Annotated in this window: 42 protein-coding genes (1 of these 42 cut by a window edge); 18 read left to right on the top strand and 24 right to left on the bottom strand. The window is 47.1% G+C overall.

All coding sequences use genetic code 11. The annotated features are described in order from the left end of the window. Window positions 1-575 carry the 3' portion of a diaminopimelate epimerase gene (dapF, locus tag JIE71_RS01530; protein ID WP_199506968.1) on the top strand. The gene continues 313 nt to the left of window position 1, outside the view, so the window shows 575 of its 888 coding nt (coding positions 314-888); its start codon lies beyond the left edge, outside the window; its stop codon occupies window positions 573-575. An 11-nt stretch (window positions 576-586) separates the two neighbouring features. Continuing rightward, window positions 587-1618: a tyrosine recombinase XerC gene (locus JIE71_RS01535; RefSeq protein ID WP_199506969.1), complete on the top strand. Its 1032-nt coding sequence runs from the start codon at window positions 587-589 to the stop codon at window positions 1616-1618. Here JIE71_RS01535 and JIE71_RS01540 read toward each other — a convergent pair. Further along, window positions 1596-2483: a nitrilase-related carbon-nitrogen hydrolase gene (locus JIE71_RS01540; protein WP_199506970.1), complete on the bottom strand. Its 888-nt coding sequence runs from the start codon at window positions 2481-2483 to the stop codon at window positions 1596-1598. The genes JIE71_RS01535 and JIE71_RS01540 overlap by 23 nt on opposite strands. Window positions 2484-2995: 512 nt before the next feature. Here JIE71_RS01540 and JIE71_RS01545 point away from each other — a divergent pair. Further along, window positions 2996-5836: a response regulator gene (locus tag JIE71_RS01545; RefSeq protein WP_199506971.1), complete on the top strand. Its 2841-nt coding sequence runs from the start codon at window positions 2996-2998 to the stop codon at window positions 5834-5836. A gap of 70 nt (window positions 5837-5906) precedes the next feature. On the opposite strand, the gene JIE71_RS01550 is transcribed toward JIE71_RS01545, so the two are convergent. The 8 genes from JIE71_RS01550 to rpmH all read right to left on the bottom strand — a co-directional run bounded on the left by JIE71_RS01550 (window position 5907) and on the right by rpmH (window position 13163). Then, entirely contained in the window at window positions 5907-6578 is a 672-nt protein-coding gene (locus JIE71_RS01550; protein WP_199506972.1) for a riboflavin synthase, read from the bottom strand. 347 nt (window positions 6579-6925) lie between these two features. Then, the gene (gene ribD / locus JIE71_RS01555) at window positions 6926-7981 is read right to left on the bottom strand and encodes a bifunctional diaminohydroxyphosphoribosylaminopyrimidine deaminase/5-amino-6-(5-phosphoribosylamino)uracil reductase RibD (protein ID WP_199506973.1); all 1056 of its coding nucleotides are present in this window, start codon (window positions 7979-7981) and stop codon (window positions 6926-6928) included. An 87-nt stretch (window positions 7982-8068) separates the two neighbouring features. Beyond that, entirely contained in the window at window positions 8069-8560 is a 492-nt protein-coding gene (gene nrdR, locus JIE71_RS01560) for a transcriptional regulator NrdR (RefSeq protein WP_199506974.1), read from the bottom strand. A 33-nt stretch (window positions 8561-8593) separates the two neighbouring features. Next, window positions 8594-9997 carry a tRNA uridine-5-carboxymethylaminomethyl(34) synthesis GTPase MnmE gene (gene mnmE, locus JIE71_RS01565; RefSeq protein ID WP_323126901.1) on the bottom strand — a complete coding sequence of 468 codons (1404 nt, stop codon included), beginning with the start codon at window positions 9995-9997 and terminating at the stop codon, window positions 8594-8596. A gap of 141 nt (window positions 9998-10138) precedes the next feature. Continuing rightward, entirely contained in the window at window positions 10139-11818 is a 1680-nt protein-coding gene (gene yidC / locus JIE71_RS01570) for a membrane protein insertase YidC (protein ID WP_199506975.1), read from the bottom strand. A 192-nt stretch (window positions 11819-12010) separates the two neighbouring features. Beyond that, on the bottom strand, window positions 12011-12316 hold the full coding sequence (yidD, locus tag JIE71_RS01575; RefSeq protein ID WP_416231996.1) for a membrane protein insertion efficiency factor YidD: 306 nt from the start codon (window positions 12314-12316) through the stop codon (window positions 12011-12013). Window positions 12317-12406: 90 nt separating this feature from the next. After that, entirely contained in the window at window positions 12407-12775 is a 369-nt protein-coding gene (gene rnpA / locus JIE71_RS01580; RefSeq protein ID WP_199506977.1) for a ribonuclease P protein component, read from the bottom strand. A gap of 253 nt (window positions 12776-13028) precedes the next feature. Continuing rightward, a complete protein-coding gene (gene rpmH / locus JIE71_RS01585; RefSeq protein WP_007394757.1) occupies window positions 13029-13163 on the bottom strand; it encodes a 50S ribosomal protein L34 in 135 nt (44 codons plus the stop codon). A gap of 586 nt (window positions 13164-13749) precedes the next feature. Between rpmH and dnaA the strand changes: the two genes are divergently transcribed. From dnaA to gyrB, 4 genes are all read left to right on the top strand, one after another. Beyond that, window positions 13750-15198 (top strand): chromosomal replication initiator protein DnaA, encoded by a 1449-nt coding sequence (dnaA, locus tag JIE71_RS01590; protein WP_199506978.1) that lies wholly within the window; start codon window positions 13750-13752, stop codon window positions 15196-15198. Window positions 15199-15387: 189 nt separating this feature from the next. After that, entirely contained in the window at window positions 15388-16563 is a 1176-nt protein-coding gene (gene dnaN / locus JIE71_RS01595) for a DNA polymerase III subunit beta (protein ID WP_199506979.1), read from the top strand. Between the two features lie 62 nt (window positions 16564-16625). Beyond that, a complete protein-coding gene (recF, locus tag JIE71_RS01600) occupies window positions 16626-17804 on the top strand; it encodes a DNA replication/repair protein RecF (RefSeq protein WP_199506980.1) in 1179 nt (392 codons plus the stop codon). A gap of 486 nt (window positions 17805-18290) precedes the next feature. Further along, the gene (gene gyrB, locus JIE71_RS01605) at window positions 18291-20762 is read left to right on the top strand and encodes a DNA topoisomerase (ATP-hydrolyzing) subunit B (RefSeq protein ID WP_199507009.1); all 2472 of its coding nucleotides are present in this window, start codon (window positions 18291-18293) and stop codon (window positions 20760-20762) included. A gap of 285 nt (window positions 20763-21047) precedes the next feature. Here the strand turns inward: gyrB and rlmF are convergent, their stop codons facing one another. Both rlmF and JIE71_RS01615 read right to left on the bottom strand, forming a co-directional pair. Continuing rightward, window positions 21048-22025 (bottom strand): 23S rRNA (adenine(1618)-N(6))-methyltransferase RlmF, encoded by a 978-nt coding sequence (gene rlmF / locus JIE71_RS01610; protein WP_228284490.1) that lies wholly within the window; start codon window positions 22023-22025, stop codon window positions 21048-21050. Window positions 22026-22076: 51 nt separating this feature from the next. Further along, complete coding sequence (locus tag JIE71_RS01615; RefSeq protein WP_199506981.1) at window positions 22077-22529, bottom strand: MgtC/SapB family protein; 453 nt, start codon at window positions 22527-22529, stop codon at window positions 22077-22079. Window positions 22530-22712: 183 nt separating this feature from the next. On the opposite strand from JIE71_RS01615, the gene JIE71_RS01620 reads away from it, so the two are divergent. Then, complete coding sequence (locus JIE71_RS01620) at window positions 22713-23462, top strand: hypothetical protein (RefSeq protein ID WP_199506982.1); 750 nt, start codon at window positions 22713-22715, stop codon at window positions 23460-23462. Between the two features lie 31 nt (window positions 23463-23493). Here the strand turns inward: JIE71_RS01620 and JIE71_RS01625 are convergent, their stop codons facing one another. Continuing rightward, window positions 23494-24822 carry a reverse transcriptase domain-containing protein gene (locus tag JIE71_RS01625; RefSeq protein ID WP_199506983.1) on the bottom strand — a complete coding sequence of 443 codons (1329 nt, stop codon included), beginning with the start codon at window positions 24820-24822 and terminating at the stop codon, window positions 23494-23496. Between the two features lie 779 nt (window positions 24823-25601). Next, window positions 25602-26090 carry a cupin domain-containing protein gene (locus JIE71_RS01630; RefSeq protein WP_199506984.1) on the bottom strand — a complete coding sequence of 163 codons (489 nt, stop codon included), beginning with the start codon at window positions 26088-26090 and terminating at the stop codon, window positions 25602-25604. 122 nt (window positions 26091-26212) lie between these two features. Here JIE71_RS01630 and JIE71_RS01635 point away from each other — a divergent pair, with 122 nt between their 5' ends. Together JIE71_RS01635 and JIE71_RS01640 are read left to right on the top strand one after the other, a co-directional pair. Then, window positions 26213-27418 carry a MalY/PatB family protein gene (locus JIE71_RS01635; protein WP_199506985.1) on the top strand — a complete coding sequence of 402 codons (1206 nt, stop codon included), beginning with the start codon at window positions 26213-26215 and terminating at the stop codon, window positions 27416-27418. Window positions 27419-27558: 140 nt separating this feature from the next. After that, entirely contained in the window at window positions 27559-28854 is a 1296-nt protein-coding gene (locus JIE71_RS01640; RefSeq protein WP_199506986.1) for a HEPN/Toprim-associated domain-containing protein, read from the top strand. A gap of 176 nt (window positions 28855-29030) precedes the next feature. Here JIE71_RS01640 and JIE71_RS01645 read toward each other — a convergent pair whose 3' ends face one another. The 4 genes from JIE71_RS01645 to JIE71_RS01660 all read right to left on the bottom strand — a co-directional run bounded on the left by JIE71_RS01645 (window position 29031) and on the right by JIE71_RS01660 (window position 34188). Next, the gene (locus JIE71_RS01645; protein WP_199506987.1) at window positions 29031-29990 is read right to left on the bottom strand and encodes a glycosyltransferase family 2 protein; all 960 of its coding nucleotides are present in this window, start codon (window positions 29988-29990) and stop codon (window positions 29031-29033) included. 31 nt (window positions 29991-30021) lie between these two features. Continuing rightward, window positions 30022-31176 carry a hypothetical protein gene (locus tag JIE71_RS01650; protein ID WP_199506988.1) on the bottom strand — a complete coding sequence of 385 codons (1155 nt, stop codon included), beginning with the start codon at window positions 31174-31176 and terminating at the stop codon, window positions 30022-30024. A 3-nt stretch (window positions 31177-31179) separates the two neighbouring features. Further along, a complete protein-coding gene (locus JIE71_RS01655; RefSeq protein ID WP_199506989.1) occupies window positions 31180-32451 on the bottom strand; it encodes a glycosyltransferase in 1272 nt (423 codons plus the stop codon). Between the two features lie 123 nt (window positions 32452-32574). After that, window positions 32575-34188, bottom strand: a complete 1614-nt coding sequence (locus JIE71_RS01660) for a glycosyltransferase family 2 protein (RefSeq protein WP_199506990.1) — start codon at window positions 34186-34188, stop codon at window positions 32575-32577. 415 nt (window positions 34189-34603) lie between these two features. On the opposite strand from JIE71_RS01660, the gene guaA reads away from it, so the two are divergent. The 5 genes from guaA (at window position 34604) to JIE71_RS01685 (ending at window position 42104) form a co-directional block, all read left to right on the top strand. After that, window positions 34604-36199, top strand: a complete 1596-nt coding sequence (gene guaA / locus JIE71_RS01665; RefSeq protein ID WP_199506991.1) for a glutamine-hydrolyzing GMP synthase — start codon at window positions 34604-34606, stop codon at window positions 36197-36199. A gap of 272 nt (window positions 36200-36471) precedes the next feature. Next, a complete protein-coding gene (locus JIE71_RS01670; protein WP_199506992.1) occupies window positions 36472-36993 on the top strand; it encodes an NADPH-dependent FMN reductase in 522 nt (173 codons plus the stop codon). Window positions 36994-37410: 417 nt separating this feature from the next. Further along, window positions 37411-39738, top strand: a complete 2328-nt coding sequence (locus JIE71_RS01675) for a FepA family TonB-dependent siderophore receptor (RefSeq protein ID WP_199506993.1) — start codon at window positions 37411-37413, stop codon at window positions 39736-39738. Between the two features lie 479 nt (window positions 39739-40217). Further along, a complete protein-coding gene (locus JIE71_RS01680) occupies window positions 40218-40355 on the top strand; it encodes a hypothetical protein (protein ID WP_199506994.1) in 138 nt (45 codons plus the stop codon). A 75-nt stretch (window positions 40356-40430) separates the two neighbouring features. Then, entirely contained in the window at window positions 40431-42104 is a 1674-nt protein-coding gene (locus JIE71_RS01685) for a hypothetical protein (RefSeq protein WP_199506995.1), read from the top strand. A gap of 72 nt (window positions 42105-42176) precedes the next feature. On the opposite strand, the gene JIE71_RS01690 is transcribed toward JIE71_RS01685, so the two are convergent. The 4 genes from JIE71_RS01690 to JIE71_RS01705 all read right to left on the bottom strand — a co-directional run bounded on the left by JIE71_RS01690 (window position 42177) and on the right by JIE71_RS01705 (window position 45822). Then, entirely contained in the window at window positions 42177-43181 is a 1005-nt protein-coding gene (locus JIE71_RS01690; RefSeq protein ID WP_199506996.1) for a YhdH/YhfP family quinone oxidoreductase, read from the bottom strand. A gap of 105 nt (window positions 43182-43286) precedes the next feature. Next, entirely contained in the window at window positions 43287-44264 is a 978-nt protein-coding gene (locus tag JIE71_RS01695; RefSeq protein WP_199506997.1) for a zinc-binding dehydrogenase, read from the bottom strand. A 140-nt stretch (window positions 44265-44404) separates the two neighbouring features. Continuing rightward, a complete protein-coding gene (locus tag JIE71_RS01700) occupies window positions 44405-44659 on the bottom strand; it encodes a DUF2798 domain-containing protein (protein WP_199506998.1) in 255 nt (84 codons plus the stop codon). Between the two features lie 95 nt (window positions 44660-44754). Beyond that, complete coding sequence (locus JIE71_RS01705; protein ID WP_199506999.1) at window positions 44755-45822, bottom strand: NAD(P)H-dependent flavin oxidoreductase; 1068 nt, start codon at window positions 45820-45822, stop codon at window positions 44755-44757. Between the two features lie 276 nt (window positions 45823-46098). On the opposite strand from JIE71_RS01705, the gene JIE71_RS01710 reads away from it, so the two are divergent. After that, complete coding sequence (locus JIE71_RS01710) at window positions 46099-47001, top strand: abortive infection family protein (RefSeq protein ID WP_199507000.1); 903 nt, start codon at window positions 46099-46101, stop codon at window positions 46999-47001. 52 nt (window positions 47002-47053) lie between these two features. On the opposite strand, the gene JIE71_RS01715 is transcribed toward JIE71_RS01710, so the two are convergent. Together JIE71_RS01715 and JIE71_RS01720 are read right to left on the bottom strand one after the other, a co-directional pair. Then, a complete protein-coding gene (locus JIE71_RS01715) occupies window positions 47054-48037 on the bottom strand; it encodes a YheT family hydrolase (RefSeq protein WP_199507001.1) in 984 nt (327 codons plus the stop codon). Between the two features lie 412 nt (window positions 48038-48449). Further along, on the bottom strand, window positions 48450-49067 hold the full coding sequence (locus JIE71_RS01720) for a YigZ family protein (protein WP_199507002.1): 618 nt from the start codon (window positions 49065-49067) through the stop codon (window positions 48450-48452). 238 nt (window positions 49068-49305) lie between these two features. Here JIE71_RS01720 and JIE71_RS01725 point away from each other — a divergent pair, with 238 nt between their 5' ends. Continuing rightward, window positions 49306-50010, top strand: a complete 705-nt coding sequence (locus tag JIE71_RS01725; RefSeq protein WP_199507011.1) for a pseudouridine synthase — start codon at window positions 49306-49308, stop codon at window positions 50008-50010. Between the two features lie 100 nt (window positions 50011-50110). On the opposite strand, the gene JIE71_RS01730 is transcribed toward JIE71_RS01725, so the two are convergent. Continuing rightward, window positions 50111-50770 (bottom strand): DUF2939 domain-containing protein, encoded by a 660-nt coding sequence (locus JIE71_RS01730; protein WP_199507003.1) that lies wholly within the window; start codon window positions 50768-50770, stop codon window positions 50111-50113. A gap of 469 nt (window positions 50771-51239) precedes the next feature. Between JIE71_RS01730 and dnaJ the strand changes: the two genes are divergently transcribed. After that, on the top strand, window positions 51240-52376 hold the full coding sequence (gene dnaJ / locus JIE71_RS01735; RefSeq protein ID WP_199507004.1) for a molecular chaperone DnaJ: 1137 nt from the start codon (window positions 51240-51242) through the stop codon (window positions 52374-52376). Window positions 52377-52458: the final 82 nt, after the last annotated feature.

Here is a 52458-nt window from a genome sequence, read left to right on the forward strand (position 1 = left end):
TGATTACCTTGACTACTGACCGTTATGGCTGGGTTGAGGTGGACATGGGTAAACCAAAATTCGAGCCGTCCGAGATTCCATTTACCCCCAAAGCGATTACCAAAATCCAAAATGCCTATCATTTGGATGTGGCGGGCAAGCCTGTACAGCTGTATGTAGCCAATATGGGCAATCCGCACGCCGTTATCCGTGTTGATGATGTGCTCGACGCCGATGTTGAGACACTCGGTCGTGCGATTGAGTCGCACCCTGCATTTCCTGACAAGGTCAATGTTGGCTTTATGCAAGTCATGAATCAGCGTCATATTCGTCTGCGCGTCTATGAGCGCGGTGTGGGCGAGACCCAAGCCTGCGGTACAGGCGCGTGCGCAGCGGTTGCAATAGGCGTACGTGAAGGTTGGCTGGACGAAGGCGCGGATATTCGCGCCCAATTATACGGCGGCAGTCTCGTGATTCGCTGGCAGCCAGGCTATGCTGTCATGATGACAGGCCCGACCGCTTTCGTTTATGAGGGCGTCTTTAGTCCTGATGGTTTGATGGCGCAAGCTGGCATTAAACCCCCATCAAACGCGTAATAAAACCGTACATGGACACCAAGCGCCCGCGGTCTGAGCGTCTATTAAAAGACGCCAGTGCCACACAGCCCATAGCGAACGACAGCGCCGACAGCCTTGCTTTTGATGCACTGATGTCGCCTGTCGAGCGCTGGCTTGCGACCCTTGCGCGCGAAAACCACTCCCTACATACCCAAACTGCCTATCATGCTGCCGTGGCTCAACTGGCGCGGCATCTGTGTGCCCAGCGTTTGACATGGACGCGCTGTGATAAGCGCCAGCTTGCCAAACACGTCACTCATCGCCTTGAAGAAGACGGCTTGAGCCTTGCCAGCATGCAGCAAGCGCTGTCCGCGATTCGGCATTTTTATGGTTGGCTGATTGATGAAGGGCAGGCACGTATCAATCCTGCGCTTGGCTATCAGCTGGCACGCGGCGCACGTGCGCTGCCCAGTATTGCTGATATTGACGTCATTACCCAGCTGCTTGACCAGCCTGCGCCCGACACGCCCAATCAAACACGGCTGTGGCTGCGTGATAAAGCCATGTTTGAGCTGCTCTACAGCAGTGGCCTACGTGTCAGTGAGCTTGTGACCCTTGATATGCATGACCTTGACCCAGCGCGCCAACAAGTGCGCGTCACGGGCAAAGGCAACAAAGTCCGTCTTGTGCCTGTCGGTGCGCGTGCGCTGGCGGCCATTGAGCGCTATTTGCCGCACCGCGCCTTGTGGAGCGAGCATGTGGACGAGGCACTGTTTATCAGCGAAAAGCTCGGCAAGCGCTTGACCACCCGTGCTGTACAGCAACGCCTTAAAGTCGCGGCAAAACGTGCAGGCATCGACCAAAACCTATATCCGCACTTATTGCGCCACTGCTTTGCCTCACACATGCTCTCAAACAGTGGCGATTTGCGCGCGGTGCAAGAGATGCTTGGGCATGCCGACATTGGCACAACGCAGATTTATACCCACGTCGATTTTGCCCGTTTGACCCAAGTCTACGACACCGCGCACCCGCGTGCGTCTCGCCAAAAACCGCGCACTAAGCCAAGCGATGGCAATTAAAAATCGGTAGCGCCTCACGTCCTTTTTCTTGTGCCGCGTTATCCAGCGTTGCCATCACTAACGCATAGTCTTGTGCTGCCTCATGGTCTGCCAATGCACTGTGGCTATAATCTGCTGCTATCGTGCCATCATGACGTGTTATCGCGCTGTGTCCCCACGTCTCACGCGCCGCCTGCTTGGGATACTGATGCGTGCCGCCTTGGGCGGCGCCAATCACCATACATTGACTGTCGAGCGCCCGCGCTTGCAAAAGTAGTGACCAATGCGCTTGTCCTGTTAAATACGTAAATGCCGAGGGCGCGCTCACTATATCGCTGCCTGCTTGACGCAGCCGCTGCGCTAGGGCAGGAAAGCGCAAATCAAAGCACACCATCATGCCCAAATGAAAGGTCGCGTCATCCAGTCTAATCGGTGCGACCACCGTTTTTGTGCCCGCCTCAAAGGTCGCCGCCTCATTATAGCTGCCCGTATCGTCCGCCACTGTCGCTTGAAACAGATGAATCTTGTCGTAGCGTGCCACTTGCGAGCCATCAGGCGCGAACAGTTGACTGACTTGACGCAAGCGCTCATTGGGCACAGGCATCCCATCAGGGCGATAGGGGCAAGGCAATGTCCCTGCGAGCAGATGTATTTGATGCTGCGCGGCAAGCTGTGCCAGCGAGCTTGATAAGGCATCAAATTGCTCAGCAGTTGCCGTTTGTGCCCCCATGCTACAGCAGTTTTCAGGCAGTACCACGAGCTGTGCGCCTTGTATGCTTGCGTCTTTTACCGCCTGCGCGATGGTTTCGAGATTTTTTTTAATGTCTTGTTGGCTGTTCATTTGCACCGCAGCTACAGACAAGGTACGGTCAGTAATGGATCGCATAATGCTCCTTAATCTTGTGTGAATTAAAAATTAACCATAAACTGTATGCCAATAGACGCCACTGTGCGCCTTTTGCGCGTATTTTTCTAGGCTAACGCATCATTGCATACATTAGGGCGTGTTGACCATTCGACCATGGCACTGACAGCGACTATTTTTTAGGCGATTCGAGGTTAAAAATAATAAGTTTAGTCATTCTAAGCGTTTATATTTAACGATGAAGCGGCAAAAAAGAGTCCTGTCCCTGCGGGCTGATGCTAAAATTGCCCCATACTGCGTTGCAAATCTCGCTAAGGCATCTGCATTATCGTCGCTTTGCGCCTTGTCTGGAACAATTTTAGCGATCAGCAGTGCCTATTTGCGAATGTTCAACACGCCCTACATTGGACAAAAGCTGTGCTACTTTTATTTTTAAAAAGTGCTTTGTGCATGTAGCACGCCAGCCAAATGATAAGCCGCTACCTTAATATCTGCATCGACGTGTCTGACACGTTAAGACAGGATTGCTATTCATGAGACAGTACCAGTCATTAAAACGCTTGCTTTTGTTTTATACAACGACGCTCGTTATTATGCTGGTGCTCTATTACACGATGATGATAGCGACCATGCAGCGCGCGTACCAAGAGCGTAGTGAGATGATTTTTTCAACCTTGGTGTATGAGCTTAGCGCCATAGGCGTGCCTAGCGACCAAGCCATCAAACGTATTTTGGCAAGACCTATTTTAGAAGATATCAGCTATCAGCTGGTGTTTATGCAACCTTCAGGGCAGACAGCGGTATACAATCATATCGATCCAAAAGAACATGATATTGCAGGTATTAGTTTTCCCACTATCAACAATCAGTCGACGTCTGATATCAGTGCCTATCATCTTACACATCATTATTTAATTGGTCATATTAATCTAAAAGATGGGCAACAGGTATATACCGTCATCTGTCACGAGCATCCTGACATACCGTGGTTACATTATGAGATATGGCTGCCGTTAATCACAGTGACGGCACTGTTTTTTATCGCACTACTCTATCTACTGCAGCGGCGCAATAGCTGGGCACGCCTGCTAAACTACGTTGATGCCATCACGACAGGCAAGCGCAATACGTACTCACCCTTACTTTTAGACGACTCTGAACCGACCTCGGAGTTTTTACATTTGGGCCACTCGCTTAGCCGTATCAGTTATCAGCTCAATAGTAAGCATCGCCGAATTCAGACCTTAACACACCGCCTTGAGCGGCTGGTTGAGCGAGCACCACTACCGATGCTAATGATGTCAAGGCATGGCCAAGTTAGCTTTTTTAATCAGCGCTTTGAGCAGCTATTCACCACGTCATTTGGACGCGATGCCAGCTATACCTTGACTGATTTTTTGATTGGGAGTGATAAAGCCACACAGCAGTATTTAAGTCAGCCTGAAGCATTGCGCGTCAGTCGTACTCTACTGGTCTATGGCGCACTCGATAAGCAAGCGTATCAGTTACAAATCACCCCTTGGTTCACTGAATATGGACAGGTGCATGGATTTACAGTGATGCTGGATAATGTACAGCACTTTGTCACTGAGCGTAAGCAGCTTCAGCAGCAAAACGCTCAGCTGCTTGACCAGCTTTCAGATATGAGCCGCTTAAAATCTGTCTTAGGGCATGAACTGCGCACCCCGCTCAATGCCATCATTACTACCTTAGATACAGTGAATGTCGACAGCTTGTCTGAGAGTAATAAAGAGGTTTTCGATATTTTAAGCGAATCCAGCCAGTTTATGTTGACCATGTTAAATGACCTACTGGATATGGCAAAAATCGAAGCGGGCAAAATGGACATTCTTTATGATGATGTGGACGTTTTGGCACTTAGCCAACATCTATGCGACCTTATGACTGCCAGTGCGTGGCGCAACAACGTAGAATTACTGCACTTTTTTATGCCTGATGCACCGCGTCACATCTCAACCGATGGCAGCCGTTTGCGCCAGATTATGATTAATCTGCTCGATAATGCCATTAAATTTACCTCATCTGGCTATGTTGCATTAATTATAGAGCGCGTCAGCTCAGAGTATGTCAACCATCTTATCAGTACACCAGCTTTATCAGACTCAAACAAAGGTGCGAAGGAACAAAAAAATGCCAATACCTTGGCCGCTCATGCCATCCAAATATGGCAAAAACAGCATCATCATCCGCCTAGCAGCTGGTTGCATATTCGGGTAGAGGATACAGGTATTGGTATCAACGAAGACGAGCAGGCGCATTTGTTTTCTTATTTTGGTCAAGCCAATACTCATATTGGACACCAATTTGGGGGTACTGGCTTAGGACTGGCTATTTCGAACAATTTTGCCCAGCTGCTTGGCGGATTTATTCGCGTACAAAGTGAAAAAGGTATGGGTAGTACTTTTCATTTATACTTGCCATATTACGCAGATAAGCCGCAGCTGGCCTATCCCGCGTCCCCAGCTATTCGCTCGGTACATTTGGTCGCTATCGTCAATCAGCACGTTACCGCTAATGCACTAAACAAGCTTTGTAAGCAGTTGTCCGTGAGCGTCAAGACCTTTGTGGGTTTTGACTCGACGGCGCAGCAGCATATCGAACAGCTCTTATACAACCCTTCACAAACGCACGCCCCTGTGTTACTGCTGGACTATGAGTATTACGAACGCTATCAAAAAGACCTTAAGGACAATGGTCTGTCTGACCAATTAACACCCTTATATAAAAATAAGACACTCCCTGCCTTACTTCTTAGCATGAAGTCTGAACGCGGTATCCCATCTATCTTTATCGAAGATTTTGATGGATTTTTGACCAAGCCTTTGGACGTCACTTTGTTGCTCTCTGAGCTGGTGCGTGTGACCCAAGCTACGCGCCGATACCTAACTGTCGTACCTGCAGCCGTACCTGAAAAAGACGTACCACCCGCATCTCATGCAGTTACTGAGGCCGCCAAACTACCTATAGCTATACCCGAAGAAAAGCCCTTAATCTTGGTGGTTGAGGACAACTTAACCAACCAAAAAATCACCGTAAAAATGCTCGAGAAGCTCGGCTATCGCAGTTTGGTTGCCGCTGATGGTCAGCAAGCGCTCACTGCCCTCAAAACACAAAGAGAAGATATTTCGCTGATTTTAATGGATTGCCGTATGCCTGTGATGGATGGCCTAGAAGCTACCGCCGCGATTCGCGCGCTTGGTGACAATATCAGCATCATCGCCTTGACAGCCAACAGTAGTGATGAGGACTGCAAGGCATGCTTTGCTGTCGGTATGAATGGATTTTTGACCAAGCCTGTCAATAAAAACAAACTACAAGAAACCTTGCAGCAGTTTTTGGCGCGCAGTGAATAAATGGCGATGACAGACCCTAAAAAACGCACGTCTGCTGCGTGCCCTTTTTATTAAAACGAATAAACACCGACTATTTTAAAAACCCTGTCTTTGCCAAAAAGGCTTCGTCAATACCACCTTGGGTGCTTGCTGTATCGCTACGGGTCTGTGGTTTTAGCAACAAACGCTCCAAGTAACGCGCCACAATATCCACCTCTACATTGACCTTGCTGCCAACGAACCAATGCTTGGCGATGTTGGTCATCTGTGCGGTATGCGGGATGATGTTTAAGCACACGATATTGTCACGTACCAAATTGGTGGTCAGGCTAATGCCATCGAGCGTGATAGAGCCTTTGGTCGCAGTATAATGCGCCAACTCATGCGGAATCTCAATCTCGATATAGATAGAGCGCGCGTCTTTTTTCAGCAATTTTACCGTACCCACGCCATCCACATGACCTGCAACAATATGTCCGCCAAAGCGTGTGGTCGGCAGCATGGCTTTTTCTAAATTGACACTATCCCCTACTTGTAGCGTCGCTAGCGCCGTGCGCTGTATTGTTTCACGTGAAACATCAACTGCATAATAGTCTTTGCCGAACTCAACCACCGTCAAACAAATACCGTTGGCAGCGATGGAATCGCCCAAAGACACATCGCTAAAGTCTAAGCTGTCAGACGCAACCACCAAACGGATATCGCCACCTGTAGGCTGCATCGCTCTGACCGTACCCATACTCTCAATAATGCCTGTAAACATAACCACCCCATACTCATTTGTTAAAAAACCTGTGGATAACTCTGTGACCTACCTGTATGTTCCACGCTTTTTAGCTAGGTTTCATAAGTTATCCACAGCTTATTATTCGTTAAAGCGTTTTTATTAAAATCATATATATCAATTATAAGTTGCTGATTTTAAATATATTTTTACTTAAATATAAATTATTCATCTTGGAAAATGTTCCATGTGAAACCTTTTGCTAAAAGTTATACACAGTTTCATGTGAAACCTTCTATTCGCTGTTTTATACAACATTTATCCCCAGTGGGACAGCATTACAGCGTTTTTTGTGTTACTAAATAGCATTGCTGTATCAAACAGCCTTATAATGGCTTAAAAACCATCTTTATATCATTTCCAATACGCTCATGACTGCTGCAGTCAAAGCGCAGTTGCTCAGTAAGGGAAAGCGGATGATAGTCCACCATCGGCCTGGCTGCATCGCCGAGCAAACAGGGGGCTTGGTAAACAATCAGCTCATCGACCAATCCTTGTGCCAAAAAACTGCCCGCCACTTGCGCACCTGCCTCGACCAAGACATCGTGACAGTGATGCGTGTGCACCAAGTCTTGTAACAGGGTCGTTAAGTCGTCTGTTCGCCAAAATACAGTGTCCTCTTTACGACACAGCTGATACGCGGAATCATCCGCCAGCGCCAAACGGTGGCGTCTGTCGAGTATCACGACTTTGGGCTGTGGGATACTTGACATATCCACGCCAAGCTGTAATGAGCGTACATTGAGCGCTGGATTGTCCGCAATCACCGTCTGACTGCCCGTGACAATCGCGCCACTACGCGCCCGTAAATGCTGCACATCTTGGCGCGCAGCGTCTGAAGTAATCCATTTTGAGCTGCCATCTGCCATCGCGGTACGTCCATCGAGGCTGGTGGCGATTTTTAGGCGCACGTACGGCATTTGCGTACGCATCACCTTAAGAAACCCTGTATTAAGCGCTTCTGCTTGCGCGGTCATGACGCCGACGGTGACTTGGATGCCTGCAGCTTCTAGCATCGCTACGCCGCGCCCTGAGACTTGCGGATTGGGATCCAGCCCTGCAATCACCACGCGCGCCACTTGTGCGGCAATCAAGGCTTTGGCACATGGCGGTGTGCGTCCTGTATGGCTGCACGGCTCCAAGGTGACATACGCAGTCGCCCCCATTGCAGCGTCTCCAGCCTCAGCGAGCGCATACACCTCTGCGTGTCCTTTGCCCGCCTTTGGGTGAAAGCCTTTTCCGACAATCTGCCCGTCTTTTACCAAGACACAGCCGACCGCAGGATTGGGGCGAGCGGTGTATAGCCCTCGCTTAGCCTCTTCAATCGCTAGCATCATAAAATAGCGGTCGCTGGCGTGTATAGCGCTGCTTTGCTCAGTCATACGTATTTATTGTCCGTGCTCGGTGTTTGTTTAAATAAGGGCACTGATGTGCTTAGCTTCTGGGCGATAACAGCTATTATCTTGCGACTACAGCGTCTTTTCGCCCTCTACAACGTTATCGGTCTTGTCACTGGGACGAATATTCGCCAGTTCCTTTTGAAAGGCATCAATGTCTTGAAAGTCGCGATAGACACTGGCAAAACGCACATAGGCAACGTCGTCCAAATCTTTGAGCTCACTCATGATAATTTCGCCCAAAACATTGCTACTCACTTCACGCTCACCCATTTGGCGCACACGCTTTTCGATACGGCTAATCATCGCTTCTTGCTCATCGATAGTAATCGGGCGCTTTTGTAGTGGCAGCATGACTGAGCGGCGTAGTTTTTCATTGTCATACGGCTCTATTTTGCCACTAGATTTAATGATACGTGGCATGACGACCTCAACCATCTCAAAGGTAGTAAACCGCTCCTGACAGACGCTACAGACGCGGCGGCGACGCACTTGCGCGCCATCAGCAGCAAGGCGTGAATCGATCACTTTGGTCTCTGACGCGTTGCAATACGGACAATGCATATTTTTCCTCTTTATCCACAAATGGATGAACGTTTACTTACCAATACAAAAGCTGCCGAAGATTTTGCCAAGTAAATCGTCAGCACTAAACGCGCCTGTAATCTCGCCAAGACTTTGCTGCGCTTGACGCAGACTCTCGGCGACCAGCTCCCCTGCGGCAAACACCACCAGCTGCTCGTGTGCGGCGTCCAAATGCGCGCTAGTGCGTCTGAGTGCATCCAAGTGCCGCGTACGCGCAATCAGGCTGTTTTCGGCAGGATGAAAGCCCACTTTATCGCACAATGCATCAACCAATACCTCAATACCTTGATTGGTTTCACATGAAACATTGACATGGGTATAGCCCGATTGAGTGACCAACACCGCTTCATCGGTATCGCCAAGTAAGTCGCTTTTGTTGGCAATCATCAATAGACGCTTGGCATCAGGAAGCGTGCCAAAAAGTTGCTCAGCAAGCGCCAACACACCATCGGTGCCCGCAATATCACGGGTACGGTCATAGACCATCAGCAGCAAATCCGCTTGCGCAATCGCAGCGCGGGCGCGCTCAATACCAATACGCTCGACCGTATCCTCCGTCTCGCGCAAGCCTGCTGTATCAGTCAAATGCAGCGTCAGCCCTTTTAAAACGACAGTTTCTTGTAGCGTATCACGGGTTGTGCCTGCCACATCGGTGACAATCGCGCGCTCTTGTCCTGCCAAGGTGTTCAGTAGGCTGGATTTGCCTGCATTGGGACGGCCTGCCAACACCACATGAATGCCGTCACGTAGCAACTGACCTTGCTTTGCGGTATCTAAGACTTGGGCGATTTTCGCTTGAGTCTGCTCAAGCTTGTCTTGAATCACGCCATCTGACAAAAAGTCCACATCCTCTTCATCAGGAAAATCAATCGCCGCTTCGACATGCAGACGTAAATGAATCAATTGCTCAAGCAGTGCATTAACCTTGGTTGAAAACTCGCCACTCAATGAACGAATCGCACTGCTCGCCGCTGCCGCGCTGGTGGCATCAATCGCATCAGCAATGGCCTCTGCCTGTACCAAATCGAGCTTATCATTATCAAAAGCGCGGTAAGAAAACTCACCTGCATTGGCTTGGCGCGCCCCCAGCTCAAAGGTACGGGTTAATAGCAAGCTTTGTAATATGGTGCCGCCATGCCCTTGTAGCTCAATCACATCTTCGCCTGTAAACGAATGCGGCGCTTTAAAATACAGTACCAACCCTTCATCAATCACACTGCCATCTGCTTGATAAAAACGGCAGAAGTTTGCAAGCCTTGGCGTAAAGGATTTTTTGCGTGTCAATTGACACGCAATATCATATGCACGCGCGCCCGATAAGCGAATAATACCGACCCCGCCGCGCCCTTGAGGCGTCGCAATGGCAGCAATGGTCGCTTGCTGAGGCTGAGAAGAGGCACTGGAAGATTCGGTCACAACAATCCTATGAGGCTATTTTAAAGTACCCATTATAGACGCCTGCACCCCTACTGACAAAACAAACTTCGTCACAGCAAGTATCCATTTCCCATAAAAAAACCACCGCCGTAGCGATGGTTTTGTATGACAAAAAGCGGTTTAGTCAACCACTTTTACTGTGCGGCGCTTTTGTTCTTCTTCAACCTTCTTATTGACGATGTACTGCTGCGTCATACTAAACAAGTTGTTCACGGTCCAGTACAGTACCAAACCTGCTGGGAAGAACAGCATAAACGCGGTGAAGATAATCGGTAAAAACTTCATCACTTTGGCCTGCATCGGATCGGTTGGCTGTGGGTTCAGCTGCTGCTGTACGAACATCGACACACCCATAAGCAGTGGCAAGATAAACCAAGGATCCATCGCCGATAGATCTTGAATCCATAAAATCCATGGCGCATGGCGCAGCTCAACACTTTCGACCAATACCCAATATAACGCTAAGAAAATCGGCATCTGCATAAGAATCGGTAGACAGCCCGCCATTGGATTGACCTTCTCTTCTTTGTAGATGTTCATCATCTCTTGAGACATCTTCATGCGGTCATCGCCATGCTCTTCTTTTAGCGCTTGTAAACGCGGCGCAATAGCACGCATTTTCGCCATAGAATAGTAGCTTTTATTTGAGAACCACATTAGGGCAATTTTAACCAAGATAGTCAGTACGATGATTGACCAGCCCCAGTTGCCAATGACCTTGTGAATCCCTTCTAGCAGCGCGAACAACACCTTGGAGATGGGCCATAACAAACCATAATCAACGGTTTTGTTTAGACCGACCGCCACGTCTTTAAGTTCAGACTGAACTTTTGGACCTGCATACAAGGTTGCGTCAAGGGTTAACTGCTTATTGGCAGCGATATTAACAGGCTCACTCTTAAAGCCGATAAAATAATCGCCGTTATTTTCATTGCTAAAGAATTGACCTGTAAAGTTGCTTGGTGTCCACGCAGACACAAAGTAATGCTGCACGATACCGACCCAACCATCTTTACTAGATACAGTCAACTCGCCATCATTAAACTCTTTAAATTTCAGTTTGTTATAAGGATCATCAGGCGTACCCCACGCGCCACCTAAGTAGGTCGCCATGCTCAGTGCGCCCTTGTTTGACATACCAGGATCAGCGCTGTCATCACGCTTTAGCTGCGCAAACAGCTGACCTTGCCATGGCTTATCGGAGCGGTTTTGGATTTGATAGCGGACATCGATAGGATATTTATCGTGCGTAAAGATAAAGGTTTTGGTAACCGTCACACCATCTTTTTCATAGGTTAGCGGTACAGACAGCGTATCTTGTCCATCCTCCATCACATAGCGCTCGGCATCGTGACTGTATTTGGCGCGACCAGCAGCAGTATCAATACCGTTTGGCCCCATGAGACCAGACTGTGCCACATAAACACGGTTGCTGTCGCTCTCTAGTAGAACAAAAGGCTTATCGCTATCAAGGGTCGCATCGTACTGTTTAAGCGCAGCATAAACGATGTCACCGCCTTCTGGGTTGATTTTAATATCATAACGATCCGTCACAACAGTAATCAAACCACCATCCGTTGTCTGCGTAGTAGCGACTGGCGCGTTGTTTGATGTCGTCTGTGCAGGAATATCACCGACAGCACCTGTCGAAGAGGGAATATCTGCACCCACTGAGGTCGTCGTCTCTGGCACTGCATCGACCGCAGGCGCGTCTGCATAATCATCACGCCATGCCAAAATCAGCAGATAAGCGGTAATCAGCATCGCAATGATGATCATCACCCGAAATATCTTTTGCATAAACCTTTCCTAGAGTGAACTATAAGGGCAGTTATCACAGTCGCTATACGCTACGATAAGGCAGCAAAGCAGAAAAACCGTGACACAAAATGGTCATCATTTTACTAAAAAACCGTATTAAATGATACCTGTCGTCAGCTAACGCCTCTTTTCAAAGGTAACAGCATGCAACATGCTAGGTATAAGCGCTATTTAGCGCAGCCAGTTTGCTAAGCGTTTATTGTAGCTATAGCGATCTGTCCACACACAATGATGCTGTGGATAACTTTGGGTATAACTTGATACATCCTGAGAAATAGAAGGAGTGTGCGGAATATAATCATAACGATAGCGATATAAGGGTAGCGGTACAAAATCTATCCCTTGACCGCCAAATGGCTGACAACGTGCCAAACGCCTAATCAGTAAAAATGCGCCGCGTAAGCCACCATGCCACCTAATAGCCTGCATCCCGTACGCTGAGCAGGTTGGATAGTAGCGACAACGTGCTGGCATCATCGGACTGATTATTTTTTGATAGAAAAAAATAAAATAATAAATAAAAAAATAAATTATTTTATTTATATATTTTTTAATAAAAAACATATTTTAAATTTTAATTTTTTTTAAAATATTATTTATTTCTAAATTTATTTCTTTCTTTGATAAACTATCTATAGGTTTTTTAACAATAAAAACAATATCTTTATTTTTTAATAGACTATTTTTTTTACGAAAACTTTCACGAATATGACGCTTTAGCGTATTACGCATCACTGCTGTAGGCACCTTTCGCTTAGTGATAGCCATACCAAGACGCGCATGTTCTGCCTCATTATCGCGGACAAATGCCATCAGGTGTGTTTGGTGTAGCTTACGTTCAGGAGCATCGAATACGGTTTTAAAGGCTTTTGGGGTTAACAAACGCTGAGATTTTAAGAAGCGATTATCACTTGATATTAAAGACGTTTTTTCCATAATACATACCTGTTCATGTAAATGTAATCTGTATCAATACTAAATATTCACCGTTTAACAGCCACAAAAAAAGCGCCTCTTGCGGCGCTCTTAATATACAGTACTCTATGATAAACAGGCTATAACGCTTCAGATGGCAGATGGTCTGCCTGTGCAAATGATTCAATGCTCAATACCAGCTGAATCTATAGCTTATCAATGTCGTTACTGTGTATCGTCAATCACTCACCAATGCTGGTGACTGTGGTCGAGATTATACAGTCAGACGATGACGACCTTTCGCACGGCGACGAGCCAAAACTTGGCGGCCTTTTTTAGTTGCCATACGAGCACGGAAACCGTGAGTACGCTTGCGTTTAATCACGCTTGGCTGGAATGTACGTTTCATAACTCACCTATCTAAACGAAATAATGGACCAAATTGGCAATAACGAAGAAGTATATCGTTTTTACTGTCTTTGGTCAATAAATGATTATTGAATTTATGGTTTTGATTATTCTGTGCTCCTAAAGGTCTTACTTACTATGCACCCTAACCTAATATCTTATGCCTGCGTGATCGTTATTAAGCACTCAGTTTAGCTATAAGAACCTCATTTCAGTGGCTGCTGGTTTAGTTAAATTACTAAAGTTATCCACAGAAAACTGGCTGCTCTATAATAATAATTATAATAATATATATAGATATTGTTGTTATTGGGATGGCTATTTTCTGAGGATAACTCATATTTTTGTATAAAAATCAAAATTCTATACTATGGGTAACCCTGTGGATAAGTTGTGGGTAAAATGTGCGTAACTGGGGCTGAAAAGTTGTCCCCATTTTTATCCACACAGTTATCCCCAGAAAATGAGATGTTATCCACAGGTGATTTATGCTACATTAGCTCGCTAGTTTTTAGAGGCGATTGAGGCGGGTTTGATAGGCCTGTTTCGCCAATATTTTTGAAGATTGACAAGGGTATGAAATAGCAATGATAGATACAGCCACCATATGGGACAGATGTTTGAATGATCTGCGCTATCAGGTCAAAGACAATGTGTTTACAATGTGGCTACGCCCTTTATCTGCGCACCAAGAGGCGCAAACCTTAGTGATTCGAGCACCTAATGATTATTTCGTCTCATATATCAAAAAAAATCATTTAGAAGACATCAAGCATTTGGTAGCCAAGCATGCGCAAGGGGCTATCGACGATGTCGTTGTACGTGTTGATAATATCAATCACAAGACAGAATTGACGGTTGATGAGCCTATTGAGGCACGTCCTACACCATCTAACCTCCCCTCCCCCACCGTACCAAAAGCACAAAATCCTAGTATCCAAGGCTTTGATTTTAAAGACAACGTTAATCATCAAGCCCAGCAAGCGGCATTTAGTGATGCTGTTGATACCAAGTCGCTCAGCTACCTAAACCCTGACTTTACGTTTGAGACCTTTGTCACAGGTAAGTCCAACAATCTGGCGTATAAGGCGTGTTACGAGCTTGGAAAAAAACAATCCAAAAATCGTCATAATCCATTATTTATTTATGGGTCTTCTGGTTTGGGAAAAACACATTTAATGCATTCTGTTGCTCATCGATATTTAAAATCAAATAGAAGTTTTTATTATTTTACTTCTGAAAAATTTATTAACCAATTGGTTTATTCTTTAAGAAATAATAAAATTGAAGATTTTAAGAAAAAAATTAAAAAAGTTGATTTATTGATCGTGGATGATATTCATGTCTTGGCAGGTAAGACCAAAAGCAGTAATGAGTTTTTGACGCTGTTTGCTGACTTTACGAGTGGTGATAAACAGCTGATACTTGCCTCAGACCGTCATCCGTCGCAAATGACCGAGTTTGATGAGCGCTTTCGTTCACGTTTTTCTTGGGGACTGACGGTTGCGGTCGACCCGCCTGAGATTGATACGCGTATGCAGATTTTGCAGAAAAAGGCAGCAAGCTACGGTATGGTGCTGCCTAAAGAGTGCGCGCTGTTTATCGCACAAAACGTGGTGTCCAATGTGCGCCGCCTAGAAGGTGCGCTCAATCAGGTATTTGCCAACGCCAATCTAACGGGCGCGCCGATTACCCTTGAGATGGTGCAATACGCGCTCAAAGACATTGTGGCGATGCGCGTACAAGCGGTGAATATGGACAATATCCGCAAGGTGGTGGCAGAGTTTTATGATGTCAGTGTCAAAGATATTATGGGTCGTAAACGTACACGCAATATCGCAAGACCCAGACAAATTGCGATGGCGCTAGCGCGTGAGCTGACGGGTGATAGCTACCCTGATATCGGTCAGTCGTTTGGAGGGCGTGACCATACGACAGTGATGCACGCGTGCGATAAAGTGGCGCAGCTACGGGCTACCGATCCTGCGTTTGATAAGGATTACCGAGCGCTGGCGATGATGCTACAAGCGGCATAAGGCGCATTTTTATACATCTCTCTATTGCCAGTCTGATGCGTAAGATATGTCCTCCCCTGTTACGGAGCGGTCATGTTTTTGGGCAAAAATATAGTTTATAATGCTATCGTTTGGGCGTCTTTTGCTCGTGTTGGATGTCTTTTTTTATTGGATTTGTCATTTACCGCTTGGAACGAAGAGTAACTTTACATGCAATTATCGATTAATCGAGAGTCGTTATTAAAAGCCATCAACTTGATTGCCAAGGCGGCGGATAAACGCCATAACATGGTTATTTTGGGCAATATTAAGCTGCAGTTGTCTGAGTCTGAGCTGGTACTGACCGCTTCAGATTTAGAGGTCGAGCTGACTGCGACATTACAGTTGCCTGCTGGTGCTTGCGTGCAAGCGGGCGCAGTGACTCTGCCTGCCATTAAGCTAAAAGACATTTGCAAGTCCCTACCCGCCCAGTCACAGATTACCTTGAGTGCCAAAGACAAAGAGCGCTGTTTGCTGACCAGTGGTAAGAGCCGCTTTACACTCGGCACGCTGCCTGCAGAGGATTTTCCTGTACTTGGCAACCCTGAAAACATCACCGCGCTGACTATCAGTCGCAGCCGTTTGCTGGATTTGGTACACAAAACACAATTTGCCATGGCGATTCAGGATGTGCGCTATTATCTGACAGGTATGCTGTTCGATGTCTCTGCGCAGCAGCTCACCACCGTGGCCACTGACGGACACCGTCTGGCACTCGCGCGTAGTGTGATTGATGTTGATGCCGCGCTAAATATGCAGGCGATTTTACCAAGAAAGGCAGTGATTGAGCTGGAGCGTTTGACCTTGGAGCTAAGCAAACTCTTGGGCGATAATGACAATGCGCTGACATTGAGCTTTGGTCGTGAGTTCTTGCAAGTCAGCTTGCCGTTTGGTGAGGTAGACAGTACAGGGCGTATCAGTTCTGAGCTGATGGTCACCTTTACCGCGCGCTTGATTGATGGCAAATTCCCTGATTATCGCCGTGTGATGCCAAGCAATACGGACAAGTTGGCGCTGATGAATCAAGAAAAACTTGCTGATGTGCTGCGCCGTGTGGCTATCTTGAGTAATGAAAAATCGCGTGGTGTGGTGCTGAGCTTCTCAGGTGACGGTACGGTTGAGATTCGTGCAAATAACGCCGAACAAGACGAAGCGATCGAAGTGTTACAGGTTAAATATCAAGGCGAGCCAATCGAGCTGTCATTTAACGCTGCCTACATCCAAGATGTGCTGTCGGTAACCCAAGGTGATGTACAGATGCACATGAGCCAATCGAACGCCTCTGTGCTGGTCAATCAGTTGGGTGATGAACTGCATCAATACGTGATTATGCCAATGCGTATCTAATTTGAGCATACAAGTGCCTATTGGCGCATGATTTTGAGTGTTTTTTGGCGGATAGGTGGTTTATGATTGAACGTTTGCACGTCTCGCAGCTGCGTAATATCCGCCAAGCCACCTTATCCATGAGTAAGTGCAACGTCATTATCGGCGCAAACGGCAGCGGCAAAACCTCGTTACTCGAAGCCATTTTTTTATTATCGCGTGGCAAAAGCTTTCGTCACCACCAGCCCAAGCGCTATATCCAGCACCATCAGCCAACCGCCACCGTACACGCCAGCCTCAGTGATGGCAGCTCCTTAGCGATTCAAAAAAACACCGATGCCAGTACCCTGCTGCGCCTTAATCACAATACGGTGTACAACCAAAGCATTCTTACTGAGCAATTACCTACTTTATTGATTGACCCATCGTCTATGGACATGCTCGAGCAGGGCAGTGCCAGTCGTAGACAGCTGCTTGATTGGTTGGCGTTTCACATGAAACAGGCGTTTCACCCGCAGTGGGTAGCGTATCAACGCTTGTTAAAACAGCGCAACAGTGTGCTAAAGCGCAGCCGTAGTTTGAATGCCAATCAACTGGCAGAGCTGCAAGCGTGGGATGCGGGACTGAGCAATCATGCGGCGTTGATTCATCATTATCGCCAGCATCTATTTGATGCGTGGCAGCCATATTTTGCAGAGGCGATTGATAAATTATTGCCCGCGTATAGCGGACAGTTACAGCTGAGCTATCAGGCGGGCTTTGACACCAGTCGCCCTTTAGATGAGCAATTAAGTGAGCGCCTTGAACAAGACAGCCAGCTCGGCTATACGCGCATTGGCAGCCATCGAGCGGACATTCACGTGCATTGGCGCGAAGGTGGCGGTGCATTGGGCAATATCAAAGAGCAGGCGGCAAACGTGCTGTCGCGCGGTGAAAAAAAGCTGCTCATTACCGCATTGCGCCTGTCTCAATTGCCGCTATTGCTCAATCATGCCGCACACGATGAGCGCTATGCCAATACCCGTGCCAGACCCACGCCTGTGGTGCTGCTCGATGACGTGACCGCGGAACTGGATGCGCGCGCAATAGACATTTTGTTGACCACATTGGCTGAGCTGCCATGCCAAGTGGTATTGACCAGCTTGACGCAGGAAATTTTGCCGCAAGTACAGCGTTATTGGCAAATGCCAAGGTTGTTTCACGTGAAACAAGGTGTTATTAAACACACTGATAAACCTACTGAGTCGACAGCACTTTCATAAACGTCTGCAATCTCATGCCTTTTCACAATGTCTTCTCTTATTATTCGAGTAGTATCTATTCATCTCTTTTACGTACTCTTTTATCCGCGACAGCCATCAACGTTATCTTGCTGATGCATGGTGATAAGCGCGTCTACACCTCATAAGTTAACCCCATAAATTGCCTATTAAACAGTGACTTAAAGACAAAAAAATGCTAAAATAGTGCTTTATTTTTGTCCAAATATCAGCACATGAGTTGATACAATTATCGTCGTCTAAGTAATTGAAATAATAAGTATTATTGATTAGATAACCGACGGTGGTTGCAGCGTATTTTTGGCTGCGATGGTGATATCAGCGCCTGTGTGTATCCGACTTATCAGACCGTGTAGACGACCCCAAGCGGGGATGGTCACTGTCTGGTATCGGTCTAATTAAGGAATGCCCATGAATGAGTCACGACCTACCGATAACGAGACACTAACGCCTGACGTGCTACCAGAGATGACCGAAACCACTCAGCTGCCTTCTGATTACAGCTCAAAAGACATTCGCGTCCTACGCGGACTAGAAGCGGTGCGTGTGCGCCCTGGTATGTATATTGGCGACACCGAAGATGGCACAGGCCTACACCACATGGTCTTTGAGGTGGTGGACAACTCTATCGATGAGGCGCTGGCGGGTCACTGTGACCAAATTGATATCGTCATTCATGAAGATGAATCGATCAGTATCATGGATAATGGACGCGGCGTGCCTGTGGATATCCATCCTGAAGAAGGCGTGTCAGCGGCGCAGGTCATCATGACTGTACTGCACGCAGGCGGTAAGTTCGATGATAACAGCTACAAGGTATCAGGCGGCTTGCACGGTGTGGGCGTATCGGTGGTGAACGCGCTATCGAGTAAGCTTGAAATGAACATCTGGCGCGAAGGCCATCACTATCATCAGACCTATACCGATGGTGTGCCTGATGCGGACATCGAGCAGCTCGAGCCGACCGATAAGACGGGCACGCAGATTCGTTTTTATCCCAGTCCTGAAGTATTTACCGAGACAGTCTTTGATTATGACGTGCTTGCAAAGCGTTTACGCGAACTGTCTTTTCTAAATTCAGGCGTACGTATTGTCTTGACCGATGAGCGTAGCGACAAGCGCCACGAGTTTGAGCACAAAGGCGGTTTGTCTGAATTTGTCAGCTATATCAATGCAGGCAAAGACAGCATCAATGATGTGTTTCATTTTACCACTGAACAAGATGATGGTATCGGCGTAGAAGTCGCCTTGCAGTGGTCAGACACCTATAACGAAAAGGTATTGTGCTTTACCAACAACATCCCACAGCGCGATGGTGGTACGCATCTATCAGGCTTTCGCTCAGCGTTGACCCGCTGTCTAAACACCTATATCGACAATGAAAACTTGCTTAAGAAAGAAAAATTCACTGCCACAGGCGATGATGCGCGTGAAGGCTTAACTGCCATTGTTTCAGTCAAAGTGCCTGACCCAAAATTCTCTAGCCAAACCAAAGACAAGCTGGTCTCAAGCGAAGTTAAATCAGCAGTCGAATCGGCAATGCACGATAAGTTTAATGACTTTTTGCTAGAGAATCCGACCGCCAGTAAAGCCATTGCCAATAAGATTTTGGACGCGGCGCGCGCTCGTGATGCGGCGCGTAAAGCGCGTGAGATGACCCGCCGTAAGACCACGCTCGATATCGCAGGTCTGCCTGGTAAGCTTGCTGATTGTCAAGAAAAAGACCCATCGCTGTCTGAGCTGTATATTGTGGAAGGGGACTCGGCAGGTGGCTCAGCCAAACAAGGGCGTAGCCGTAAAACGCAGGCGATTTTGCCACTTAAAGGTAAAATCCTAAACGTCGAGCGTGCGCGTTTTGACAAAATGCTGTCATCTGCTGAAGTGGGCACGCTGATTACCGCGCTTGGCTGCGGTATCGGCCCTGATGAGTATAATCCTGACAAAGTCCGTTATCATAAAATCATCATCATGACCGATGCGGACGTGGATGGCTCGCACATTCGCACGCTGCTCTTGACGTTCTTTTTCCGTCAAACGCCTGAGCTGATTGAGCGTGGTTATATTTATATTGCCCAACCACCGCTATACAAGGTTAAAAAAGGTCGCCAAGAGCTGTATCTTAAAGACGATGAAGCGCTAAAAGCCTATCTATTGTCATCGACCATCGACAGCACGCAGCTGCATATCAGTGCGGACGCACCTGCAATTACGGGTCAAGCGTTAGAGTCTTTGCTCAACGACTATAACCAAACGCAGCTGGTCAAAGCGCGCTTGCAAACGCGTTATCCTGCGGTCGTCCTTGATGCGTTGACGCAAGTGCCCAAGCTCACTACCGAACTGACCGTTGATAAAGCAGCGATGGAAGACTGGCAAGCTAAGATGCAAGCAGCACTAACAGCGCTGGATAATGACTTGCGTCCAACAATTGAGCTGGTTGATATCTACGCACGTGACGAGCAAGAAGAGGGCGAGAGCAACCATGCGCCGCAGTGGCTACCACGTATTACCATATACGTGCATCAGCTTGCGTATCATTATTTGCTTGATGCCAGCTTCATGGTATCAGCGGAGTATCAGCGTCTATTGCGCCTATCTGATGAGTGGAACACGCTGTTAGAGGACGATGCCTTTATTCGCCGTGAAAGCAGCAGTGGCGCTAAAGATATTGCTATTCGCGACTTTGATCATTTATGGCAACAAATCATGCTCGATGCCCGTCGTGGCCTGGCGATTCAGCGCTATAAAGGATTGGGCGAGATGAATGCCGATCAGCTGTGGGATACCACGATGGATCCAGAAAACCGCCGTATGCTACGCGTGACCATCGAAGATGCCATCGCTGCTGACCATCTGTTTACCTGTTTGATGGGTGACCATGTCGAGCCGCGCCGTGCCTTTATCGAAGAAAACGCATTGACGGTGTCCAACCTCGATATCTAAGCTGTCTTTTAGGTACATATTTAGCGGTGTGTCTTCGGATGCACCGCTTTTTTTATGCAAAAAGACACTCTATTTAGACTTTGTTTCACGTGAAACTTAACAATAAAATGAAACTTTAGGCTTGGACTGGCTTTGCCACTACCAGTTATAAAGCGGTTAATAATTGTCATTACGCATCGTTTTCTTGGCATTCACTATCAAAAGTATTTACCCAAAAGCACGCATCAATAAAAAAGGCGACTTATGCAAAGCCGCCTGTTTCACGTGAAACTTTTACTTATCTAACTATTCTGTGAAACGCCATGCCAAGATACGGGTGATTTTTTGTCCGTGCGTCATGTTAATCACGCGGACGTCACTTGCGTTCACCTCGTGCAGTAATTTTTTAAGCGGGCGCAGATTGTCTGATTTCGACACTAAAGTCGTAAACCAGCCCACGTGCGCGGCGACTTCCACGCTCTCATTAATCATCTGACGCAAAAAGCCAATCTCGCCGCCCGCTATCCACAGCTCCTTTTTTTGCCCGCCAAAGTTTAGCGCGTCACTTTCACTTTCACTTGCGCTGTTATTGGTGCTGCCGCGTTTTTGTTGATGGCGGCTTAGCTTTTGCCGTTTACGCGTATTGGCGTTCATTGCATCATCAAGCGAGCCGTGAAACGGTGGATTGCATAAGGTGATGTCAAAATAATCCTGCCGCCCGATAATACCCTTAAATATATGCTCAGGCTGGGTTTGCCGCTTAACCTTGATAGCGCCTTTTAAAGGACGATTGGCATCAGTAATCACTTGCGCGGTCTGCACTGAAATAGGGTCAACATCCGTGGCGGTAAAGCGCCAGCCGTAGCTTTGCGCGCCGATAATCGGATAAATACAGCTCGCGCCTGTGCCGATATCGAGCGCTTGTATTTGTTTGCCTGTCGGCGGCGTGCCTGCGTCATTCTGATGCGTGGTGGCGGCGAGCAAGTCGGCAATATGATGAATATAATCGGCGCGCCCAGGAATCGGCGGGCACAAGTAGCCCTCAGGTAACTCCCAAAAGCTCACCTGATAATACTGGCGCAGCAGCGCTTTATTGAGCGTACGCACGGCATCGGCATCGCTAAAATCAATGGTCGGCTCGCCGCTTGGGTTGGCTTTGGTATAGGTCGCAAGTGCAGGTAAAGCGCGGGTCAAGGCGGCAAAGTCGTAGCGCCCCTGATGCGGGTTGCGTGGGTGCAGCTGGGCTTTTGGGCGGGTCGGTTTTGGCATAGGTGAGACAGTCATAAAGGATACGCTCGCAGTGTAGCACAAACAGCGTATCACTATGGCTGTCACTTATTCTGGGTCTGTGTCGCAGGTTTTATTGTCTGTCTTAAACGGGCTGGCAAATTGCAAAATCAAAAAGCCCACGACCGATAAAATAATGGCAATCTCGTAGCGTCCGTAGGCGACCGAAATACCGATAGCGCCTGTGTTCCATAGTCCTGCTGCCGTCGCCGTACCTCTTGCGCCTTGTTTATTCTTAAATATCGCGCCACCACCGATAAAGCCCATGCCCGTAATGATGCCGTACATAATGCGCGCCTCAGCATCCGAGCCTTTGTAGACATCCATACCGACCAGCATAAAAGCACACGAGGCGATGGTCACCAGCGGAAAGGTACGCAGTCCTGCACCGTTGTCTTGGAACTCGCGATTTAGCGCAATGGGTAAGGAGAGGACGAAGGCAATACCCAACTGCGCCGCATGATAGGTCAGCAGCGGCATACTGATATCGAATTCAAACATAATCACCTCCCTGATGTCTTAGCGTTTATTGTAGATATAAAACAAATACACGTAAGATACCACTACGCTTTGTTGATGGCGCCATACCATAGACAAACAGGATATAAACACGCCATCACGCGCGCTGTATTATGCTTTTGAGCACACCGCCCCGACCTTTGATTGATAGGATATGCCCCCTTTATGCCGCAACCTGCCACGAGTCCGACCTTTGCGCAGACCGCCTTTGACAGTTTACCCACCGTGATTCAAGAAGCGCTGCCTGACGCACGCCGCGTCGTCATGATTGCCAACAATCCAAGCATCAGCACGGACGACTTGCGCGACTTTTTGCATGAGGATGATGTGCTCGTTCTATTTAATCACTTTATCCATGCGGACTTTTTTAGCAGCCACCCGATTGCCTGCGCCTTACCCAAGCTGCTGTTTTTTCGTCAGATTGGGGACAGTATGTTGCATTTTGGCTTGCCGCCACGCGCCAATAATGTGCCGCAAATAATCGAGATGGCAGCACGTGCGCCGCTGGGTATCATGTTTGGCAATGCCATGTATCAATACCCCGCGCCAAGCGATGACCCCAGCCCGCAAGATGATCCTGTGATTGCATCACGTACGCTCGATATCGCGAGCGACTTGCGTCTGCGGCTGGACAGTCCGCATTACAGCCGCGTCTTGTCCGAGCATCACCCTGTGGTCGCGGACTATCCGTACTTTACGGACATTCACTCGTCTGCCGCCTCATCGGGATTTTTGCTCTATCGGCTGCTGCTGGCGCTGCGGACGTATCAGCGGGAGATGCCGCTTGAGCTGACCTTGCTTGGGTTTAATCATGATGCCAAAACCCCGCACTTTTGGCAGGGGCACAATTGGCAGTTTGAACGTGAAGAGATGCGCCGTGCGCCTGAGGGGGTGAAGGTGGTGGCTTGTGGGTAGGGTGCTTACAGTGAAAAAAAGAAGGTAGCAGCTATTTTATACCAAAAAAGAACATTCTCTTGTTTGCTGAACCGATATCTTCAAAATTTATATTTAAATTATCAGTAATGAGTTTTTTTCTAACGTCTTTAGACGCTTGTAATAACTGATTTTTAAAGTGAACGCCATTAATAGCTAAGTCTTCGCTATAGAAATTAGTATATCCTGATATTAAGACTTTGAGATAAATACTAAAGTCTACGTAGCTACCGCATTCTCTTTTGACCTTGGTCATTGATTGGAAACTATTTATACGTTCAATTGCTTTATCAAAAACTGAACTAGGAATACGTATCTTGTAGACGTCTTCTTTGTAGAAGTAAACAATATCAAAGCCCAAATAGGTAAAATCTTTTTTAAAACCATATATTTGGGTCTTCTGCTCACCAGTAGACTTTTCTATCTTCAGCTTGATGGCATCAAGGCTCGATATAACTAAGTCCTTTATGGCTTTAGCACCAATATATGAGTCGCTAAATAATAAAAAATCATCAGCATAGCGTATGTAAGGAATATTTTTTCGAGTAATTAAGTTGTCAAAATCGCTTAAATACATAGATGAGCATAATGAAGCAATAGGCATTCCTTGGCGTACACCCTTGCCCTCTAGTATTTGTAGATGACTCTCTATCAGCTTTATATACTTCCAATCTCCATACGCCAGATTAGCATCACAATAGATGAAACTTGCAAAGATTGAGATAAGTTCGTCATTATTCTCAATTTTAGAAAAAACTGTGCTAAATTTTTTTAATGCTTGCTCTCTATCAATATTATCAAAAAATTTGACGATATCTGCTTTGATAACATACTTATGCTGGTTGCGATACTCTATAACATCATCTAGTGCCTTACGAATACCATCTATATTTTTTTTGTGGATATTGCCTTCTTTATCGGAATATTCTACTTCTTTCTTATTGATACCTTTATTTAGTGCATGGTCGTATTTACAAAACGAGTTATAAGTATCTTCATAATAGATTCTTAAATATTTAATGAAGAGTTTTTGAAGTAGTTTATCTTGTACGGAAGGAACACAAACTAGCCTAGTGTTATCCATTGTCAGTAGTGTGTTTTTTAAATAGCTTGATTTAGGAAGGATGATTGGTGTCAGAGGTGCACAGCGATATTGCTGATTGGCTATCTTATAACACATAGACTTAAGAATACTATCGTTATATTTGTCAATATAGGCATTAACCGATACATAATCTTTATGATAGATATCATCTGCTTTGCGTTTCTTCTTAGAAAGCTTGTAAAGAGCCTTTTCAAAATTTTTACAGACGAAATCTGAAAAAGTAACCTTATCTGTCATGATGTCTCTCCCGCTTTAAATATATAAACCTTTTGCAAAAAAACTAAGCTATTTGTGCAAAAGGTCTAATGACTAGACAATCATGACGAAGGTGCGGAAATCTACGCAATCGCTGAGCTATATTGATTAAGCTTTGACAGACGTCTCCACTTAACCCGACCGTACGTTTTATACGGTATGTTATAGCACTGCTATGTGACATGACAAGCTCTTTAATATTCACTTTGCAATCTTTTAAATTGCGTGTGCTATTTTGAGCCTGTCCCTGCAAATTTGCGATTTTCTTATACAATTCCTCACTATTACATAGTAGCATAACCACGTCTGCAAGTATTATTAATAATGCGATGATTATGTATATTTTACTGACAAAAGGTGCTGTTGGCATTAGTGCGCCGATTAGCAGTACCGTTCGTTCTAACCAGTTTAATAGTTTGGTCATTTTCTCAACTGTCATCACGTCCTCGCTTATTCTAATTGTCGACACCCTTTGAGCTATTTGTAGCAGGAGCAAAGGTAATCTACGCAATCGCTGAGCTATATTGATTAAGCTTTGACAGACGTCTCCACTTAACTCGACCGTACGTTTAATACGGTATACTATAGCGCTGCTATGTGACGTGACAAGCTCTTTAATATTCACTTTGCAACCTTTTAGGTTGCGTGTGTTATTTCGAGCCAGATATATCTTAGCATTAAAAATTAGGGGTATGGAAAAGATTTTATATATTGAGCGCGCTACTTAGAGATTTATATTCTTATTAACAAATAAAACCAGTCTACACCTCCCCCAAATCCTCCAAATCCACATACTCCTTTTTGCCATGTATCTTATACATCTTACGCTTGATCTCTGGATACAGGGTAATGTCAATCGGTGGTCGGCTGCCGCCCATCAGATAGGTGGCGTCCGTATCGCTCTCATTGCGCATAGAGTGCGCCGCGCCATGCGCAGGAAAGCCGACAAAATCTCCAGCCTTTAGCACATACTGCTCATCACCGTAGCGCAGCGACAGCTCGCCCGACAGCACATAAATAAACTCGTCCGACTCCTCGTGATAGTGGTGCGTCGTGGTTTCATCGCCCGCCGCTATGCGTACCAGATGCAAGCCCACCTTACTCAGACCTGCGATATCACTGAGCGATACCGTATGGCGGATGGCACGCGGGTTGAACTGATGTACGTGGCGGGTCTCTGGCGTGTTATCAATAGTGGCTTTAGTGAAGATATGGCGGCTTTCGTCCTTGGGCGCGTTGGTCGTCATCATCGGTCTCCGTGCTGATGCGTGGTGATGTCTTTATATTAGCAGGTTTTTGCGCCTTGCAAACGGACGTACGAGCGCACGGATACGGCATCACAAAGTCGTTGGTAATACCGAAGGCGTGCGCTATGCTACAGAATGGATTACATAAGGAGCAAAAGGTGGCACATACAGCGCACTATAACTTTGATGAGGTCATCGACAGACGCGGCACAGGGTCGCTCAAGTGGCATTACGATGATGAGACCATTCCACTGTGGGTCGCGGATATGGACTTTAGGGCGGCGCCGCCGATTTTGGCAGCGATGGATAGTATCGTGCAGCGCGGTATCTTGGGCTATACCTTACCGACCGAAGCGCTGTATGCGGCGATTATTGATTGGCATAGTAGCCGCTATGGGCTATTGCTTACCGACAAAGAGATTTTGTTTTCACCAGGGGTGGTGCCCAGCCTTGCCTTGATGCTGCATATCTTTACCGAGGCGGGCGATGCGGTGCTGGTCAATGACCCTGTGTACACGCCCTTTATGAGCAAAGTCACGCAAAACAAGCGCACGCTGGTGCGCTCAGCGCTGGTGGAAGCGGACGGCAAATATCGTCTGGACTTGGGCGATATGGAAGCCAAAATCATCAAGCACAATATCAAGCTGTACTTTTTGTGCAATCCACAAAATCCAGGCGGGCGCGTATGGACGGCGGATGAGCTGCGCGCGGTGCTGGATTTGTGCAAAAAGCATGATGTAGCGATTGTCAGCGACGAGATTCATCAGGATTTAACTTTGAGTGGTCACACTTTTACGCCGTTTTTAACGCTGGCACAAGGTTATGAGCACAAGGTGGTCAGTCTGACCTCGATGACCAAGACCTTTAATATCGCGGGGATTAAAGGCTCGCTGATTTTTGCTAAGGATGCCGCGCTGATAGAAAAAATTGACGCCCAGCAGCATCTAAACGATGAGTATGAGCTCAACATGTTCGCCTATGCGGCGATGCACAGCGCCTATCGTGACGGCGGTGAATGGCTGGCGCAACTGCTTGCCTATATTGAGGACAATATTGAGTTTACCTTGCAGTTTTTGGCTGAACATCTACCCAATATCAAGGTAATGCGACCAGAAGCGTCCTATCTGATTTGGCTGGATTGCTCTGCCTATAGCAATGACGACCTGCAGCTGTATGACGCGCTGCGGGCAGCAAAAGTGGAGCTGAGCGCGGGCTATAAGTATGGCAGTGAGGGGCGTTCAAAAATGCGTATCAATGTTGCCTGTCCGCGTATGCTGTTAGAAACAGGCTTAGCGCGGATGGTGATGGCGTTTGAGGGGTTGGGGGGATAGGTAGTAATTCCATAACACTTTGGAAGAATTTGGTTTGAGACTCTTGTCCATCAAGGGTTATAGTAAGATTGAATCAACAATAAAATTCAGACGATGTTTGCGGCGTAATTAATTTAAACATTAGAGCTTGAGAGAAATAAATGGGTTCATATACTGAGTTATATATAGATGACTATCCTGTTCTGTCATCAAAAAGTTACGTTGACCCTGAAGTGATGACGCTGTTCACTGAGTCTGATAAGGCAGTCTTTACACAAAAAGTAAGCCATCGGAATCCGCTAGTATGGGGAAGGCTTGATGATGAGGAAGAAAGATTTGAAAAAGTTCATTACTATAAATCTTCTGTAAAAAATACTATCGAACGATTGGAAGTAATGGGTTATACAATGGCGTTTGTTAAACATCAATTTGAAAAGGACGTTAATGAGTGGAAGTCATTTCTTTTAGATAGTCACTCTGATGAATTACACGAATCCTCTATAGAAGAATATAACTTCTTAAATACTGTGACCATCGATGATTTCATTGCTGGCTTTAAAGAACTTCGATTTAATCAAGTGCCGCTTAGTTCATCCGTTTCATTAGACAAGTTTGAACTATCTACAGCAGCTAAATATTTAGCTAGTGACAATAATGGGTGGATGCTTAAGTTCCCATGCAATGATGTACGCTCTTACATTAGAGCCTTCCTAGCATCTTGTTCCCTTGATTCCGACGTTGTCCAAGATATTACAGAAGTAACTCATGCTGGATATTACAACTTAGAAGATAAGGTTCGTGATGATGCTATTGATACGCTGTTGTCGGGAGTCGATGTAAACTCGAAAATAATAGTGCTCACAGAAGGGTCATCGGATAAATCAATTATAGAGCGTTCACTGAAACTACTATACCCGCATTTGGCTGACTACTACAGGTTCATGGATTTTGGATTAGCTAACGCGTCTGGTGGTGCTAGCGCTCTAGTGTCTCAAGTGAAAGGCTTTGTTGGGGTAGGTATTAGCAATAAAATTGTTGCACTCCTTGATAATGATACTGCTGCTTACGTTGCAAAAAAGTCGCTTGAGAAAATCAATTTACCAGCAAATATTCGGGTGTTGCACTATCCTAATTTATCTTTGGCTGAAAATTATCCGACAATTGGTCCAACTGGAAAGCAATCAGTCAACATCAATAATCTTGCGGGTAGTATTGAGTTATATCTCGGTGAGGACGTACTAAAGGAAAGTGGTGAATATACCTTAGTCGAGTGGCATGGATTTGATAAATCACTAGGTAGGTATCAAGGGGAATTGCTAAATAAGAAAAAAATCCAAGAGAAATTTTATCAAAAAATAGCAGCGTGTGAGAAAGACAGATCTCAGATTTCACAATATGATTGGTCGGGAATGCAATTAATCCTAACTTCTTTGTTTACTGCCTTTGAACCCAATTAAACATCTCTAAGCAATATCTAACCGTCGCTTCATTTACACCAGTAGTACGAGCGCTCGTTTTGTCATACACGTCACCTTATCTAATCGTAGTGCTTGCGCCATGGGCCAAAACAACCGCAACCACTACAATGATTTTCTTATAAGACATATTATTTGTAGCAGCTCAAAAGCCACCCTCAAACAAACGGCGCATCAGGACAGTGTGACTCCTCTAGCTCCTTTTCTGTGGGCGCACGCAGCAGCGTAATCGGTGCTGTCTGCGCCGCTTGCCACTCAATCAAGCCAAGCTCGGCAAACTCACCCAACCAGCCTGCCATTGCCCAATGTTGCCACTGATCATAAAAGCGATTGGCATTGATAACGATGCTGTCCAAGTGGTTTAGCGGAGGACGGCAGACGCCGTGCTGCTGGTGGTAGACCAACTCCCCAGTCAGATAAAACGGCATGCCGCACGCGCGGGCGCGAAATGCAAAGTCAGTGTCCTCCGCGCCGTAGCCGACATAAGCGGTGTCAAAGCCGCCAAGCGCATCAAATTGCTGGCGCGTGATGGCAAAGCACAAGCTCCAAAACGCGCCGAAGTCCTCGGTCTGCGTCATCGCGGCGGGTGCGAGTGAGTCTGTGGGCGCAAAGTTCGGACGGTAGGGGTTGTATACCGAGAGCGCATCTAGCGCGGCATCATTCAGCATATCTGCTGCCAGCGCTGCCGACTCGGAGGTTGATAGCGGGCGCTTCAGATATTTGGGCTGCCCCATCAGTAGCGCCTCAGGGTGCGCCATGAGCTTGCTATACAGTCCAGCGATGCTGTCCGCCGCAACCAGACAATCGACATCCAAGAATATTAACGCATCGAAGCTCGCGTGCGTGGCGCCGATATTGCGATTGTGCCCGATATCAAAGCGCGCTTGCTTATCGTTGCCATCATTCGTGGTCGGAATCTGTACGATGTTCAGCGCGTATTCGTTTAGGCGCTTGGGGTCGGCGTCGTCATTGACGATGATGACTTCGGCAGGTGGCGTACTGCTGTTGGCAAGGGCGGCAAGCAGATTGTATAAGTGCGTGTTGCGCCCATAGCAGGTTGTGATGACGCTCACAGGCGCGGTCGGTTGCTTCGGGGAAGCTTTGTCGTGATGCATCATAGGCTTAGTTTTTCTTATTGTTAAATGAATATTAACGCTCAGGACGCAGCGCAAGTTTGGGCAACAGCCATTCGTAAAACCATGCCTTGGTATCGTCATAGTCGCCAAAGCTGTGCATCAATGCGGCAGCTGAGGTGTCCAAATCAGGCGCTGTCTGCGTAATGGCTGTCGGCGTAGGCAGCTGCTCGTTATTATTTTGCATTGTTTTACAAAAATCATCCCAACTTAATGCCCGACCTTGCGCTATTAAGGCATTGGCGGTGGCGACTTGCTCCTCATGCGGGCGCGCATCAGGCTGTACGATAATGGGCGTCTGCTCGTAATAGACCTGAGCGATGCTGTTTAGCCCGCACGCCATAAACAAGGCATCGCTATGAAGGATAAACGGGCGCACGTCTTTGACCTGCGTGGCAATATCGACCAAATGGCGCATGTTATCACTAATAGGACCGAGCGAGACGATAAAAGCATTGGGCAGCAATTCGCGTAGCCTGGGCAGGCGCGCATCAATCGCTTGGTGTCCGCCATAGCCTTTTATCACCGTAATGATAGGCGCACTTTCACGATACGGCGTAGCATCGTCTTTTAACTCATTGAGTAATGTCAAAAACTCGGAACGGGTTAAATCCGTACTGGGCGCTGTACCGATAAAGTCCAAATACAGGCTTTTTTGTGGCATCCACGCAGGCGTGTCTATCGCTTCAAGCGCACGTGGATACGGTGCGAGCATTGCCAACGCCCCTTTAAAAGCCTCTACGTGCGGCGTATCGTCCCGCACGCCAGTCAAACGCACGTACAGATAGGGCATGCTGATCGTGCGGCACAGCATGGCAATTTCCACACTGACATCGATGATCATCAGATCAATCTGCCGCGCGTGTAGCGCCTGTATCAGCTGATGGCTGCGCGCTTGAATGTCGCGATTGCCCACAGGCGAGTAGTGCAGACTCTCAGGCTGCCAGTATTGTCTCGCACGCCCTTTGAGCACATCGTCTGCGCGCTCATCTTCAGGCGCGAGGCGGACGACTTGCGCTTCACTGATATTGCTAAAGCTATAGTCCGCCGCCGACACGCTGGTAAAAACCGTGAACTGCGCGCGCAAAGGCTCAGGCAGTAGTGCCGCCAGCTTGTCCGCCTGCCGACAATGCCCCGAGCCGTGATGATGGGCGTAATAGCCGATGCGCATCCCTTAACCCTCAGCGTGCTGGGGCAAGGTGTCGAGACTTGGCGTCGCTTGTGGTGGTGGCATCGAAGGTAAATGCTTGGGCGTGGCAGCACTGGGCTTTTGCGCTGTGGATAGCGATTGTTGCTCTGGCGCAAGCGTTTGATAATACAAGTCTAAATAGCCATCGACCATCGTGGTATCGGCACAAAATAACTTGGCACGCGCACGGCACACCGCCCGTGAGATGGTTTTGATATTATCAAAGGCTTTGATAAAGGCGGCTTTGTCTTCTTTAGCGACCACAATGCCCGTTTCAGACGTGACAATCTCCGCGCACGCACCCACATCAAAGCCAATCACAGGCGTGCCGCAGGCGAGACTCTCTGCCAATATCAGCCCATACGGCTCATCCCACGTACTGGTAAACAGCATCGCCGTCGCTTGACCTAAATAACGGTTAATCTCTGCTTTGGTTTTGTGACCGACGTAGTCGAGCAAATCGCTGCCTTGCTGCTTGTCTTGGAGTAATAACGGCGCGACAGATTGCTCAAAATACTGTGCATTGCTTTTGGGGCCTGCGATAATCAGGCGCTTGCCCGCCGCCAAGCAATACTGGATTGCCAAATGTGTGCCTTTTTCAGGACAAATGCGTCCGTACCACAGATACACCTCTTCATCGATGGCCTCAAGTTGCGCGTCAAAAGAGTCCACATCAATACCGTTATACACCACTTTAGACGGCACAAATTCAGCAAACAGTTTTTGCTGGCAGGTACTGATCGAGGTGAATTGCGTATCGGTGCCCAATTTTAAGGTCAATAATGCCAAACGCAGCTGCGGAAAAATCGGCGTATGAAAAGTGGTAAAAAAGCGCTTGCCAAAGACCTGACCCATCATCATCGGAATGTGATGCAAGCTGTGATTGTGTACCACATCAATCTCGCCGCGTCCGTCACGCTCGATAATATCGCGTAGCGCATGTTGATAGGCGAGGTACTGATACATCTCCTCGCGCCCCATCGCCACTGACTCATGCTCGTTTGGATAGACCATCGCCTCAAATGCTTGACGCGACAATAGCGGTACAAGGGTCGCCTTCGTCTGACTGTCAGCATGCGCGTAAAGCAGTACTTCGTGTCCCGCCGCAACCAACTTGTCACACATTAGATGGGTAATCATCTCAAGCCCGCCTGCGTAAGGCTCAGCAATCGGGTATAAAGAATGCGCAATGATAGCAATGCGTAAGGGTCGCTTTTGCGGAGCGATAGAAGCAGTGGGTAAAGATAAAGGGGTCATAATAGTTCCTATGGTGGCGCTTATTCATCATCGTTATGGCCGTCGCTGTTATGGTTGTTGTTATTGAAAATAAAGATAAAAGTCAGGATAAAAATATGCGCAAAATAAAAAGTAAAATAAAGGTTAAAAGTTAATGGTCTGCTTATCTTGTACGCGATCAGTCGTCTCGATAGAGGGCATTTTTTGAATGTTTAGTGGTTTTACATATTCTGTATTTAATAAAGGAAAAGATGCTGATGGTTCTGGTAAAGAATGCAGGTACTCGGCTTCACTGGCCGCGCTGTAATTGGCTAAGGCAAGTCTTGCGGCAATGAGTTTTAAACCAAAGACGGTGAGCGCACAGACGAATAATATCGGGGAATAAGCTGCAGACAGCGGTGATACCAACAGGGCAGTGAGCGCATTTAACATCAATAGTAATTTGGGCAAGGCACGGCGATTGGCGTGCTTTAGCGCTGATTGCGTGGCATCAGGAGCGACTTTTGGGGTACACACAAAGGGCTTTTGGCGTCCCCACAATACAGGCAACCAGCACAGCGCACCCACTTCCCAAAAGTTTAAATGCATCAGCCATGTACGTAAGCGTTTAGGAATAGAATGTCGATAGCCGCGCTGCATTTGCTGGGTGAGTGGCGCTTGGTCGCGCAAATACGCCCATAAACGGCGCAGTAAAAATACGCCGTAACCTGCATAGATGACAGCCAAAATCGGTAACGCCCATGTGCTGTCGTGCCCCACTATCAAGGTGAGCGCCATCAGCATCACGGTGATAAGCTGAAGCAAGATTAAAATCCCTGTGCCATTGACCCATGCACTAAGCTGCGACAAGTGCGCGCGCTGATAACGGCGCTGCTCAGCTTTGCTGTGTTTGGTTGTCGCCATACTCGCGGCATACGTAGGATGCAGACGACGTAACAATGGCGCGGCAAGATAGCGACAAAAAATCTGCATATTGCCATATACCCAGCGCTGACGCTGTGCCAATAAATCACACAAGGTTGCGGGCAGCAGTCCTGTTGCAATCACTGTAGGAATAAAGGCGCTACGCATATCATGCCGATGCATGAGCACTCCCATCTGTGCGTCTTCGGTAATTGATGCGCCCGACCAGCCGCCCAGCTGCTGCAAATCATGACGGCGAATGACCGCATAGGTGCCTGTCGATAAGGCGCGCATACGATTGCGCGGCTGATATAGGTGATGGTTAAAGTAGTGATTTAGCTCGCTGTGAATGTCCTCAAGATGGGCGCTGCGATAAAACTGCGGAAACTGTAATAGTGTGTGCTCAGGATAGTCGTTAATGGCTTGTATCATCGCCTCACGGGCATGCGACAATGCTTCATAATCGCTATCCACCACCACGATATGACTACAGCGTCTGTCCATCCACGCCAGCGCCAAGTTAAGCGCCCCCGCTTTGTAGCCTGCAATCTCATCAATATGATAAAAGCGCACGTTGAGCGCGGCATCTAGCGATTCACAAAAGGCGGCCAGTGGTTGATAAAGAGATTTATCCGTATGGTTATTATCAATAATTAAGATTTCATCCACTGCCTGTTTGACAGCCAATAACGACTTAATGGTTGCAATCACAATCTCAGGTGGCTCCGCTCTTGTCATTAGCTGAAAACTAAAGGCAATCGTGGCAGCAGTCGACTGAGATGATACGGGTGCAAAAACAGTATCTTGCACACCGTGCATCATACGAGACGCAGGCGTTGGCGTTAAAGGAGCCATAATCTTTTATTCTTATCTTTATTAAGCTGTGGACGCTGGAAACAGAGCCAGCAAATAGCGCTTTGGTTTTAATGAAATATTTAATTGGCGCTTGAGAGAACAAAATCATAGTAATACAAAGCTTGGTAACATATTGATTATTAAGTGTTAGTTTCTGCGCTATCTCGTAATGTTACGTAAGTTTTTCAGTCATTAACTTAAGAAATTTAGTCAAGCACCGAAAATATAGAGATGTACACTTATAAAATAAGGTTTATAGCGATAGGCGCTAAAAATCTGTCTTAGTTTTGTCCTTATGTTGAGTGCGTCAACGCTTGAAAAAAATAGTTAAGAATAAAGCGCATATCAACCGCCATTCATGGCGCTAAACTTGTTAAAATAGCGCACTTATTCTTTATTGACGGATACGCATACTATGACCACTGCATCTGCCACGCCCACCATCAAACAAGACCGCATTTTAATCCTCGATTTTGGCTCGCAATATAGCCAGCTTATCGCGCGCCGCGTCCGTGATTCAGGCGTGTTTTGTGAGATGTTCCCGTACGATATCGACACCCAGCGCATCACTGATTTTGGTGCCAAGGGCATCATTTTATCGGGCGGTCCTGAGAGTGTGCATGAAGACAACAGCCCACGTATTAACGAAGCGGTATTTGAGCTGGGCGTGCCTGTGCTTGGCATCTGCTACGGCATGCAGGCAATGGCAGAGCGCTTTGGTGGTAAGGTACATGGCAGCGACATTCATGAGTTTGGCGCGGCAACCATCGACGTGACAGGCAACTGCGCGCTACTTGACGGCATCGAAGACAGCCCAAGCAAGCTCAACGTCTGGATGAGCCACGGCGATAAAGTGATTGAAGCGCCAAGCGACTTTGATATCGTTGCCAGCACGCCAAGCTGCCCGATTGCCATTATGGCGAATGACGACAAGCAATATTACGGCATTCAGTTTCACCCAGAGGTGACGCACACCTTGCAAGGTCAAGCGCTGCTCGGTCGTTTTGTGCATCAAATCTGTGGCTGCGCGGGCGATTGGACGCCTGACAACATCGCGGAGATGCGTATCGCGCAGCTCAAAGAAGAAATCGGTGACAAGCAAGTCTTGCTTGGCTTATCAGGCGGCGTGGACAGCTCGGTTGTGGCGGCGCTATTGCACAAAGCCATTGGCGATCAGCTGACTTGTGTGTTTGTGGATAATGGCCTCTTGCGCCTGCACGAAGGCGATCAAGTGATGCAAGTCTTCGCTGAAAACATGGGCGTCAAAGTCGTCCGCGTCGATGCCGAAGAGCGCTTCTTAACCGCGCTGGCTGGCGAGAGCGACCCAGAGAAAAAGCGTAAAATCATTGGTAAAACCTTTATTGACGTGTTCGCCGACAGCGCGCGTGATGTGAGCGCTAACACCGACGGTCAAGAGATTGAATATCTAGCGCAAGGGACGATTTATCCTGACGTTATCGAGTCGGCAAAATCGCACCAAGGCAAAGCGCACGTCATTAAGAGTCACCACAATGTCGGCGGCCTGCCTGATGACTTAAGCTTTAAATTGATCGAGCCACTACGTGACCTGTTTAAAGACGAAGTGCGTAAGCTTGGCATCACTTTAGGCCTACCTGCCAAAATGATCTATCGTCATCCGTTCCCAGGACCAGGCCTTGGCGTGCGCATCCTTGGCGAAGTGAAAAAAGAATACGCCGATGTCTTGCGCCTCGCTGACGCTATCTTTATGCAAGAGCTGGAGCGTTCAGGCTGGTATGATAAGACCGCGCAAGCCTTTGCCGTATTCCAACCGATTAAGTCGGTCGGTGTGGTCGGCGATGGTCGCCGCTATGCGTGGGTGATTGCGCTACGTGCCGTTGAGACCGTGGACTTTATGACTGCCCGCTTTGCGCATCTGCCGTATGATTTGATTGAAACGGTATCGAACCGCATCATGAACGAAATCAAAGACGTGTCGCGCGTGACTTATGATGTGTCAAGCAAGCCACCTGCGACGATTGAGTGGGAATAATTTTCTATTTTCAGTCGTTGTAATCACAAAAAGCTCACGTTATGTGGGCTTTTTTGTGGGTGGCATTCTCACATTTGCGGCATACGCTACACTACAAATCTAAAAACGGCTACCACCACCCAACCGATTAATAATATCAATCAAGAATATCAACTATTACAAATCGGTCATCGGCTGTATCAGGCGTATCATAGTGGCACACGATAAGGCGGCACAGGCTATCTAAGCGTAACGCTGCTACCACATAGCACAAGAATCATAAGGATTTTATAATGAAAGTACTCGCCTTTGGTACCAGCAATAGCCGAAACTCAATCAATCAAAAACTAGCCCGCTATGCCGCTACCCAGATTGATGATGCGGACGTTACCTTGCTTGATATTCATAATCTTGAGATGCCGATATACAGCGAAGAGCGTGAAAAAGAAAGCGGCATTCCACAATTTGCCCATGATTTTTATCAAGCGATTGGCGAAGCGGACGCGATTGTGATTTCTTTTGCTGAATACAATGGCTCGTACACCGCCGCGTACAAAAACTTATTCGATTGGGCATCGCGCATTGATATGAAAGTGTATCAAAACAAGCCAATGATTATGCTTGCGACCTCACCAGGGGCGGGTGGCGCACAGAGCGTGCTAGCTACAGCCAAAGCGTCTGCGCCGTTTTTCGCCGCCGTTGTCAAAGGCGCGTTGTCATTGCCCAACTTCTTTGACAATTATGATGAACAGACGAGCAAGGTAACAGATGAGAGCTTTAACGCGCAGCTCGATGAGATTGTCAGTACGCTCTAAGGTTTGACAATGAGATAAAAGCACTCAACTTGGTTGGGTGCTTTTTTTTGGCAAAAATTTTAGGAAATAAGGCTGATTTGTGCCAAGTGCTTAGTGATGCGGGTGGTAGAGAGGCGATGAGACTGACCCATAAGCCGCTGTTTATCGCCTTTCTCAGAAAAAATTAAGCACAAACTCTTATAAATTAATGAAAATAGTTATCATTAGTGTTTGCATTAATATTTCTTTATTGTTACAGTGAGCCGTCTTTATTACACAATTCTTATTCTTATCTTGCGCTATACCTGAATCTATCGTTCGTAGTCGTTACTTAACTCAAGCTGTAGTGAAGTACAGTTATGGAGTAGGTTGGCTTAAAAGGTCGTTTCGGCTGGGTATGCGCCATTACTACTGTCAATGCGTCAAGGACTGCACTCCATGTACACACCATTTGCTCCGATTACTGCCACGTCTCTTTCTTCAGTCATGACGACCACATCACGTAAAGCACTACTCGCGGTGGCTATTACCTCAATCATGAGTGCCAGTGCTGTCGCTGCTGATGACAGTGCCATCAGTGCGGCACAGGCCACAAGTAGCGAAGTGACACAAGATGAGGCTGAGCCAAGCACCACATTGGACACCATTGTGGTAAAAGCGGCGCGTGAAGAGTTGGAACAAGCAGCAGGCTTATCAATCATTAACGAAGAAGCCATTGAAGAGGCATCATTGTCAAATGACATCTCAGAGATTGTGCGTAAAATGCCAGGGGTAAATCTGTCGGGCTCCTCGACCTCAGGACAGCGTGGCAACCAGCGTCAAATCGACCTGCGCGGTATGGGGCCAAATAACACTTTGATTTTAATCGACGGCCGCCCTGTCACCTCACGCAATGCGGTACGTCCAGGGCGCGCCAGTGAACAAGACACGCGCGGCGATTCGCAGTGGGTGCCACCAAGTGCTATTGAGCGTATTGAAGTGCTGCGAGGGCCAGCAGCAGCGCGCTATGGTTCAGGTAGTATGGGCGGCGTGGTCAATATCATCACCAAGTCACCCACCAAAAAAGAATTCTCTATCAACACGCACTATGAGCAGCCTGAGAGCGACCTTGAGGGTAAAGACTGGCGTACCAACATCAATATGGCAGGCCCGCTATCAGACAAGCTCTCGTTCCGTACTACACTCGGCTATCATGACAGTGAGGGCGACGACCCGTATATCAATGCTGACGATGCGCTGATTGTTGATGGGCGCAGTGGCCCTGCACCGTCTATCGCGGCGGGTCGCGAAGGCGTTGAAAATATCGATGCGCGCCAGCTGTTTGAATACGCGATGGATGCGATGAATACCATCGGTTTTGATATTAACTATAGTCGACAGAATAACCGCTGGGCAGGCGACTCACAGTTTCAGTCGGTCAATGAGGATTTGGTCAATAACTTAGAGGGCGAAACCACCAATAAAATGGAGCGTTATGGCGTTGCGCTCACACATCGAGGCGATTATGAAAATACTACCAGCAACAGCTATCTAGAATATACCCGCACCAATAACGAGCGCCTAGGCGAAGGCTGCTGTGGCGGCGTGGAAGGGCAGATTCAATTGCCTGAAGATGGTGACACACCAAGCTGGTCAAAGGCCACCTACGATACGCTCAATGCCAAATCAGAATGGGACATCTACTTTGACCGTCATACACTGACTGCAGGCGCTGAGTTTCGCGGTGAAAAACTAAACAACCCTGTAGTCAGTACGCTGGAGTTTGAAGAGGGCTTTGAATTTGGTGATACCAACACTGACCCTAGTGAGCGCAACCCTGAGACAGACAGCTATTTGGTCGGCGCGTATATTGAGGACAACTACCAGATAACGCCTGATTGGTATATTACCCCAGGACTGCGTTTTGATTATCATGATCAAGCGGGTAGCAACTGGTCACCAAGCGTAAATACCACATGGCACTTTAGTCCCAACTGGTCGGTAAAAGCAGGGGTTAGCCGCGCCTTTAAAGCGCCCTCACTGTATCAGCTCGATCCCAATTATATTTATTACACCAGAGGTAATGGCTGTCCCTCATCGATACCTACTGAAGAGCGCGGCTGCTACGTGTTAGGAAACAATGAGCTGGACAATGAAACCTCATGGAACAAAGAGTTGACTGTCAGCTATGAGGACAGCACCAATCTAAAAGCAGGTCTGACCTACTACCGCAACGACTATGACAACCGTATTGGGGCGGGCGTAGATCGCGTGGCGGTCGACAGCGCCACGAATCGTTCTATCTTTCAATGGGAAAACCAAGGGGAAGCTATCGTTGAAGGTTTAGAAGGCTTTGTCACCGTACCTGTCACCGACACTGTCTCGTGGTACACCAACATCACAGGCAATATCCGCTCAGAGCGTAAAGACAATGGCGAGCCGCTATCGCTCATTCCTAAATTCACGGTCAATACCAATGTGGATTGGGACATCACGCCGCGCTGGAGTGCGCTGGCAGGGGCGAGCTATTACGGAAAAATCGACGCGCCAACGCGCTCGGTGACCACAGGCGATGCTCTTGACGGTGCTCTATTGTCACGCCAACCGTACGCGATTGCCAACATCAGCACTCGCTACGACATCAATGATTCGATAACGGTCGGTGCAGGGGTCAAAAATCTGTTTGATAAACAAATCAAACGTGAAGGCACCTCCAACAATGCAGGCGCACGTACCTTTAATGAGCCAGGTCGGGCTTATGTGTTTGATGTGAATCTTAAGTTTTAAGATTTTATTCACACAGGCTGCATGAAGAAAAAGCACTCAACTTGGTTGGGTGTTTTTTTGCTTTAGAGTTTCTGGAGCTAATCTCGCTTTCCGCTCTTATCTTGTCTGCTTACTAGAGCCGCGACTAAAGCCCACTGTGTTCCTGCTACCGCGAGACCACAGCGGGCTAAGTCGCTGCAATATAGTGATCCAACAAGGATAACCGCTGCAATCGAGGCTAAAACGCTCTAGGATTTTGATTTGAGTATGCATGTCAGATACTTTAAATAGGACAAATTACCATATCTTTATTGAGGATAGAGGTTTTTCAGCTAGTAGATGCATGAAATGATTAATTAAAACAATACTTTAGTAGAGTAAGTAAATTTATGTCGCCAAAATTATATGCGTTTTTCTCAAGCTTGATTCAATATAAAGACACTTACCACCCTCGGTAAGTGGCAATTTCACCATTATAGTATTCAAAAAGGATATATGATATGAGTAAGAAAACTGTAGCAAGTAATAACGCCGATATGGTTAACCGCAATAAAGGTACCAACGGTACTAATATAGCTAACTCTAAAAATACTGGTAATAGAGGAAAGCAACTAAATCCTAATCAGAAAAAAGGTTAAATGATTAGAGTTTTTACAATTAAAGCTGTGCTTTCTATAGGTAGAAGGCATAGCTCATATAAACTAGGGTTCAGAATGACTGATTTAGCGCAATTTCCTTCTCAAGGCGATTTACTCAAATTTGTCTATAACGCGACAGGTATCATACCGTCTAAAAGTAAGTTCATCATAGATGTTGAAATAGATAATAAAAGCTTACATAAGAGTCTAAATAGACTAGCTAGAGAAGAGGGTGATTTCTTAAAAAGTTTTGAAGAACATGCTAATGAGTTTAGGTCAGCAATATATGGTTTGTTTTCTAACACTATGTATAGCGATACATTATATGATCCACTTATAGAGATATTTCAAGTCTATACTCAAACGGTATTAACTGACCATACCTATCTAGAAAAAAAAGAGTCTTTGCTATACCTGATATATCATATTTTTTTGCAAAGAGCTACTATCTCAATATTTAAATATCAACACTATTATAGTGCGTTTTTAGATGCTTCACTTTCACCTAAAAGTAAATTTTGGTTCTTGGAGTATGAGAGTACAACGCCTTTAGCTTGTGTAATGAATTGGATATACGATTGTGAGAGTAAAAGTTTGGAAGTCTTTCATGATACTTCTGAATTTAGTGCTGATGAATCTATTGATCAAATTGATAAGGATTTAGCCAACGTAAGAAACTGGCTCTCTGGTACTGTTAAGTTACCACCATTTTCTAACATCTTAGACGTTTTTGATAGGGCGTTTAAAACTCATAAAATTGCTAGTGATAAAAAGGACAGATATATATTTTTTCTTTTTATCGCTAGGTTTGCAACTTACTGCTTAAACAGTTTAGTTGAGAATTATAGTCAAGAAGAAGTTGCCTGGACACTAAATAAATTAAAATTGTACTTGGGTCTTATTACTAAAGATTATGAGTATCTGTGTTCTTTTATTGATGCTCACAGAACGACTAGGTTGACAGATGCAGAAAGCTCTATGGGCGAAAGTTATACAAAAATACAGAATGTCTATTTTTTTCTTAATAAATCGATGGAGTATCAAAATTTCATTGCTCATCATCTTAACAATATTCAAGTAGAGTATATTAAAGCATCTTCGAGAAGTACTAAGTCTCAAAGTGAATCTATCCATGATATCCATCAAGAAATATTGAAAGAGCTAAGTGCTAGCAGTGCTGCACAATATAAATTTATTATTAAGTTTTTTCAAGACTGTTTAGTTCCACCAAATCATGAGGGCTATACGGAAAATATCAAGAATTGTATATACGCTTATGATGTGATGAAGCAAAGATATAATCATCAGCAGTGGCTAAACGAATACTACGAAGTTGGTAATGATTCAGTTTATCCTTGGCTTGTACATTGGGTAGATGGTATGAAGTCATTTTATAGTAGGGATTTTGAATCGTCCCTTAGTAGTATGAGAAAAGCCTTTGAAACGATTAGATATTCAGCAGGTAATAGGCAAATTAAATTTATAGAAGATTATATGCTAGTAGCTTTAGCACAGCCTAATAAGAACGGTAATATACAAGGGTGGAAAGATTTTAAATTAGCATTCAAATGGGGTGTGTTTATGAACCATTTCGACGCTTTTCCAGAGTTTTATACTGATGTAAGTGATAAAGAGCTAAAAGTAATTTTCAAAGATAAGAAACAGTCTTATAAATCGTTTTCAGGTAGTAGTTTTGATAGTAAAGTTTTAGCAAAGCTCTTATTTCACTGGAAATATGATAACCAATAATAGCATTCTAATAGAAAAAAGCAGCCCTCCCAAACGAGCGCTGCTTTTTTATATTCTATCTAACGATTTATCTTAGCCCTTTACATTCACCACATAACGTCCCACTGCTTTACCATCAATAAAGCGCTCTAGGTATTCAGGCGTTTGCTCAAGGGTGATTTCTTCAGCGTAGTTGTCCAGATTGGGCAGTTTCATATCCGTCGCTACGCGCTGCCAGATTTCACGCTTTTCCTCTAGTGGGATACATACCGAATCGATGCCGAGCAACGACACACCGCGCATAATAAACGGAAATACGGTCATCGACAGTTCAGGCGATGCTGCAAGGCCACAGGTCGTCACTGCACCCCCTGGTTTGGTTTGCTTGAGTAGGTTGGCAAGATAGTCACCGCCGACGGTATCGATGGCATTGGCCCATAGCGGACGGCCAATAGGGCGATTGCCGACTTCATTGATGGTGTCACGATGGCGCACTTCGGTGGCGCCCAACTCTTTCAAGTGTTCGCTTTGCTCAGGCTTACCAGAGAAGGCGATAGACTCGTAGCCCAGCTGCGAGAGGATAGCGATACTGATAGTGCCCACACCGCCTGTCGCGCCTGATACGGCAACGGGGCCATCGCTTGGTTTTGCGCCCATTTTTTCCAGCTTTTGGATGCTTAGCGCCGCCGTTAGGCCGCCTGTACCATAGATCATCGCTTCTTTTAGGCTCAGCGCTTCAGGGCAAGGCAATGCCCAGTCGGCAGGGATGGCAATCATTTGCCCGAGTCCGCCTGCGGTGTCCATACCTAAATCATAGCCGAATACCACGACTTCTTGCCCTTTTTGGAACGTGCCTGATTTATCACTGACCACCACGCCTGCCGCGTCAATACCAGGGGTGTGCGGGTAGTGCTTGGAGATGCTTTTATTGCCTGCAGCGGACATCGCGTCTTTATAGTTGAGCGAGGAATAATGTACCTCAACTAACAGGTCATTATCAGGCAGGTCGCTGAGGTTGCGCTCGCGAATGTGTTTGCTAAAGCTGCCGTCATCGTGTTCTTCAACGACGAGGGCGCGAAAGGTTTGTTGGTCTGACATCATCATATCCTTATGTTTTTGGTGTTTGTTATTGGGTTTTAGGATTTAGAATAAAAAAGCCCATACGATATGCGCTTTTTTGTATTTAATATTCAACTTTTTATACTATGGCTTTAACAGCACTTTGCCCTCTTTTTGCGATTGCACATCATCAGAGACGGCTGTTTTGATGTCATCCAAGTCATAGACCGCTTGGATAGGCAGCTTGAGCGTGCCGTCTTTGGCGCGGGTCATCAGCTCTTTAATCAGGCGTTGTTTGTTTTCCACGCTCATCTCGGTACTGGTTTTACTGCCCCAAAAGCCTTTAACCGTAGCTTGTTTAAAAATCAAATCGCTTGGGTTTAATACCATCGGCTTGCCCGACATCAGGCCGAACGACACCATCGTGCCGCCATTACCGAGGAGCGAGAGCAACTCGCCGCTGGGTTCGCCGCCAACCGAATCCACCGCCGCTGCAATGCTTTCATCACCAATGATATTTTTGACTTGTTCTTGCCAGTCATCCTCATCGGTCACGACGGTATTTGCAATGCCCAGCTCGTCCAGCTCGGCTTTGGCATCAGCGCGGCGTACCAGATTGATGCTGTGGATACCGCGTGCGTTCGCAAGCATGGCAAGGGTTTTACCCACCGCGCCATTGGCAGCGTTATGAATCAACCATTGCCCTTTGTCCAAATCTAAAAACTCCAGCAGCATCAAGGCGCTGAGCGGCATGGCAATCAATTGCGCAGCAAGTTTGTCATCAATGTCATCATCAATAGCAAACACCATCTTGGCAGGCGCGGTGTAATATTCTGCCCACGTGCCATGCACACTGGCGCTGGCGACACGCTGCCCGACCTCAAGGTCAGTCACGTCACGACCTACGGCATCAATGATGCCCAAGGCTTCGCTACCACCAATGGCGGGAAAATCAGGCTTGTAGCCATAGTCGCCGCTGACAGTCAGCAGGTCATGGTTATGAATGGGCGCGAGGATGGTTTTGATACGGACTTCGTCGGCAGCAGGTTCAGGAATGTCGCTGTCTACAATGTTAAGTACGTCAGCAGGTTTGCCAAATTCGGTGTGCGTGGCGCTACGCATAATTATTTTCCTTGTCTTATTTTAAAAATATTACTTTAGAAGAAAATCAAATAAAGACCACTATACCCGCCACTAGACCAATCGTCTAGTAACGGAAACACAAGTTTTGTAGGCAAAGGTTATCCCGCGTATCCAAAGCGTTAATAAAACTCAATGCGGCTTAGCACATGCTCTTGGATGAAGTATGCGCAGCCGTACGCGCTCGGCCATGCGACCATAAAGCCGAGCGCCCACGAATGTAGCAGTTCATTAAAAAAGCCATCAATAAACCCTACCTTAATCAAAAGTAGCGCAGCGGAAATAATCAGCGACATCATCATGGCCATCATGCCTGTAAAAATCAGGCGGTAATATTTGCGGCGGGTGCGAATACGAAAAGTGGGTAAGACAGACATAACAGCGCTCAAAAATAGGTCAAGAAAGTAGCGCGAATAGCAAGGGCTATCCGCGCAATCTGTGGTAAGGCGTTTACCATAAATCATGAATGGTATTAAAGCAATCCAAGCCCTTCTACCAGCCGTGTCAATAGCAGGGTGGTCGGCTCGTCTTTAACTTCATGCACACCTTGACCCGCCCATAGGGACAAATGCTCGGCATCGCCCGTCTTTGCCGCGTGCGCGCGCATGGGCTTGGTCATCGCGTTCAGCTGCGGGTAGGCGAGCAGCTGCGCGGCATCGTCAAAGCATGCCATGGACTGCATATAGCCATTGACCAGACCGCGAGCCATCTTACCTGAGAACAGCCGCGTCAAGCGTGTTTCACTACTGCGCGTCCCGCGACTGGCAGCGAGCAAGCCTTGTTTATAAGTCGGATGAATACCTGATTTATCCGTGGTTAAAAATGCCGTACCCAGCTGCGCCATCGCCGCGCCCGCATTCAGCACGGTGCGAATATCGTCCGCGCTCATCAGCCCGCCTGCGGCAATCAGCGGAATGTCGGTGAGTGTGCGCGTACCCTCTAATAACGGTAATAAAGGTATGGGGTCGCGCATGCTCTCAGCCAGCCAGCCGCCACGGTGTCCGCCTGCCTCCGCGCCTTGCACGCAGACCGCGTCCGCGCCGACCTCTGCCCATGCGAGCGCCTCTTTCGGGTGGTTTGCCGTACCGATGACGCGCGTGCCGAGCGCCTGCAACCGCTGCACTGCCTCACGGCTGATAATACCGAAGGTAAAGCTCGCCACAGGCACAGGATGGCGATACAGCACATCTAATTGCTCAGCGAATAACGGTGCAGGATGCTCAGGCAACAGTGCATCAATGTCCTCATCAGGCATGGCGATTTGATAATACTCGCGCAGCCACTCAGGCATGGGCGCATCAAAGGTCGTGGACTCGGCGTGTGACAAGACCATCAGATTCACCATAAACGGGCGTTGGGTTAAGCGCTTAATCGTATCGATTTGCGCCGCCAGCGTCTCTGGCGCCGTCATGCCTGCACCCAGCGAACCGAGCGCGCCAAAATTACTCACCGTCGCCACCAACTCAGGCGTCGTCGCACCGCCTGCCATGGGCGCTTGAATGATGGGGTAGTCGATATTTAAGGCAGTCATCAGGCTCATACGCGCACCATACTTTAATTGTGTTATCGCTTTACCTTAGCGTGTGACTGGCAGGTGAGCAACGGATAATGCCTATTTTTTTATAAAATGAGGGTACGGCATTGGCTGTGTTTTAGTAAAAAATTGTCTGTTATTTGATGCGGATTTTGTTAGGATGAATCGAAATGTTTCGATAAAATTATAGGGAAGCGAAGACAGATTTCTCATCGGGTAGCTTCAACTAAATATACTATTTTAAAATCACATAGTAACTTAAATAGTAGAGTTAAAATAAAAATGAAAGAAATATCTCAAATTACTCGACGTGACCTCTTTGATACCTTAAGGATAGAAGACATCTGGTGGGCAGGAGAGCTTAATGAGATTGATTTTTTATCTAGACTCTATGATTTGGAAAGCATGCCTTCAAATGATTACAGATTTAGTAACGCGCTTGGCGATATTTACCAGCACAGAGTGAATAACAGTGATTGGGATGATTATTGGGTTTTTGATGATGAACGATTTAACTTGCTGAAATGTCAAGATGCAGCTTTCTTAAACTTTCTTTGCATGATGATCCACCCTGTGATTAGAAGGGATTCTCATGAAGTAGATACCATTAATAAAATTTTTAATGATATTTTGGGTAACGATAGCTTTGAAATAGTTGAAATAACCCAGAAATCTAATAAGCCTATATTTAATGGTAAGAAGAAATTTACAGGTAAGACGTCTATTGAGAATAGAGGTAAAGAGATTAGAGTAATATTTAATGCTGACTATGTTACGCAACAAATAAATTCAATGGAGTCGCTGATTGAGCCTGCACCCTACCAAGCGATAGGAATAGCAAAAGAATTGATTGAAACTGCATGTAAAGAGATATTTATTAGCAGACAAAAAGAATATGATAAGAGCTGGGACTTATCGAAGTTAATGAAAGAAACGGCTAAATTACTCAAGCTTACCCCTGATGATATATCAGATGAAGCGAAAGCAGCAAAATCAATCAGACAGATTTTAGGTAGCTTAGCTTCTATCGTTCAAGGGATAGCAGAAGTGAGAAACGATTACGGTAGCGGACACGGAAAAGATGGCAGCTTCAAGGGTTTACAGCCTAGACATGCAAAGCTTGCTGCTGGTTCTGCTTCAACTTTAGCTGTATTTTTGCTAGAAACACATGAAATAAGGCAATAGCTCGTAAAACTATTGCCTTTATATCGACTACTGAAAAGAGTATCAATAAAATCTATTTTCCACCCACCGACTCAAAAAACGCCAGCGCGGTATCAGGCAACCAGCTTAAATCAAACTTACGATTTTTATAGCCCAAAAAGCCAATATGCCCGCCATGCGCGGTGTCCAGCAGAGTGACTGTGTCCGACACGTCCGCTTGCCCTGCGGTAATGCCCAAAAATGGGTCGTCTTTGGCTGTGATAATCAGCGTTGGCTTGGCAATATCAATCAAATGCGGCAATGCTGAGGCGCGGCGGTAATAGTCATTTTTTGAACGGTAGCCATGTCTTGGCGCGGTAAACATATCATCAAATTCACTGATGCGATTGATGCGCTGAATCGCTTTGACTTCCTCAGGGGTGAGGTTGTTTTGGATGGCTTTTTTGATGATGGGATTTAGCAAATACGGCGTATAGACGCGGCGTCCCAAAAAGCGCTCCATCGCAAACGACGCCGACGACAAGTCCACAGGCGCAGAGGCGACCACGGCCGCTTTGCACACTGCCGCCTCACCATACTCGCCCATATATTTGGCGAGCGCGTTACCGCCGAGCGAGACGCCGATACCATAGATGGTGGCGTAATCCTGCTGCAATTTTTCGAGCGCGTGGCGCTGCTCATCAGTATTACCTGCCTCATAAAACACCGTACCCTTGGCAGGAACGCCGCCGCAGCTGCGAAAATGCACCACCACAAAATGCCAGCCTTTGGCGTGTACGGCGTGCGCCAGCGTGCGCGCATAGTGGCTGTGGCTGCTGCCTTCCATACCGTGAAACAAGACCACCAGTGGTATTTGCTCGCGTCCGTCTGCGCCTTTTCGCGTGCTATCCGCGTCATAATAATCGTAAGCGATGTCGCTTTCCTCGAGTGAGTCGTGAAACAGCTCGCGGCGATATTCGGGCAGCTCAGGCTGAAAAAACTTGGGCAAAATGGTTTGCAAATGGGCATTACTGAGCCAAAACGGCGGTCTAAAAGGGGTGGGGTGAAACGTGCTCATAAAGTATCAATCGTCAATGGAGTTAAAATTAATTAAGAGAGAATCTAGGGCGTGTCTTCAATTCAAACGTTGATAACTAAATGGGCTAAAAATAGCTAAATCTTCGGCAAACGGTGTCAAATAGCTGGTTAATATTTCAATATTATCTGCGCTATTTTCCTTGTTTGCCTTTAATTTATCTCATTTTTATCACCATTTTTAAAATGAAGACACGCCCTAGTACCAATAACAGAAATATAAGAATTCTTCTTACGCTCAATCAAATGAAATTTTTCTTGCTTGCTGTGCCTGCGCCGACAGAGGCTACGAAAAATTCCCTTTGATTTTGCTATATTGTTTTCATATCGTATTGCATCAAACGGCAAAACAAAGAAGGAATAACGCAGTATAAACCGCAAAGCGCTCGTTTGTGTTAGCGCGCTGTATCGTCTGGTGCATCATCCTCCAGCACCGTCCCCGACATACCAAGCGCCTCTTTTAACGCCTCGATATCGGCGTTTGCCAAGGTCACGTGCAGCACCACCGCTTGCGTATATTCGACATCGTCGATGTGTCCGCCGAGGCTTTCGACCACATAGCGGCATTGCGCCTCGCTCGCGAACGTGGTCTGTATCTGCCGCGTAGTCATCGGCACATACGGGGTGAGCGTCATCGCATCGACTGCCGATTGCGCTGCGCCCGCATACGCCCGCGTCAGTCCGCCTGCGCCAAGCTTAATCCCGCCAAAGTAGCGCACCACCACAATTAATACATTGCCAATCGACTTGTGCTGCAAGACGTTTAATATCGGACGCCCTGCTGTGCCGTTTGGCTCGCCGTCATCGTCAAAGCCTGCGCTCGTGGTGTTGTCAGGGGCGCCAATGATGTACGCCGAGCAGTGGTGATTGGCATCAGGGTACTTATCGCGTAATTGTTCCACATGAAACATCGCTTCTTCACGGCTGTGAATCGGGTAGGCATAAGTAATAAATGCCGATTTTTTAATCTCAAGACGGGCAGTGATGGCGCTCTTTGGGGTTTGGTAGCTCATATTTCATCAAGGTCTGGGTGGGATATGCTAAAATTAGACAACTTCAGCGCGGCGGCATTGATTTTTACTGCATGGCTGCGCGTTCCTTTTTTACTATAGTCAATTCACTATAAAAAAGACATCAATAACATGATGCTGACAGGCGCGGTATTCAAGACGCGCCTCGTGCCTATTCAAGGCAGTGTGCAAGATGGTTTTATTAAGAAAAGACTATAGCGCAACCGATGGTAGCAAATGTATGCGTTTAGATAAATTTATTAGCAAAGCCACTGAGCTGTCGCGCAAAGAAGCCAAAAAGATTTTGCACGCCAGCGAGGTCACCGTCAATGATGCGGTGATTAAAGACCCAGGGCTACACGTGGATATTGTCAATGATGAGGTGATGTGGATGGGCGAGCCGCTGTCGGTCGCGACTGGCAACCGCTATATCCTGCTGTACAAACCAGAAGGCTTTGAATGTACGCTCAAGCCCAAAGAGCACCCCATCGTCACCGAGCTGATTGCTGTGCCTGAGCTTGGCAGCTTGCGTATCGCTGGACGTCTGGATGTGGATACCACAGGCGCGCTGATTATCAGTGATGACGGCAGCTGGCTGCACCGCGTCACCAGCCCCAAGCACGCGCACCCAAAGGTGTATGAGCTGACCCTCGCTGACCCGATGGACGCAGCGATGCAAGAAAATGTGGTTAAGAAAATCGCCCAAGGCATCTTGCTGGACGGCGACTACGAGCCGACCAAGCCTGCGCATATTGAGTTTATCGACGAGACGCACGCGCGCCTGACACTGGAGCAAGGCAAATACCATCAGGTCAAACGCATGATGGGCTATTTTGGTAACAAGGTCGTTGCGCTGCACCGTGCCAGTATTGGCGAGATTAATTTAGAGGGCTTAGACAAAGGCGACAGCCGTTTTTTAACCAAAGAAGAAATCGCGCAGTTTTAAGCGTTTTTTCACATAAAACGACCGCATAAAAAATCCGCTAGGGTCTGCCTCTAGCGGATTTTTTTATTAGTATAACAGCGACCAGCGTTTTTAACTGGTTTTATGGCAAGACGATATTGACGATTTTCCAGTTCACGAAACCTTGGCGCTGCATCTCGATGGTGAGCGGATAGCCTTTGACCTGCCCGCTAATAGTGAAGCAGTTGATACCGCAATAGCTGAGCGTTGGCTTGTCCGTATCGTTGCCTTGTGCTGCTTGTTGCTCGAGCACCTCGGCTTGCTTGTCCATCATAATTTGCATCTGTTTTTGTATCACGCCATCAATATTCCCGCGCTGGGTAATCACGTCTTGGATGAGGTTTTGTAGATTGACTTGATTGCTTGCGATTGCCCATGCAGCGGCAAGTTGTTTAGTGGCGGTATTGGCTTGTCCTTGCGTGGTGATGAGCTGCTCGATATTGTCAGGCTGCACTGCGCCTTTGACCGAATTAACAATAAAGTCATCTGCCGCTTGGGTGAGGGCGGGGCCACCGAGCTGCGTGACCATTGGGTATTGATCCAGTATATTGTCCATCTTGTCGGTCAACTGACGGCTGATGTTTGGCTGGAGCTGATCATAGTCAATGGCGTCCGCGATGGCAGCGCCGTTTTTGGCATCGTAGGCCTCTTTGAGTTGATAGGCCTTATAATACGGTGAGCCGACGAATACGACGCCAATAATCAGCAGCAACAATATCACCAGTGAAGTCAGCTTTTTCATAGTTGTCCTTTTATTGCTGTACAATGCGCCTTGCGCTACAAAATGGGGTAAAAACGCGTCTGCCAACCGATACATACGCTGGCAAATACTAGCATGGGTATCTGATACCCTGCCGCAAAAATCGGTATGGAAATGTTACATGGACTTGCTGTCTGTTGTGTGAAATAACGGTGCATTTATTTCTACTATTTGCACGTTTTAAATAATATACCCCTTATTTTGCCTTAATCTATGCTTGATAAATAGTCAGGCAATCACCATAAAGAGCGCAAACTTTTATTATTTGATGGCAAAGGCGAGTGCGCCAAAAACGAGCGCTGGCACCCATTTGCTGCCGCGTGCGCTGACTTGTCCATGACGGACCGTCCTTAGCGTTGATGGTTTCATGTGAAACATATGAGCACACCGCTGACCCATCTACCCAGACAATCATCCTGATAACCATGTCGTCACGACAAGAGGAGAGCCCATGAGCAAGCGAGATTTTTATGAAGTACTAGGCGTCAGTAAAAATGCCGATGCAAAAGAAATCAAGCGAGCCTATCGTAAACTGGCGATGAAGTACCACCCAGACCGCAACTCTGATGACCCAGAAGCCGAAGACAAGTTTAAAGAAGCGTCGATGGCGTACGAAGTGCTGAGCGATGCTGAAAAACGCTCTGCCTACGACCGCATGGGTCACGCTGCCTTTGAAAACGGCATGGGCGGTGGCGGCTTTGGTGGCGCGGGCGCAGGCAACTTCCAAGACATTTTTGGCGATATTTTTGGCAACTTTGGCGACATCTTTGGTCAAAGCCGTGGCGGCGGCGGTGGACGTGCGCGCCGTGGCTCGGATCTTCGCTACGTGATTGAGCTGACCCTCGAAGAAGCGGTACGTGGCTGCAAAAAAGAAATCAGCTTTACCGCGCCAGCCCCTTGTGACACCTGTGACGGTAAAGGCGCGAAAAATGAGTCAGATATCGTCACCTGTCAGACCTGTCATGGTCAAGGCCAAGTGCGTATGCAGCAAGGCTTTTTTGCCGTGCAGCAGACCTGCCCACATTGCGGCGGCTCAGGCAAACAGATTAAAAACCCTTGCTCAGACTGTCATGGTAGCGGCGTGAAAGACAAATCGCGCACCCTTGAAGTCACTATCCCAGCGGGCGTCGATGATGGGGATCGCGTCCGTCTAGCAGGCGAAGGCGAAGCGGGCGGCGCTGGCGTACAAAACGGCGACTTATACGTCGAAGTACGCGTACAGCCGCACAATGTCTTTACCCGTCAAGGCGCAGATCTATATATGGACGTGCCTGTCAGCATCACGGATGCGGCACTCGGTAAAGAAGTGGAAATCCCAACCCTCGATGGCAAAGTCAAAATCAAAGTTGCCGAAGGTACCCAAAGTGGCAAATTGCTGCGTGTACGCGGTAAGGGCGTGACGCCAGTACGCACCACCATGCGCGGTGATCTTATCTGTCGCGTGGTCGTTGAGACGCCTGTGAACCTAAACAGCGAACAAAAAGCGCTGTTGCGTGAGTTCCAAGAGACGCTAGACGGTGACGGCAAACACCACCAATCGCCACAGAAAAAATCATTCTTTTCAAAAATCGGCGAATTGTTTGAATAACGGATAAATCGTCGCTGTCGCAATAAGTACAGCGCGTATATTAAAGTTAAAATTGCCAATAGTTTCACGTGAAACTATTGGC

Origin of the sequence: Psychrobacter sp. bablab_jr014 (genome assembly GCF_016464015.1) — a bacterium.
Classification (GTDB): domain Bacteria; phylum Pseudomonadota; class Gammaproteobacteria; order Pseudomonadales; family Moraxellaceae; genus Psychrobacter.

Bases quoted from the DNA above. Each gene is read 5' to 3' on its own strand.
- JIE71_RS01715 (WP_199507001.1), bottom strand. From the start codon at position 48,037: ATGAGCACGTTTCACCCCACCCCTTTTAGACCGCCGTTTTGGCTCAGT.
- guaA (WP_199506991.1), top strand. From the start codon at position 34,604: ATGACCACTGCATCTGCCACGCCCACCATCAAACAAGACCGCATTTTA.
- JIE71_RS01650 (WP_199506988.1), bottom strand. From the start codon at position 31,176: ATGCGCATCGGCTATTACGCCCATCATCACGGCTCGGGGCATTGTCGG.
- nrdR (WP_199506974.1), bottom strand. From the start codon at position 8,560: ATGCATTGTCCGTATTGCAACGCGTCAGAGACCAAAGTGATCGATTCA.
- yidC (WP_199506975.1), bottom strand. From the start codon at position 11,818: ATGCAAAAGATATTTCGGGTGATGATCATCATTGCGATGCTGATTACC.
- JIE71_RS01705 (WP_199506999.1), bottom strand. From the start codon at position 45,822: ATGAGCCTGATGACTGCCTTAAATATCGACTACCCCATCATTCAAGCG.
- JIE71_RS01535 (WP_199506969.1), top strand. From the start codon at position 587: ATGGACACCAAGCGCCCGCGGTCTGAGCGTCTATTAAAAGACGCCAGT.
- JIE71_RS01635 (WP_199506985.1), top strand. From the start codon at position 26,213: ATGCTACAGAATGGATTACATAAGGAGCAAAAGGTGGCACATACAGCG.
- JIE71_RS01675 (WP_199506993.1), top strand. From the start codon at position 37,411: ATGTACACACCATTTGCTCCGATTACTGCCACGTCTCTTTCTTCAGTC.
- JIE71_RS01640 (WP_199506986.1), top strand. From the start codon at position 27,559: ATGGGTTCATATACTGAGTTATATATAGATGACTATCCTGTTCTGTCA.
- dnaA (WP_199506978.1), top strand. From the start codon at position 13,750: ATGATAGATACAGCCACCATATGGGACAGATGTTTGAATGATCTGCGC.
- JIE71_RS01710 (WP_199507000.1), top strand. From the start codon at position 46,099: ATGAAAGAAATATCTCAAATTACTCGACGTGACCTCTTTGATACCTTA.
- JIE71_RS01615 (WP_199506981.1), bottom strand. From the start codon at position 22,529: ATGTTTGAATTCGATATCAGTATGCCGCTGCTGACCTATCATGCGGCG.
- JIE71_RS01725 (WP_199507011.1), top strand. From the start codon at position 49,306: ATGCGTTTAGATAAATTTATTAGCAAAGCCACTGAGCTGTCGCGCAAA.
- JIE71_RS01660 (WP_199506990.1), bottom strand. From the start codon at position 34,188: ATGGCTCCTTTAACGCCAACGCCTGCGTCTCGTATGATGCACGGTGTG.
- JIE71_RS01670 (WP_199506992.1), top strand. From the start codon at position 36,472: ATGAAAGTACTCGCCTTTGGTACCAGCAATAGCCGAAACTCAATCAAT.
- gyrB (WP_199507009.1), top strand. From the start codon at position 18,291: ATGACCGAAACCACTCAGCTGCCTTCTGATTACAGCTCAAAAGACATT.
- rnpA (WP_199506977.1), bottom strand. From the start codon at position 12,775: ATGGAAAAAACGTCTTTAATATCAAGTGATAATCGCTTCTTAAAATCT.
- JIE71_RS01540 (WP_199506970.1), bottom strand. From the start codon at position 2,483: ATGCGATCCATTACTGACCGTACCTTGTCTGTAGCTGCGGTGCAAATG.
- yidD (WP_416231996.1), bottom strand. From the start codon at position 12,316: ATGATGCCAGCACGTTGTCGCTACTATCCAACCTGCTCAGCGTACGGG.
- JIE71_RS01680 (WP_199506994.1), top strand. From the start codon at position 40,218: ATGAGTAAGAAAACTGTAGCAAGTAATAACGCCGATATGGTTAACCGC.
- rpmH (WP_007394757.1), bottom strand. From the start codon at position 13,163: ATGAAACGTACATTCCAGCCAAGCGTGATTAAACGCAAGCGTACTCAC.
- JIE71_RS01730 (WP_199507003.1), bottom strand. From the start codon at position 50,770: ATGAAAAAGCTGACTTCACTGGTGATATTGTTGCTGCTGATTATTGGC.
- ribD (WP_199506973.1), bottom strand. From the start codon at position 7,981: ATGACTGAGCAAAGCAGCGCTATACACGCCAGCGACCGCTATTTTATG.
- rlmF (WP_228284490.1), bottom strand. From the start codon at position 22,025: ATGACTGTCTCACCTATGCCAAAACCGACCCGCCCAAAAGCCCAGCTG.
- JIE71_RS01720 (WP_199507002.1), bottom strand. From the start codon at position 49,067: ATGAGCTACCAAACCCCAAAGAGCGCCATCACTGCCCGTCTTGAGATT.
- JIE71_RS01620 (WP_199506982.1), top strand. From the start codon at position 22,713: ATGCCGCAACCTGCCACGAGTCCGACCTTTGCGCAGACCGCCTTTGAC.
- JIE71_RS01630 (WP_199506984.1), bottom strand. From the start codon at position 26,090: ATGATGACGACCAACGCGCCCAAGGACGAAAGCCGCCATATCTTCACT.
- JIE71_RS01685 (WP_199506995.1), top strand. From the start codon at position 40,431: ATGACTGATTTAGCGCAATTTCCTTCTCAAGGCGATTTACTCAAATTT.
- JIE71_RS01695 (WP_199506997.1), bottom strand. From the start codon at position 44,264: ATGCGTAGCGCCACGCACACCGAATTTGGCAAACCTGCTGACGTACTT.
- dnaN (WP_199506979.1), top strand. From the start codon at position 15,388: ATGCAATTATCGATTAATCGAGAGTCGTTATTAAAAGCCATCAACTTG.
- recF (WP_199506980.1), top strand. From the start codon at position 16,626: ATGATTGAACGTTTGCACGTCTCGCAGCTGCGTAATATCCGCCAAGCC.
- dnaJ (WP_199507004.1), top strand. From the start codon at position 51,240: ATGAGCAAGCGAGATTTTTATGAAGTACTAGGCGTCAGTAAAAATGCC.
- JIE71_RS01625 (WP_199506983.1), bottom strand. From the start codon at position 24,822: ATGACAGATAAGGTTACTTTTTCAGATTTCGTCTGTAAAAATTTTGAA.
- JIE71_RS01700 (WP_199506998.1), bottom strand. From the start codon at position 44,659: ATGTCTGTCTTACCCACTTTTCGTATTCGCACCCGCCGCAAATATTAC.
- JIE71_RS01645 (WP_199506987.1), bottom strand. From the start codon at position 29,990: ATGATGCATCACGACAAAGCTTCCCCGAAGCAACCGACCGCGCCTGTG.
- JIE71_RS01690 (WP_199506996.1), bottom strand. From the start codon at position 43,181: ATGTCAGACCAACAAACCTTTCGCGCCCTCGTCGTTGAAGAACACGAT.
- JIE71_RS01550 (WP_199506972.1), bottom strand. From the start codon at position 6,578: ATGTTTACAGGCATTATTGAGAGTATGGGTACGGTCAGAGCGATGCAG.
- JIE71_RS01655 (WP_199506989.1), bottom strand. From the start codon at position 32,451: ATGACCCCTTTATCTTTACCCACTGCTTCTATCGCTCCGCAAAAGCGA.
- JIE71_RS01545 (WP_199506971.1), top strand. From the start codon at position 2,996: ATGAGACAGTACCAGTCATTAAAACGCTTGCTTTTGTTTTATACAACG.